This is a genomic window from Flavobacterium fluviatile, from assembly GCF_010645065.1.
GTDB classification, from domain to species: domain Bacteria; phylum Bacteroidota; class Bacteroidia; order Flavobacteriales; family Flavobacteriaceae; genus Flavobacterium; species Flavobacterium fluviatile.
This window is the reverse complement of sequence record NZ_JAADZW010000001.1, coordinates 807,402-865,072: the sequence shown is the minus strand read 5'-3', so window position 1 is coordinate 865,072 and position 57,671 is coordinate 807,402. Positions and strand designations below refer to the sequence as shown.

42 protein-coding genes (2 of these 42 cut by a window edge) are annotated in these 57,671 nt (G+C 35.1%); 11 read left to right on the top strand and 31 right to left on the bottom strand.

All coding sequences use genetic code 11. The annotated features are described in order from the left end of the window. Together GXM17_RS03130 and GXM17_RS03125 are read right to left on the bottom strand one after the other, a co-directional pair. Positions 1–2,098, bottom strand: partial view of a gluzincin family metallopeptidase gene (locus GXM17_RS03130; protein ID WP_163397876.1) — the 5' portion only. 653 nt of this gene lie to the left of the window's left edge; 2,098 of the gene's 2,751 nt are visible here — the first part of the coding sequence; its start codon is at positions 2,096–2,098; the stop codon falls past the left edge of the window. Positions 2,099–2,380: 282 nt separating this feature from the next. After that, a complete protein-coding gene (locus tag GXM17_RS03125) occupies positions 2,381–3,109 on the bottom strand; it encodes an LOG family protein (protein ID WP_163397816.1) in 729 nt (242 codons plus the stop codon). A 300-nt stretch (positions 3,110–3,409) separates the two neighbouring features. Here GXM17_RS03125 and GXM17_RS03120 point away from each other — a divergent pair, with 300 nt between their 5' ends. The 4 genes from GXM17_RS03120 to GXM17_RS03105 all read left to right on the top strand — a co-directional run bounded on the left by GXM17_RS03120 (position 3,410) and on the right by GXM17_RS03105 (position 13,076). Continuing rightward, a complete protein-coding gene (locus GXM17_RS03120) occupies positions 3,410–4,855 on the top strand; it encodes an ATP-binding protein (RefSeq protein WP_163397815.1) in 1,446 nt (481 codons plus the stop codon). 77 nt (positions 4,856–4,932) lie between these two features. Continuing rightward, positions 4,933–5,364, top strand: a complete 432-nt coding sequence (locus GXM17_RS03115) for a response regulator (protein ID WP_163397814.1) — start codon at positions 4,933–4,935, stop codon at positions 5,362–5,364. A gap of 103 nt (positions 5,365–5,467) precedes the next feature. Further along, positions 5,468–11,824 (top strand): HAMP domain-containing protein, encoded by a 6,357-nt coding sequence (locus tag GXM17_RS03110; protein WP_163397813.1) that lies wholly within the window; start codon positions 5,468–5,470, stop codon positions 11,822–11,824. A gap of 7 nt (positions 11,825–11,831) precedes the next feature. Beyond that, positions 11,832–13,076, top strand: a complete 1,245-nt coding sequence (locus GXM17_RS03105) for a sensor histidine kinase (RefSeq protein WP_163397812.1) — start codon at positions 11,832–11,834, stop codon at positions 13,074–13,076. Between the two features lie 69 nt (positions 13,077–13,145). Here GXM17_RS03105 and GXM17_RS03100 read toward each other — a convergent pair whose 3' ends face one another. After that, positions 13,146–13,625: a hypothetical protein gene (locus tag GXM17_RS03100; protein ID WP_163397811.1), complete on the bottom strand. Its 480-nt coding sequence runs from the start codon at positions 13,623–13,625 to the stop codon at positions 13,146–13,148. A 274-nt stretch (positions 13,626–13,899) separates the two neighbouring features. On the opposite strand from GXM17_RS03100, the gene GXM17_RS03095 reads away from it, so the two are divergent. Further along, the gene (locus GXM17_RS03095; RefSeq protein ID WP_163397810.1) at positions 13,900–14,340 is read left to right on the top strand and encodes a response regulator; all 441 of its coding nucleotides are present in this window, start codon (positions 13,900–13,902) and stop codon (positions 14,338–14,340) included. Between the two features lie 41 nt (positions 14,341–14,381). Here GXM17_RS03095 and GXM17_RS03090 read toward each other — a convergent pair whose 3' ends face one another. The 10 genes from GXM17_RS03090 to GXM17_RS03045 form a co-directional block, all read right to left on the bottom strand. Further along, positions 14,382–17,651, bottom strand: a complete 3,270-nt coding sequence (locus GXM17_RS03090) for a CheR family methyltransferase (protein WP_163397809.1) — start codon at positions 17,649–17,651, stop codon at positions 14,382–14,384. Between the two features lie 136 nt (positions 17,652–17,787). Beyond that, a complete protein-coding gene (locus tag GXM17_RS03085) occupies positions 17,788–18,165 on the bottom strand; it encodes a response regulator (RefSeq protein ID WP_163397808.1) in 378 nt (125 codons plus the stop codon). A 190-nt stretch (positions 18,166–18,355) separates the two neighbouring features. Next, complete coding sequence (locus GXM17_RS03080) at positions 18,356–18,499, bottom strand: hypothetical protein (RefSeq protein ID WP_163397807.1); 144 nt, start codon at positions 18,497–18,499, stop codon at positions 18,356–18,358. A gap of 190 nt (positions 18,500–18,689) precedes the next feature. Next, the gene (locus GXM17_RS03075; RefSeq protein WP_163397806.1) at positions 18,690–19,364 is read right to left on the bottom strand and encodes an SRPBCC family protein; all 675 of its coding nucleotides are present in this window, start codon (positions 19,362–19,364) and stop codon (positions 18,690–18,692) included. A gap of 190 nt (positions 19,365–19,554) precedes the next feature. Continuing rightward, positions 19,555–19,932: a hypothetical protein gene (locus tag GXM17_RS03070; protein WP_163397805.1), complete on the bottom strand. Its 378-nt coding sequence runs from the start codon at positions 19,930–19,932 to the stop codon at positions 19,555–19,557. 106 nt (positions 19,933–20,038) lie between these two features. Then, on the bottom strand, positions 20,039–20,440 hold the full coding sequence (locus GXM17_RS03065) for a YidH family protein (protein ID WP_163397804.1): 402 nt from the start codon (positions 20,438–20,440) through the stop codon (positions 20,039–20,041). A gap of 226 nt (positions 20,441–20,666) precedes the next feature. Next, on the bottom strand, positions 20,667–21,149 hold the full coding sequence (locus tag GXM17_RS03060; RefSeq protein ID WP_163397803.1) for a CinA family protein: 483 nt from the start codon (positions 21,147–21,149) through the stop codon (positions 20,667–20,669). Between the two features lie 44 nt (positions 21,150–21,193). Further along, positions 21,194–21,802, bottom strand: a complete 609-nt coding sequence (locus tag GXM17_RS03055; protein WP_163397802.1) for an SET domain-containing protein — start codon at positions 21,800–21,802, stop codon at positions 21,194–21,196. Positions 21,803–21,804: 2 nt separating this feature from the next. Then, positions 21,805–22,245: an adenylyltransferase/cytidyltransferase family protein gene (locus GXM17_RS03050; protein ID WP_163397801.1), complete on the bottom strand. Its 441-nt coding sequence runs from the start codon at positions 22,243–22,245 to the stop codon at positions 21,805–21,807. Between the two features lie 378 nt (positions 22,246–22,623). Next, a complete protein-coding gene (locus tag GXM17_RS03045) occupies positions 22,624–24,204 on the bottom strand; it encodes an FAD-dependent oxidoreductase (RefSeq protein WP_163397800.1) in 1,581 nt (526 codons plus the stop codon). Between the two features lie 203 nt (positions 24,205–24,407). Between GXM17_RS03045 and GXM17_RS03040 the strand changes: the two genes are divergently transcribed. Continuing rightward, positions 24,408–25,577: a zinc-dependent alcohol dehydrogenase gene (locus tag GXM17_RS03040; protein WP_163397799.1), complete on the top strand. Its 1,170-nt coding sequence runs from the start codon at positions 24,408–24,410 to the stop codon at positions 25,575–25,577. A gap of 73 nt (positions 25,578–25,650) precedes the next feature. On the opposite strand, the gene GXM17_RS03035 is transcribed toward GXM17_RS03040, so the two are convergent. The 7 genes from GXM17_RS03035 to GXM17_RS03005 all read right to left on the bottom strand — a co-directional run bounded on the left by GXM17_RS03035 (position 25,651) and on the right by GXM17_RS03005 (position 32,233). Further along, positions 25,651–26,454 (bottom strand): mechanosensitive ion channel family protein, encoded by an 804-nt coding sequence (locus GXM17_RS03035; RefSeq protein ID WP_163397798.1) that lies wholly within the window; start codon positions 26,452–26,454, stop codon positions 25,651–25,653. Positions 26,455–26,590: 136 nt separating this feature from the next. After that, a complete protein-coding gene (locus GXM17_RS03030; protein ID WP_163397797.1) occupies positions 26,591–27,088 on the bottom strand; it encodes a DNA-deoxyinosine glycosylase in 498 nt (165 codons plus the stop codon). A 281-nt stretch (positions 27,089–27,369) separates the two neighbouring features. Further along, positions 27,370–27,942 carry a YciE/YciF ferroxidase family protein gene (locus GXM17_RS03025; protein WP_163397796.1) on the bottom strand — a complete coding sequence of 191 codons (573 nt, stop codon included), beginning with the start codon at positions 27,940–27,942 and terminating at the stop codon, positions 27,370–27,372. 12 nt (positions 27,943–27,954) lie between these two features. Then, complete coding sequence (locus tag GXM17_RS03020) at positions 27,955–30,099, bottom strand: catalase (RefSeq protein WP_163397795.1); 2,145 nt, start codon at positions 30,097–30,099, stop codon at positions 27,955–27,957. 200 nt (positions 30,100–30,299) lie between these two features. After that, on the bottom strand, positions 30,300–31,058 hold the full coding sequence (locus tag GXM17_RS03015; RefSeq protein WP_163397794.1) for an SDR family oxidoreductase: 759 nt from the start codon (positions 31,056–31,058) through the stop codon (positions 30,300–30,302). Positions 31,059–31,400: 342 nt separating this feature from the next. After that, positions 31,401–31,604, bottom strand: a complete 204-nt coding sequence (locus GXM17_RS03010; protein ID WP_163397793.1) for a hypothetical protein — start codon at positions 31,602–31,604, stop codon at positions 31,401–31,403. A 38-nt stretch (positions 31,605–31,642) separates the two neighbouring features. Further along, positions 31,643–32,233 (bottom strand): DUF6934 family protein, encoded by a 591-nt coding sequence (locus GXM17_RS03005; RefSeq protein ID WP_163397792.1) that lies wholly within the window; start codon positions 32,231–32,233, stop codon positions 31,643–31,645. A gap of 513 nt (positions 32,234–32,746) precedes the next feature. On the opposite strand from GXM17_RS03005, the gene GXM17_RS03000 reads away from it, so the two are divergent. The 5 genes from GXM17_RS03000 to GXM17_RS02980 all read left to right on the top strand — a co-directional run bounded on the left by GXM17_RS03000 (position 32,747) and on the right by GXM17_RS02980 (position 37,931). Further along, positions 32,747–33,268 (top strand): RNA polymerase sigma factor, encoded by a 522-nt coding sequence (locus GXM17_RS03000; protein WP_163397791.1) that lies wholly within the window; start codon positions 32,747–32,749, stop codon positions 33,266–33,268. Positions 33,269–33,312: 44 nt separating this feature from the next. After that, positions 33,313–33,528, top strand: coding sequence for a hypothetical protein (locus GXM17_RS02995; protein ID WP_163397790.1), 216 nt, complete (start codon positions 33,313–33,315; stop codon positions 33,526–33,528). A gap of 4 nt (positions 33,529–33,532) precedes the next feature. After that, positions 33,533–34,375 carry a FecR family protein gene (locus GXM17_RS02990; protein WP_163397789.1) on the top strand — a complete coding sequence of 281 codons (843 nt, stop codon included), beginning with the start codon at positions 33,533–33,535 and terminating at the stop codon, positions 34,373–34,375. Between the two features lie 98 nt (positions 34,376–34,473). Next, on the top strand, positions 34,474–37,092 hold the full coding sequence (locus GXM17_RS02985) for a TonB-dependent receptor (protein WP_163397788.1): 2,619 nt from the start codon (positions 34,474–34,476) through the stop codon (positions 37,090–37,092). Between the two features lie 5 nt (positions 37,093–37,097). Next, positions 37,098–37,931 carry a DUF4249 domain-containing protein gene (locus tag GXM17_RS02980; RefSeq protein WP_163397787.1) on the top strand — a complete coding sequence of 278 codons (834 nt, stop codon included), beginning with the start codon at positions 37,098–37,100 and terminating at the stop codon, positions 37,929–37,931. A gap of 90 nt (positions 37,932–38,021) precedes the next feature. Here GXM17_RS02980 and GXM17_RS02975 read toward each other — a convergent pair whose 3' ends face one another. From GXM17_RS02975 to GXM17_RS02925, 11 genes are all read right to left on the bottom strand, one after another. Further along, complete coding sequence (locus GXM17_RS02975) at positions 38,022–39,326, bottom strand: ATP-binding protein (RefSeq protein ID WP_163397786.1); 1,305 nt, start codon at positions 39,324–39,326, stop codon at positions 38,022–38,024. A 90-nt stretch (positions 39,327–39,416) separates the two neighbouring features. Further along, on the bottom strand, positions 39,417–40,100 hold the full coding sequence (locus GXM17_RS02970; protein ID WP_163397785.1) for a hypothetical protein: 684 nt from the start codon (positions 40,098–40,100) through the stop codon (positions 39,417–39,419). Positions 40,101–40,105: 5 nt separating this feature from the next. Then, on the bottom strand, positions 40,106–44,215 hold the full coding sequence (locus GXM17_RS02965) for an eCIS core domain-containing protein (protein ID WP_163397784.1): 4,110 nt from the start codon (positions 44,213–44,215) through the stop codon (positions 40,106–40,108). An 18-nt stretch (positions 44,216–44,233) separates the two neighbouring features. After that, positions 44,234–45,403 carry an eCIS core domain-containing protein gene (locus GXM17_RS02960; RefSeq protein WP_163397783.1) on the bottom strand — a complete coding sequence of 390 codons (1,170 nt, stop codon included), beginning with the start codon at positions 45,401–45,403 and terminating at the stop codon, positions 44,234–44,236. 43 nt (positions 45,404–45,446) lie between these two features. Then, positions 45,447–46,307: a DUF6734 family protein gene (locus GXM17_RS02955; RefSeq protein WP_163397782.1), complete on the bottom strand. Its 861-nt coding sequence runs from the start codon at positions 46,305–46,307 to the stop codon at positions 45,447–45,449. An 18-nt stretch (positions 46,308–46,325) separates the two neighbouring features. Further along, positions 46,326–47,153 carry a DUF6734 family protein gene (locus GXM17_RS02950; protein WP_163397781.1) on the bottom strand — a complete coding sequence of 276 codons (828 nt, stop codon included), beginning with the start codon at positions 47,151–47,153 and terminating at the stop codon, positions 46,326–46,328. Continuing rightward, a complete protein-coding gene (locus GXM17_RS02945; RefSeq protein WP_163397780.1) occupies positions 47,150–47,728 on the bottom strand; it encodes a hypothetical protein in 579 nt (192 codons plus the stop codon). The genes GXM17_RS02950 and GXM17_RS02945 overlap by 4 nt, the downstream gene beginning before the upstream one ends. Before the next feature lie 11 nt (positions 47,729–47,739). Continuing rightward, positions 47,740–49,410: a contractile injection system tape measure protein gene (locus GXM17_RS02940; RefSeq protein ID WP_163397779.1), complete on the bottom strand. Its 1,671-nt coding sequence runs from the start codon at positions 49,408–49,410 to the stop codon at positions 47,740–47,742. Next, entirely contained in the window at positions 49,397–52,834 is a 3,438-nt protein-coding gene (locus tag GXM17_RS02935) for a PKD domain-containing protein (protein ID WP_163397778.1), read from the bottom strand. Before GXM17_RS02935 ends, GXM17_RS02940 begins: the two co-directional genes overlap by 14 nt. Before the next feature lie 12 nt (positions 52,835–52,846). Then, the gene (locus GXM17_RS02930) at positions 52,847–55,555 is read right to left on the bottom strand and encodes a hypothetical protein (protein WP_163397777.1); all 2,709 of its coding nucleotides are present in this window, start codon (positions 55,553–55,555) and stop codon (positions 52,847–52,849) included. Next, positions 55,543–57,671, bottom strand: the 3' portion of a protein-coding gene (locus tag GXM17_RS02925) for a baseplate J/gp47 family protein (protein ID WP_163397776.1). The gene runs 1,258 nt beyond the window's last position; the window shows 2,129 of its 3,387 coding nt (coding positions 1,259–3,387); the start codon falls outside the window, past its right edge; the stop codon is at positions 55,543–55,545. The genes GXM17_RS02930 and GXM17_RS02925 overlap by 13 nt, the downstream gene beginning before the upstream one ends.

Genomic DNA, 57,671 nt, shown 5'->3' with positions numbered 1-57,671 from the left:
AATCTGTAGCTTCCCTGTTAACGATTACCTGTCTTGCAATAATAAATTGTTTGCGATTATCTCTTAAATCATTTTCGCGAATTCGAAACTGAACCATTGGGTTTAATCTGAAATAGGTGGCATCAGGAGCATAATGGAAGTAATTTTGACTGATAGAATATCGAATATTATAAAGCCTGCTGTTGCGGTAGTAATGATTTAATGAAAAAGCAGATGAGCTGGAAAAGGTTCCTGCTTTAATAGAATATGAAGGGTTGATGTCAAAAATAAATGGTTTTTCTAATATGGTTTTGTTATGAAAGCGGATGCCAGGTGCAAAACCATCATAGTAATTATAAGTAAGCGTAGGGACATACAATATTTGATTGTAGTAAGGATCTTCTAAATCTTTGGAAAAATTAAATTTAACCGGGCGATTCGTAATTGCCAGACTTTTCAATGATTTCCAGTTATTACGCTGATTGTATTCCGGAACTTCGTTATCGTAATTTAAAACAATTTTGTCTGCATTTTTTCTTTCGACCACATAGACAGAATCATTTTTTGCTGGTTCAATCCACTGCTTAAAAACAATATTATTCTTTTTAATTCCGTACACAGGCACAGGTACATAATTTTCTGTTTTATTTTTTATAGAAAACTGAATACTGTCTTTTGTTCTGTAAACATTTGAAAATTTATAATCGATAATGTCACGTGAACCGATAACGGTCTCAAAAAACCAATCGATTTTTTTTGGACTGTTTTCAGAGAGAATTTTTTCAAAATCGTATCGGTTTGTCTGTTGTGTTTTGTTAAGGTTATAGAATTCCTTAACACTTTCGGGAACGATATTATGATTTAAATAATTATCCAGATAGCTCAGGCTTAAGCCCGCACGATATTTACTGGCAATTTGTTCATTGAATTTAATGAGTGTATTTTTTGGATCTCCCAGCGGCTGATCCAGGTTTTTTCTTGCCATTAGCATATAATAATAGCTGTATTGCTCATTAAAAGTCAGATTCGTAATATTATAACTCTTAAAGAGTTTCATTTCTGAAAGCCTTCCCAGCATTTTTTGATCCTTATGATTTTCTTCCATATATTTCATCATCGTGTAAATCTGGATTCCGTCATAAATCCAGTTGTCTTTTCTCGGATCTAAATGAAGACTGTACTGGAGATAATTATTAAGATAAGTTTTTAAAAATGTGATTTCAAACATGAATTCATCTGAAAAAGGACTTAGAAAGGAGGGAAGCTGATTTAGTCCGTAAAAAGGATTACGTTCATAATCTGTTTGAGAAACTATAATTTTTTTATTTGGAAATTTTCCAATAAAATCATTTGTAAAAGTGATTACTTTATTGATGATTATTGCTTTTTGTATCTCGTCTAGTCTTTTATTTTTTAAATTTGTAAGCACTTCCAGTTCGCCGTTATTATAACTGTTGAAAGTATTTTGTTTTTCAATAAATAAATTGAAATTGGTTCTGTTGTTTCCAGAAAAAAAACAGGTACTGAAAGCAGGGGAAGATGAATCTCTTGATACCAGATCAAGATCTGTGGCAATGGTATATTGGCTTGGAACTTTAATTTGTAGCTCATAATCAGTTGTAGCATTTGCAATATCATCAAGGTTATAGTTGTGATACTTTATAAAACTGTGATCTTCAAAACGAGCTGGACTCAAGAACCAGTTTTTCAGGTTCATTCCTCCGTTTTGAGTATAGCCGTAACGCGTAAATTTATCGCTTGGAATTTTAGCAATATATGTAAGATGTAAATCAATTTTACTGTTCGGAGGCAATTTGTTTTTCAGTTTGATTACAATAAAATCAGGATTTTCATTGGTTCTTTGCCATTCCAAAGCTATAAATTGGCTATCTGTCAGTTCAAGAATGGTTGTGTTTCCTCGTTCTTCTGGTTTGGCTAAGTGAAAACCTTTATAAAATTCATCTGAAAAGCGAAGTGCCAAAGGAGTATTTTTATCAGAGAAAGCGTTATTCCAGTCATTTAAAACAATTGAATCTAATGAGTCAGTTGAAGTATTGTAATATGCAATATCCTGTTTTACATGTAGTGTTTTAAATTCAGGATTCACCGCTACCTCCATCTTTGACTGATGCTGCGCAAATTGTTTTAATGAAGACATCAAAACAAAAACGAAGAGAAAGATTTTAAAAAATGATTTCAATGCAGGCTTAAAAATTTAGGTGTATAATTTAAGTTATGGGCTTATGACTGTTTTGGTTTAATTGTAAAAATAGTATAAAAAAAGCTGTTTAAAAGACAGCTTTTGTTTTTGTATTTCCAGGAGATAAGTGATATAAGAAAATATAAGTTTTATATGGTTTAATTTAATGAACTTATATCACTTAAATGGTCGAAAAAAATATTAAAAGTTTGGACTTAAGTCGTATTTCTTGTAGAATTTATCCAGAACATCAACTACTTCATCTTCAGTATCTACAATTTTGAATAAGTTCAAATCATCAGGGCTTACAGTCTGCATTTTTTCTACTAACACTGTTTTTACCCATTCGATCAATCCTGACCAAAATTCAACACCTACTAATATAATAGGGAATTTTCCAATTTTTTTAGTCTGGATCAGGGTTATAGCTTCAAACATTTCGTCTAATGTTCCAAAACCTCCGGGCATTACTACAAATCCCTGTGAATATTTTACAAACATTACTTTTCGAACAAAAAAGTAATCGAAATTCAGATTTTTATCATGATCGATGTAAGGGTTGAAATGCTGTTCAAAAGGCAGTTCGATATTTAGACCTACAGAAGTCCCTCCGCCTAAATGTGCGCCTTTGTTTCCTGCTTCCATAATTCCGGGACCGCCACCAGTAATGACTCCATATCCGGCTTTACTGATTTTGTAAGCAATTTTTTCGGCCAGTAAATAATATTTGTCTTCGGGTTTTGTTCTGGCCGATCCAAAAATTGATACACAGGGACCAATACGTCCCATGCTTTCGTATCCGTTTACAAATTCGGCCATGATTTTAAAAATTGCCCAACTGTCATTGGTCCTGATTTCATTCCACGTTTTTTGTTTCAAACGATCCTGAATTACTTTATCCTCGTCATTATCAAAATCTTCTAATCTCATTTTGTGTATTATTAATTTATTATTTTGCTGTAATGTTTAAATGTTATGGAATTATACCAGAAAACAACAGCTTTGACATGTTTGAAAACATAGGCAAAGCTGTTGTACTAAATTAACTCTTTTTTTTAAAAATGTTATAAAACGGACGTATTTTAATTTGCAAAGAGGTTATTTGTGAGAGTAATTTTAGTAAATAAAATTCAGCCACTATAAAATTCAAAAATATAGATTTAACAATGTTTTTTTATTATTTTTATTAATTCGAAAGCCATATTGGCACTGAATGTTTAATCTTTAATAATGAAGTTATCTTATCAAATACTTTTGGCATTTACCCTGATAATTTTATTGTCTGTTGCTGATTCTTATACCAATTATATGCTGTCCAAAAAAGTACAGCGCAATTCACAGTTTCTGGCGAGATCAGAAGAGATCATCAGAAATTCAAACAAAACCCACAAGGCAATTATTGAAATGCAGAGTGCTTTTCGGGGTTATTTGCTGACAAATGATGAGACTTTTCTGGACTCTTATTTTAAGGGAAGCAAAATTGTACCAAAACTGTTTAAAGAGCAGCAGCTTCGGATTGGCAACAACAACAATCAGCGCGCAATATTAGATTCAATCAGCAACATGCACAACAGCTGGCTCAGCTATTCTGCTCAATTAATAGACTCTCGTAAAAAATTTCCTGATTCGTATCAAAATCTTTTTGATACTTCATTAAAAAGACATGTTGGAAAAAAAATAAATGATGCTATTAATGTCAAATTTTCAAGATTTGATAAAATTGAATACAAAAGAAGAAAACTGCATACAGACAGATTGCTGATTTCCTTAAAAAATGCTCATACATTTTCTTTTATTTTTCTTACACTAACTATTGTGGTAGGGGTTTTTAGTACAGCATTTATTTTGGTAATTACGACTAAAAGGATCAATTCTATGGTGAGCCTGGCTGAGAATATTTCAAAAGGTAATTTCACGAGTGTCAGGGATACGGGAAATGATGAATTGTCTGCTTTGGCTGTTTCTTTAAATACAATGTCAGAAAAGTTAGATAAAAATATTCATGAACTAAAAAACAGAAATGCCGAACTTAATAAATTTGCGTATGTAGTATCTCATGATCTGAAGGCGCCTGTCAGGGGGATTCATAATGTTATTACATGGATCGAAGAAGATCATGCTGATGAAATCTCACCGGAAATTAAAAGATATTTGAGGATCATACCTCAAAAAACACAGCGTATGGAAGCCCTTATTAACGGCTTACTGGATTATGCACGACTAAATCTTAAAACTCCGCCAGAAACCATAGATACAAATGCCCTGGTTCAGGAGATTGCAGATTCTGTTGTTCCAAGAACTTTTAAACTCGAAATTGGTGATTTGCCGGATTTGTTTACAGAAAGGATTAAGCTGGAACAGGTTTTTGCTAACTTAATAAGTAATGCAGTAAAATACACTCCAAAAGAACAAGGAGGAATAATTCAGATAAAATGCAAAATATTCCCTAATTTTTATGAATTTTCAGTGAAAGATAATGGAATGGGTATTGCGGTGGAATTCCACCAAAAAATATTTGAAATATTTCAGACACTTCGGGAACAGAATGAGCAGGAGAGTACAGGAGTGGGTCTGGCAATTGTAAAAAAAATAATAGACGATCAACAAGAATCCATTACCGTAAAATCGGAATTAGGAGAAGGAACCGAATTTATCTTTACATGGAGAAATAGTTAAGGATGGAATACGAGGCAAGTTTAAACAGGTTAAGCCAGGGATGAGATCCAACTTAGTAATAAAATATTTTTATAAGTATGAAAAAACCAACAATATTATTAATAGAGGACGATGAACTCGATATTATAAGTGTAGAGCGCTCATTGAAAAAAATTGATAGTGAATATGTCCTTCATACCGCTTATAATGGTATTGAAGCCCTAAAAATCCTTAGGGACACAAACGCAGTATTGATTCCGGATGTTATTCTTCTGGATATTAATATGCCCAGAATGAACGGAATAGAATTTTTAAAAATTATAAGGGAAGACAGGAAACTTAAGAATCTAAAAGTTTTTATAATGACAACTTCCTCCGAAGCTGATGACAGATTTGAAGCAGAAAAATTAGGAATATCAGGTTATATTATAAAACCTTTGAATTATACCGACAATTCTAAAAGGCCGGATTCTATGGAGGCGTTTGTACAATTTCATTTAAGGAAAATATTACTTGATGAAAATATATAAAAACCTGTTTTTAATACTAAATTAGATGTTTTTATAATTGGAATTTAAAGTGAAAAAATTGGCTGGAAGATTTTTTAAATCATTCTTATAAAGAATTGAAAACATGAAAAAAACAAAAAAGAATAAAGAAAATCCCGAAAGTATAATAGTACTTCCTGTAGTTGCCGGAGAAAAGCCTCAAAAAACTAAAACTAAAAAAGCAGATTTAGAGGAGTCTGTTTTAACTGATGCGGAGTTTCTGAAAATTTTGCTTAAGGTTAAAAATGGTAATTTCACTCAGCGATTTCCAACCGATCAAAACGGAACTAAAAGATCGATTTGTGAAACTTTAAACGAAATCATCGATCTTAACGAAAGAATGGTTTTTGAATTTCAAAAAGTTGGAAAAAGCATTGGTAAACAAGGAAAACTGACGAATCGTGTGGCGCTGGACGGAGCAAGAGGCTCCTGGAGTTCCTGTGTCGATTCGGTTAATACATTGATTTCAGATCTGGTGCACCCTACCATTGAGATTGCACACGTAATCACTTCGGTGGCAAAAGGAAATCTGTCACAGGAAATGCCGCTTTCTATTGAAGGAAACCCGCTTCAGGGAGAATTCCTCAGAATTGCCAAAGAGGTGAACGGAATGGTAAAACAGCTGAATCTGTTTTCGATGGAGGTAACCCGTGTTGCGCGTGAGGTAGGTACAGAAGGTAAACTGGGAGGACAGGCTAAGGTAAGAGGAGTTGGTGGTGTTTGGAAAGATTTGACCGATTCGGTAAATAAAATGGCATCGAACTTGACAGGTCAGGTACGTAACATTGCCGATGTAACAACAGCGGTAGCAAAAGGAGATTTATCTAAAAAAATTACCGTTGACGTAAAAGGAGAAATCCTGGAACTTAAAAATACCATTAACACGATGGTGGACCAGCTGAACTCTTTTTCTTCTGAGGTAACCCGTGTGGCACGTGAGGTAGGAACCGAAGGAAAACTGGGAGGACAGGCTCAGGTAAAAGGTGTCGGCGGAACCTGGAAAGACTTAACGGATTCTGTAAACCAGATGGCATCGAACTTAACCGGCCAGGTACGTAATATTGCGGATGTAACCACGGCGGTAGCAAAAGGAGATTTATCTAAAAAAATTACCGTTGACGTAAAAGGAGAAATCCTGGAACTTAAAAATACCATTAACACGATGGTGGACCAGCTGAACTCGTTTTCTTCTGAGGTAACCCGTGTGGCGGTAGAGGTAGGGTCTGAAGGAAAACTGGGCGGTCAGGCAAAAGTACGAGGAGTTGGTGGGGTTTGGAAAGATTTAACGGACTCGGTAAATCAGATGGCATCGAACTTAACTGGTCAGGTACGTAATATTGCCGAAGTAACAACGGCCGTAGCAAAAGGAGATTTATCTAAAAAGATTACTGTAAACGTTGCAGGAGAGATTCTGGAACTTAAGAATACGATCAATACCATGGTGGATCAGCTGAACTCCTTTGGTGCCGAGGTAACCCGCGTGGCACGTGAGGTTGGTTCAGAAGGTAAACTGGGAGGTCAGGCGAAAGTAAAAGGGGTTGGTGGAACCTGGAAAGATTTAACCGATTCGGTGAATCAGATGGCATCGAACCTTACTGGTCAGGTACGTAATATTGCTGAGGTAACCACAGCAGTAGCAAATGGTGACCTTTCGAAAAAAATTACGGCTGTTGCCGAAGGAGAGATTCTGGAGCTTAAGAAAACCATCAATACGATGGTGGACCAGCTGAACTCCTTCTCGTCTGAGGTAACCCGTGTGGCACTTGAGGTAGGAACTGAAGGAAAACTGGGAGGGCAGGCAAAAGTAAAAGGAGTCGGAGGAACCTGGAAAGATTTAACGGATTCGGTGAACCAGATGGCGAGTAACTTAACCGGTCAGGTGCGTAATATTGCTGAGGTAACCACTGCGGTTGCAAAAGGCGATTTGTCACGTCAGATTACAGTAGATACAAAAGGAGAAATCCTGGAGCTTAAAAATACGATTAATACGATGGTGGGACAGCTGAACTCTTTTGCATCCGAGGTAACCCGTGTGGCACGTGAGGTAGGAACCGAAGGAAAACTGGGAGGACAGGCACAGGTAGAGGGAGTTGGCGGAACCTGGAAAGATTTGACCGATTCGGTAAATCAGATGGCGGGTAACCTTACCGCACAGGTACGTAATATTGCCGAGGTAACCACTGCGGTAGCAAAAGGGGATTTATCACGTCAGATTACGGTAGATACGAAAGGAGAAATCCTGGAACTTAAAAATACCATCAATACAATGGTGGATCAGCTTCGTGACTTTGCATCAGAAGTAACAAGGGTTTCCCGAGAGGTAGGAACTGAAGGAAAACTGGGAGGTCAGGCTAATGTGCCGGGAGTTGCCGGAACGTGGAAAGATTTGACCGATTCGGTGAACCAGATGGCGGGTAACCTTACTGCTCAGGTACGTAATATTGCGGATGTAGCAATTGCCGTGGCAAATGGGGATATGTCCAAAAAAATTACGGTTGATGTACGCGGAGAGATCCTTCAATTGAAAGAAACACTTAACACGATGGTGGATCAGTTGAGGGAGTTTGCCTCAGAGGTAACGCGTGTGGCACGTGAGGTAGGAACTGAAGGGAAACTGGGAGGTCAGGCAAATGTACCGGGAGTTGCCGGAACGTGGAAAGATTTGACCGATTCGGTGAATCAGATGGCGGGTAACTTAACCACTCAGGTACGTAATATTGCCGAGGTAACTATCGCGGTAGCAAACGGGGATATGTCCAAGAAAATTACCGCAGACGTAAGGGGGGAAATTCTTCAACTGAAAGAAACTGTAAATACAATGGTGGATCAGCTTCGTGCTTTCGCCTCTGAGGTAACGCGCGTGGCACGTGAGGTAGGAACAGAAGGAAAACTGGGAGGACAGGCTTTCGTACCTGGTGTTGCCGGAACCTGGAAAGATTTAACGGATTCGGTGAATCAGATGGCATCTAACTTAACCGGTCAGGTGCGTAATATTGCCGATGTAACCAAAGCCGTAGCAAATGGTGACCTTTCGAAGCAAATTACCGTGGATGTAAAAGGAGAAATCCTGGATTTGAAAAATACCTTTAATACCATGGTGGAACAGCTCAATTCATTCTCTTCCGAGGTAACGCGTGTGGCGCGTGAGGTAGGTACAGAAGGTAAACTGGGAGGACAATCCGAAGTAAAAGGTGTTGCCGGAACGTGGAAGGATTTAACGGATTCAGTTAACGTAATGGCATCGAACTTAACCGGGCAGGTGCGTGGAATTGCAAAAGTAGTAACCTCTGTAGCTAAAGGAAACTTAAAACAAAAATTATCAATTGATGCCAAAGGGGAGGTGGCACAATTAACAGATACAATCAACGAAATGATTGATACTCTGGCAACATTCTCTGATCAGGTAACAACCGTGGCACGTGAGGTGGGAGCTGAAGGAAAACTGGGAGGCCAGGCAAATGTGCCTGGAGCTTCGGGAACATGGAAAAACCTAACAGAAAACGTAAACCAGCTTGCCGCTAACTTAACAACACAGGTACGTGCTATTTCTGAAGTTGCATCTGCGGTAACACAAGGGGATTTAACCAGAACCATTGGTGTTGAAGCAAAAGGTGAGGTGGAGGCTCTGAAAGATACCATTAACCAGATGATTTCGAATCTTAAAGCAACTACTTTAAGAAATCAGGAGCAGGACTGGCTGAAATCGAATTTGGCCAAGTTTACCCAAATGCTTCAGGGACAGAAAGAATTAAATTCGGTTACCAAGAAAATCCTTTCTGAGCTGGCTACGGTTGTAACGGCACAGCACGGACTTTTCTATATTTTGCAGGAAGATGAAAATTTCGAAAATTCAAAATTAAACCTTATCGCATCTTACGCTTACATCAAAAGAAAAAAATCTCCTACCCAGTATGCTATGGGTGAAGGGCTTATAGGTCAGGTGGCGGTTGAAAAGGAAAGAATTATTTTGAGTAATGTGCCTAAAGATTATATCAAAATTAATTCAGGACTTGGGGATGCAAAACCAAAAGATGTTATTATTTTACCGGTACTATTTGAAGGACAATTAAAAGCAGTTATAGAACTGGCTTCACTGGACACTTTTAGTGAAACACACTTAGATTTCCTTGAAGGGTTAACAGAGAGTATCGGAATTGTACTGAATACGATCGAATCCAATTCCAGAACAGAAGAATTACTGGTACAGTCACAATCATTGGCAAGCGAGCTGAAAAGTCAGCAGGAAGTACTGAAAAACACCAACGAAGAACTGGAAGAAAAAGCCATTTTGCTGGCGAATCAAAAAGAAGAAGTAGAGCTTAAAAACCAGGAAGTTGAGGTTGCAAGAAAGGCTTTGGAAGAAAAAGCAGATCAGCTGACTTTGACATCCAAATATAAATCGGAGTTCTTAGCGAACATGTCACATGAGTTAAGAACACCGCTAAATAGTTTGCAGATTCTGGCAAACGAATTAATTGCGAACCGTGACGGCAATTTATCCGAAAAACAAATTCAGTTTGCTAAAACAATTAATTCATGCGGGGACGATCTTATTCAGCTGATTAATGATATTCTGGATCTTTCAAAAATCGAATCCGGGTATATTTCCGTCGATTACAACCCGATTAGTTTTGAAGACATCAGCCGATTCGTTGCTTCTACTTTCAATCCAATTTCTGAAGCCAAACATCTTCGTTTTAATATTATTATGGATGAAGATCTTCCTGAGATAATGGAAACAGATTCGCAGCGTTTAAATCAGATTTTGAAAAACTTACTTTCTAATTCATTTAAGTTTACTGAAAAAGGAGAAGTTAAGCTTAAAATTTATAAAGCCAATAACAATTGGAAAACCAATAATCTGAGCCTTGAAAATGCAGAATCAGTAGTAGCTTTTGAAATTTCTGATACCGGAATTGGTATTTCAAAAGAAAAACAAAATATCATTTTTGAAGCTTTCCAGCAAGCCGAGGGTTCTACCAGCCGTAAGTATGGAGGAACAGGTTTAGGATTATCCATTAGCCGTGGTCTTTCAGATTTATTGGGCGGAAGTATCGAACTGGAAAGTGAAATCAATGTGGGAAGTAAGTTTACCTTGTTCCTTCCTTTGAAATATGTCCATATTGCAGAAGTACAAGATATTGATGTAAATGAAGACAATGATGCTAAAGGAAAAATTAAATCCTTACCATCAGAAAAATTCAACAGATCCGATATCGAGTTGTTCTTTGTGGATGAGGTAGGAGATGACAGAACAGATATTAAACCGGATGATAAAGTACTTTTGATTGCAGAAGATAATCTGATTTTTGCCAAAATTATGCTCGAACAGGCACATATTAACGGTATTAAAGCTATTGTTACTACAAAAGGGAATGATGTAATTGATTTTATCAATCAGTTTAATCCCCATGCTATCACTATGGACCTTAATATGCCGGATACCAGCGGATGGAAAATATTGGATCGTTTAAAAACAGATTTTAATCTGAGGCATATTCCTGTTTATATTATTTCGGGTGAGGATGAAAGAAACAAAGGCCTGAAACGTGGTGCCAGAAATTTTTTCGTAAAACCGGTTAAAAATGATTCATTGAATTATTTATTTAATGACATTCATGATTTTAAAAACAAAAAGATAAAAAACCTCTTGGTAGTTGATGATAATCAGGCAGAATTAGACAGGATTCTAAAGGCAGTTGACGGCAATGATATCACAATTTTTAGTGCCAAAACCGCTAAAGAAGCTGTGAAACTTATACAGGAAAAGTCATTTGACTGTATTATTTTAGACTTAGTGCTTCCTGATGCAGACGGTCTTAATATTATTACCGATCTTGAAAACAACATTGCAGGTCAGGAAACAGCCATAATTATACATTCAGCAGGAGACGTAACAAAGAAACAAAAAGCAAAACTCAACAGGTTTGCCCATAGCATCATTACAAAAAGTGCTAATTCTCTGGAAGAACTAGTAGATCAGACAGCGTTATTTATGCATCGTGTCCATAAAGAACTGCCTGAGGCTATGAGAGAAACCATAGAGTCGTTCTATTTGAAAGAAGATGTATTGCCGGGCAAAAAAGTTTTACTGGTTGATGATGATGTGCGTAACCTGTTTGCGCTGACAACGGCATTAGAGCGTTATGGGTTAAATGTAATCAGTGCAGAAAGCGGTCAGGAAGCCATTGATTTGCTTAATAATGATAAGGATATTGATATTGTTTTGATGGATATTATGATGCCTGAAATGGATGGTTATGAAACGATGAAACGTATTCGTAAAGACCCTAAGCATAAGGATCTTACTATCATTGCAGTAACGGCAAAAGCGATGAAAGGAGACAGACAGCGTTGTATAGAATCAGGAGCATCAGATTATATGACGAAACCTGTAAATGTAGAACAGCTATCTACACTGATGCGTGTATGGCTTAAATAATTCAAAATTGAATTCAATAAAAAACAGAATGGGAAACAACAACGCAATAAAAATTTTAATTGTGGATGACAAAAAGGAAAATCTGCTTTCTTTACAAGTCATTCTGGCTGATCGTGGTTATCAGTTTGTTGAGGCAACATCAGGAAAAGATGCCCTGAGGATTCTGTTGAAAGATCAGGATTTCGCCATAATACTTATGGATGTGCAGATGCCCCTGATGGATGGTTTTGAGACTGCAGAATTAATTCGGCAGAGTGACAAGCTTATGCATGTACCAATTATTTTTCTGACTGCCAATATGAATACGAATGAGTATATATTTAAAGGCTATCAGTCTGGTGCGGTTGATTACATGATTAAGCCTCTGTCACCTGAAATTTTGCAGGCTAAAGTGATGGTTTTTACAGAGTTATTTCGAAAAAACCAGGAGCTGAAAAAGAAGGAAGAAGAGACTCACGCTCTCAATGAAATCATTTTAAAAACCAATGCACAGCTTGCTTTACAATACGAAGCAATTGAAAAGCATGCAGAGGAACTTAAAAAGAAAAACATGGAACTTGATGCCTTTACATACATATCAAGTCATGACCTTCAGGAGCCACTGAGAAAAATCCAGACTTTTGCGAATCTGATTATGTCAAATGAATATGCAAATTTATCAGAAGATGGAAAAGCCAAGTTTAACAGGATTCTTTATGCATGTAACAGAATGCGTGAACTTATAAACAGCCTTCTTGCTTTTTCACGTGCGACTCTTGATGACAGAAAGTTTGAAACAGTAGATCTCAATGTAGTTATTGATGATGTAAAGGCGGCGCTGCATGAAAATCTATTGGAGAAAAATGCAGTCATTGTCACTGATTTTCATGATACTGTAAAGGTTATTCCTTTTCAGTTTGTTCAGTTAATGGAAAATCTTATTCATAATGCAATTAAGTTTGCACAGGCTGAGGTACCCTTGCAAATTACTGTAAAAAGCTGTTTTGTGAACGGATCTGAGCTGGATTTTGAATCATCTACTGAACATAAGTATTGCCATATAACTTTTGCAGATAACGGAATAGGATTTGAACAGCAGCATAACGAAAAAATATTTGGAGTATTTCAGAAACTTCACAGCCGCGATTTGTATGAAGGTACCGGTATTGGACTTGCAATCGTAAAGAAAATAATTGAAAACCACGATGGTTTTATAAATGCTACAGGAGAACCTATGAAGGGAGCTACTTTCAATATTTATTTACCTTGCTGAATCACTCAGCGAAATTCTATGCCATCATAATAAAACCATTAGTTTTTTGCTAATGGTTTTTTATAAAATTTAATATTTGAAATTTCGCGGATGGTTGACAGGATCCGTTTCTTCAAGATCCTGATCTATATCATATTCAAGATCCAGCAGGTCTTTTTTAGTAGTATCGTTCGCAAAATTATCTATTTCACGGTCATTCTCATCATAATCTTCTTCAAGGTCATCGTCAATATCATTTGGATCAATTTCCTCATCCCATTGATCAGCAACGAAACTATTCTCGTTATCCTCATCTAAATAATTTTCAGCCGGGTATCCGATATCCCTTTCAGATGCATTAGCAAATTGGTTATTTAACTCATCATCATCTTCATTATTAACAATATCATCATCGTCATTTACAATTTCTTCATCATCGTCATATTCATTTGTATAGATTTGATTTGCTAAATCGTGATTGGTTATATCTGAAGCAGGCTTCATATCATCTTCCGGGTGGTGAAAACTACGAACATCCCGACCGTAATTTTCCTTGTTTTGTGTGGTCATAATGAAATGATTTTAAAAAAGTTAATAACAGTTTAAAAAAGTGTAAAATCAAAATTAACCTGTAATTTAAATTTTACTTTACAAAATTTAAACCAGTAATTATATAATTATCAGCATTTTATATACTTGTTTTATTAAATCCATTTTACAAGCACCATGATAATTATATAATTCGGAATGTTTATTTTGTAAGTTTTTTTTGTAAGTTTATTAAAATATTTGCAATATAATTTTACTCTAATATCAACTCAGACTATTCACTAAAAATAAATTTATGAATAAAAAAGGACCCATAGTAATCATTGAAAATAAGCAGGGAGATCGAAAGTTATTTATAGAGGTTTTTTCAGAATTGGACTATTCAAACCCTGTCATCTATTTTAATAATCCGGAAACAGCCTGTAATCATTTACTGAGACATAAAATCAAACCGTTTCTTTTTTTTTCGGACATTGTTTTATTGAATGTTTTGAACCATAAAGTAGCAGAAACAAATCTCGATAATGTAGGTACATTGTTTAATTGTCCATACCTGTTTTTTACAACATCTTTTAATCAGACCTATGTGATTGATCCTTATTCAATACCAACGCAGAGCTATTTTGTTAAGCCTTATGATTATCTTGAATTCAAAAAGATGATAAAAGCAATAATCGACTATTGGTTAAAATCAAAATCAATCATTCAGCCTGCCAAAAAGATCAAAAACAAATAGAACAATGAAAAAAGTACTACTTTATCCTGAACCCTTTTTTGTTATTGGGGTAAATAAATGTGGACAGTGGTTCCATAATCTAATTTACTTACTACTTTTATAAAACCTTCATGATTAGTTACTATTTTTTTTACAATTGTTAATCCCAAACCACTGCCATGATATTGATCCTTATTATGTAATCTAAAGAAAGGATCGAATATTTTAGCTGCATATTCCTGGCTAAAGCCGATACCATTATCACTTAAGGAAATTTTTACATATTTATTGTCTTTGTTTCCGCCTATTTCAAGTATTTCTTCAGTCGGTGGCTCTATAGTTTCAATTTTAATTTCAGGTATTATATTCTCTTTTGTATATTTAAGGGAGTTCAGAATTAGATTTGTAAAAAGCTGCTGTATCTGATGGGGTATAATATTTAATTGAGGAAGCGGCAGAATAGTGAGTACAGCTTTTTTTTCTAAAATAGTATCCTTGATGTCTGCAACGGTTTTTTTCAGGACAATATTTAGATCTGTTTCTTTATATTCTTTTTTTAAGAAGGTAATTCTCGAATAATTAATAAGATCTTTCATCAACTGACTCATATTGTTGACTGAGAACAGCACCCGTTCGAGATTATGTTTTCCCGTTTCGCTCAGACCTGTTTCATTCTCAAAAATTATTTTGCAAAACATATGAATTTTACGCAGTGGTTCCTGTAGATCATGACTGGCTGCAGATGTAAAAGCCTCAAGTTGCTCGTTGTGTTTTTGTAATTCAATATTTTTATTTGTCAATAACTCATTTGTGGTTACTAAATCTGTAATATCTTCGAGTGCAAGAAGAATAAGGCCCTCAGGTGTTGAATTTAGTATGAGGCTGGCATTTACTATAATGGTTTTTTTATTTTTATCAGCGCATACAATATCAATTTTTAAGTTTTCTACCGAAAAATCGCCATCTATTTTAGTTAATTGCTGCTTAAATTCCGGAATGTCCCACTGACAATTTCCAATTTCAAAAATACTGTAACCTTCAGTGATATTTTCACTGGTATTAAAGTACTTGTAAAATGCCGGATTAGCACTTTTAACGATATAGTCCTTACTGATAACCAATAATGGCTCACGAATGGTTTTAACAATTGATTCGGAATAATTACGCATTGATATAAGCTGTATCTGACGATCGACAAGTTCGTCATTAAGACAGGTCAGTTCTTCATTGTTAGACTGAAGTTCTTCGGTATTGGTTTCCAGTTCTTCATTCATTGCCTGCAGTTCTTCTTCACTGCTCAGCAATTCTTCATGACTTGTTTGTAACTCCTCAAAAGCAGTTTGTTGCTCTTCGGTAACTCTTTTTATGTTTTCTCTCAATTGTGAGAGCTCTCTCTCAAGTTTGTCAATACGATTTTGCGCTGAATTTTCATGAATCTTTCTGTCTGTAACTGGAAGTGGCATCTTATAAAAAAGAATCATAAGATGATCATCATCATTTGGAAGTGGGAATATTTCAAAAGAAACCTGATAGGAGTGTGCCTTTACTTTTATGTCGTCTTTCCGAATATTTTGCTTGTCTTCTTTTATTTTTGAAATCGCATTCTGTAATTCAAAACCAATTCCTTCACGTGCCATTTTTAAAACATTAAAATTTGGCTTTCCAGGTGAAGGTGCTAAAAATGGACTGATATCACCATGAAAATGCACAATGTCAAGGTTTTTATTAATAATAACACTTGCAGGCGTATATTTCGTTAGTAAAATTTCTGAAGTAATTTTTCTAAAATCATCTTCAGGCGAAGGTTTTATTTCAGAAGTATGCAATTTTACCTGCAAATTGTCTGGTACAGCCTTAAATGACTGAGTTGTATATCGTCCCGGGACAAATTTGCGTATATAAATTTTTGCATGTTTTTTAACACTTTCAAATAAATCCTGAGAATAGGTTACTGATTCTGATTTTCCAAGAAACAGCATTCCTTTTTCTTTTAATGAATAATGAAAAGTACCTAAAACTTTATTTTGCAGGTAAGGATCAAAATAGATGAGCGTATTGCGGCAGGTAATTAAATCGATTCGTGCAAATGCAGGATCTTTTACAAAATTATGTACAGCAAAAATGCACATATCACGAATGACTTTGTTGATATGGTAACTGCCTTCACTTTTAGTAAAATAATTGCCCAGCCTTTCTTCTGACACCATCTGAACATCCTGATAGGAATAAATGCCGGATCTGGCTTTTGTAATGCACTTCTCTGATATGTCAGATGCAAAAATCTGCACCTTAATATCTTTATTGTTAGTTTTTAAAAAATATTCATGAAGACAAATTGCCAATGAGTACGCTTCCTCTCCTGTGGAACATCCAGCTACCCAGATTCGCAGGTTGTTATTTGTAATATTTTTAATCAATGATGGAAACACAGTTTTAGACAGATTTTCAAATGCTTCCGGATCCCTGAAAAAATAGGTTACATGAATTAAGAAATCGGCAAATAAGAGATCCTGTTCGTTGTTGCTGTTTCTTAAAAAATTATAATAATCTTCTATGGTATTTTTCTCTGCTACAACCATTCTTCGGGCAATGCGGCGTCTTATCGTAGGGTGTTTATAATGACTAAAATCATTACCAGTTCTTGAAAAAATTAGGTTAATGATTTGTAAGATGATTTCCTCATCGTTGCCCGGAATATGTTCTTCTTCTGTGTAACCATAATTTGAAATATAACTGTTACGTATTTCAATCAACTGCGACGGAATTTTTTCCGGAGCCAGAATATAATCGGCTATATTTGTATCGATAGCACTCTGTGGCATTCCTTTATAAGCTGCAGTATCGGGATCCTGAACTATTGTAGCGCCTCCTAATTCCTTAATTTTTTTGAATCCTGCTGTACCGTCAAAACCAGTACCTGAAAGAATTATTCCAATAGCAAAGGTTCTGTGAACGTCTGCAAGTGATTCAAAAAAGATGTCAACAGTATTGTTTCGTCTATCACTTCGGGTTTTTTGCTTAAGTTTTAAAGAACCTTCTTCTGCAATAAGAAAATTGTTCTCCGGAATAACATAGATGTTATTGGGTAAAAGATGTATGTCGCTAATGATTTCGTGTACAGGTATATTGGAATATTGTGAAAGTATTTCCGTAAGACTGCCGGGATAATCAGCTGATAGCTGCTGTACAATGATATAAGCCATTCCTGAATCTGGCGCTATTGCTGAAACTACTTTTGTAAAGGCATCTAATCCTCCGGCAGAAGCACCAATACCCACAATTGGAAATTTATTTACTCTATATCCCATTTCATAAGTTTCGGTTACTTTCATAAGAAGATTTTCAAACAAAGATAACCAGTGTTGTACTATAAAACTACAGCTTTTACTATCAAGTGGGAATTATGTAAGATTTGCGTTAAAAAAATATAATTTAGGCGTGTTAATTTTGATATGGATTTTAAAGTACCTATACAATATTTTGTAATATTGTTTTCATAGTGCCGAAATCATTTGGTTTGATATAATAACCGGATGCGCCCAAATGCTGGAATTTGTTTTCAAAGTCGCAGGGTATTGAGGTAGATAATATTATTACAGGAATATTTTTAACCAACTCTTTTTTATTCATTTCCACTAGTAATTCCATACCATTCATTACCGGCATATTAATATCAAGAAAAATTACATCAGGATGTATTTCATTAGATAGAAGTTTCTGTAACGCCTGGACAGGATTGTGAATTGCTGTGTAAGAGGCGGCAGCTGATACTTGTTCAAGAGCCTCCAGAAAGAAATCACAGTCATCATAATCGTCATCAATCTGTAAAATGTTTTTATATCTCATAGTTGGGTTTGATTGAAAGTTGTTTTCATAATTTGTTAAAAATTATGTTTTTAAATAATTTCAATAATGATATTATACAATTTAAGATTATATAAACATCAGCAACTATAGATGTACAGCAAGGTAAATTTTTATCATATTTATAAATTTTATTGTTTAAACTGTTAGTGAATTTTTAATTGAATCAAGATTAATCTATATGAATTTTCTGATGTAAAACGGCTTCCTTCTGATCTCGTGTATAATCTTCGTCATCACAATGAGCAGAACAATTAGTGTTTACAAAAGCAACAAAAATAGCGAGTAAAATAATTGTTAAATACGACTTTTTCATACGAACATAAATTTAGCAGGTAAATTAATTCTTATAAAAATATCTTGTAATAAAATCTTTAATTTACATAATTTCGCTCCAATATTACATAATACCCACTTTTAATAAATTTTATATTGTCGCTAGTATAAATATTAAAGCCTGTAAGTTCGAATCTCACAGGCTCATTTTTAACAAACTTTATTTTTTATTAATTAGATTCTAAATAAGTTTTAAAATTTGTAAGGTCATCTTTTACGATTTTTTCAAAATAGGGGTTTAGAAGTTTTGCTGCTCCCTCGCCGGCAATTCCTAACGGAGCATGATAAGAAATAGTGACAATTATTTCTGTCCCCTCTTCACTTGGTCTGAAAACAATTTTTCCGGCATTTTTAACTGAAGAATCCGGTAAAGAATTCCAGCTGATGAGCCTGTCTTTTTCATCTTTTACAATTTCAGCTATCCAGGTTAATTTACCTATTCCTCCTGGACCTTTTGCTGTCCATTTAGAAGTGGTATAGCTTAAAGGTTTAACCGAATCAAGATGAGTCATAAACTTAGGCAGGTTTTCAAAATCCCTCCAAAAAGCATAAACTTCGCTTATTGGTTTATTAATTGTGCTGTTAATCCTGATATTTACATTAGAAGCTTTATCTTTTTTTAAATGTTCAACAGCATCATATACTGGACAATAGCCAGATAGTCCCCTTAGCAGCATGGTGCCCCCTGTGCCAATTTGAACAGCGCTTTTCTTTTCCTGAGATAAGCCTTTGTACAGTAAGTAAGTTCCGCTGGTGATCATCGCAATTCTTTCAAGTGCTGATACATTGGTTTTGAGTTTTGATTTTTTTTGTACTTGTGTCGGTGCAAATGTGTTGGTTTCCATAATTTTTATCTTTTTGTTTTTAATTATTTGTATGACTTAATGTTAGGAGTTTAAAAGTAAGAAGTTTATGGAATTTCGTTTTATACTATTTAACTGATAAATTACAAAAATTACCATGTTATTAGATATAAAATCATTGATCTACAAATAATAAAACCGCTCTGGTGAGAACGGTTTAGTTAATTAATTCTTAAAGATCTCTGTCGCGATATAAATTCCTTTTATGTTTTACAATATCATCTTCATCATCTTCATCATCTTCATCATCTAAATTAGTTTCGATATCTTTTTCATGTAAGTCGTCTGTTTTGTCGTTGTCTTCAAACAAGTCTTGCTCTTCTTCCAGTTCGTCAGCATCTGTAAAATTTTCATCTTCCAAATCATCTGGATCTATGTCGTCAGGATCTCTGTAATCTTCATCAGGATCTTGCTGACTAAAAATTTTTTCGTCATCGTTCGTAATGGAATTATCTAATACATTAGATACTAAATTCTCATCCTTGTATTCTGAGTTGTCTTGAAAATACCGGTCGCCATGATCGTAATTTTCTCTTTTATCTGAGTTCATAATAACTAAATTTTGAGGTTATTTAGTGCTAAATTACACTTACGACAGATCAAAAAATTACATATCATAGTGGTCTAATTACATAATTTACAGCATATTGCTATTTTTAGTCGATTGGAAAAGTGAGTGGATACGCAGCCATGATCAAATAAGCAATTATAATGATGCTCATAAAAAAGATAACAACTGTCAGTATGGTCAATAACATTGTAGAATATAAATATTCACCTTTTTGAAGTAGTTTATGCATTTGTTTGTATTTCCAGTACGATAATAAAATGGTAATAGCACCTGTAAAGACTAAAGCAATTCCAAGAAATATTGTAAATCCGTTTTTTGGAATCGTTGAGTCCTTAAAAAAAGAAGCTGGTAATTGATTTACAAATAATGAAAATTTCACAATCACGAAGCCAAATACCATGATTCCGATACCCGTACGAATCCATGACAAAAAAGTTCTCTCATTTGACAAGTGTTCATTAATCATTTTTTTATTTTCTTTATCCATATAGTACAGTTTTATACCCTGAACTTAATTTCAAAGCTTCCTTAAGAGATACTTTTATATTCACGAATTCTTAGGATATAAAATGCGTCCTTTTTTACAATATGGGAATAAAATAAAATGCAGCTATAAGCTGAAACTTTAGAAATAAGCCGGGAGGTGGTTCTTAAATTTTATTACAAAAGCTGCAATTGTCAGGATAGAGATTGCAGCTTTTTTTATTTCTTTTTTAAATTCTGGAGATGCTGTCAATAATAAGTTTTGCAGTCTTATCAATTGCTTTTAATACAATTTCTTCCGGATTGCCCTCAAAAACTTCCCGATGATTTATTTTTTCAGAGGGGGTTATAATATAAAAGAAAATTGTGCCTACAGGCTTTTCTTCTGTTTCACTTCCACCCGGACTTGTTAATCCTGTTATAGCAACTGTTATTTTTGAATTAAATACTTTCGATGCCTGCTGAGCCAGTGCCTGTGTTACTTCTGCTGATTCAGGAGTAAATTTTTCAATGACTGCATGTGGGACATTTAATATTTGTTCTTTAATAAATACGTCGTAGCAAACAAGGCCGCCCCGCAAAATTTCTCCCGAATGTGGGGTCATCGCAAATTCTGAACTCATTCTGCCTGCAGTAGCACTTTCTGCAAAAGCAATATTCCAGCCTTTTGATGCTATAGCCTTACTGCATTTTATAACAATGTCTGATGGCATATTATAAATTTTGGTTCTAAAAAATTATCTTAATTTTCGTTAGGTTAGGAAGCATTTTTTACGTGAATCCCGTGCTGATAATGGCACTCAAGTATAGATTTCATTTGGCTTGGATTATGCACTGCATGTATAAATTCATTCCACGTTTTTGCCGGAATCAACTCAATAAGAGGCTGTATAGTTTCTAAAACTTTTGGAGCATTTTCTTTGATTAAGTTATCCCATTCTTCATGAAAATTTAAAATATCATCCGGATATACTGTTTTTCGTTCAGTGCCCTCATCAATAACATAAAAAGGTTTTTCTACATTCAGATATCCGTAATCATCCGTTAATTCTTCTCCGGGATAAATATCCCTGATAGCTATTTCAAAATCATACGGTGTACTAAAGCAGCTCGGTTTAAAACTATGGTTTACAAATTTTCCATTATCCCAGCAAAGTACCATGTCGCCGTGTTTATTCGTAAAAGAATAGGTTTCAAGATACTTTTTTATAAAAGGATTAAGCTTCGTTACCTGATCCCGCGAAAATATCTGATCCAGATCGTCCTGAACCCATGTGATCGTGCCTCTCGGAATTAATTTTGTAGCTACAACACCGTATCCTTTTTCTGGGCTTATAAATCGTATCTCTGTGTCAGGATGTATCATAATCACACTAATTTTAGAGATTCACATTCATATACTTCTCTTCTGAGCCCGCTGCTTGAAAAACGGTGATTGCGTTTATTGAAAACAAGTCTGATCTCCATTTTTTCACAATATTCACGACCTGTAAAGTTCTTGTCTTTATATTCATCTCCTAAAATACGAACATCGATTGGCAAAGCCTGAAGTATGTCCTGAAGATCTTGTTCTGTTGCGTAAGGAATAATTTCGTCAACAAATTTGCAGCCCTTTAGCTGAATATATCGCTCAACAACAGATTGGGTCGGTTTGTTTTTCTCGGGTCTGTCTATTGTTGGGTCTGTTTGTAATCCTACAATTAAATAATCGCAGTGCTGTTTTGCTTCTTCAAGCATTCTAACATGGCCTGCATGTAATAAATCAAATGCACTAAATGTAATTCCGGTTACTGTTTTGGTTAATTTCATCTTACCTGTTTTTTACTTGTTATTAATAATTGTGATTCGGTTTATAAAGAATTTCGGTAGATAGTATTAAAAATTCAGTTGCTACAAAAATAAAATGAAGCAGCAATTATTTCTTACAAATAAAATAATAAGTGTTGTATAATTCACATGTTTAAAAAGTAAAAGCAGGTAGAAATTATGTATTTAATTTACTTAGCTGCTTTTTTCAAAGAATCTGATATAGCTTCGGCATCCTTCACATAATTTCGATTGTAATATTCAGGAGTTGCGTTTTTGTTTTCTTAGCAAGATAGTCCCCCAGGAAGTTCAGTCAGCATTTAGTATTAGAGCGTCATTTTATTTTTAAGATAACCAAAACTATAATAGCTTTCATGTTTTTTATTTAATATGAATTTTAGACAAATCTGATTGTGCCGGACCATTAATTACTGTTCCTTCTGAGTCAAATCGCGAACCGTGACAAGGGCAGTCAAAAGATTTCTCATCATTATTCCATTGTACAATACAGCCTAAATGCGGACAAACTGCGGAAAAGGCTTTTAAGGTATTGTCATAATCACGATACACTGCAATTTTCTTTAATGCTGAAGAAAGTATAGCGCCTTGCCCGGCAGGTAAATCTGCAGTGTTTTGTATATCGGATCCGCTTATCCAGTCCAGGTATTGTGAAGCCATATTGCCAGCTTCTTTTATAAAATCACCTGTCGCTTTTAAAGTAATTCTTGAAGGATTATACAGATCTTCCCACTTGTTTTTAATGCCCATAATACTGTCGCAAATAATCATAGCACCAATTGTAGTGTGTGTCATACCATTTCCGGAATCACCGGTAATGATATAAATATTTTCGTCTCCGGGATTTTTTCCCATAAAGCCTAAAGAATCGACAGGTTCCATTACCTGACCTGACCATCTGTAAGTGAGATCATCGCCTAACATCGGGAAGTAATTTCTGGTCCATGCTTCGAGTCTGTCATATCGGGCTGATTCAGAAATGTCTTCCTCATCTGCCTGACCCGTTTTATGGTCTTCTCCTCCCGATATCAGCAAATCGTATTGTTCGTCAAAACTTTCCAGACGCACATAGTGATAAGGCTGAGATACCCATTTTGATTCCTGATCGCCTGTGTCCCACCAAAGAGAATAGGGAAGGGCTCCTTTCGGAATTTTACCTGCAATTACATACGTTCTGTAAGCATGCTGCTTCGTATGCATAGTCACAATATCATTAATAGGAGTGTTTGTGGCCACAACGATATGATCTGCAGAAAAAGTAAAACCATTTACTTTTGCCCCCTTCTTATTAATATCTTCGGCATGAGCTTCGGTGTAAATAATTCCGCCAAGCGAAATAACAGCTTCAGCAAGGCCTTTCAAATAATGCAATACATGAAACTGTGCCTGATTGCTAAAAGCTACGCAAGACTGATCTTCACAATTTGCTAATGCAGGAATTCCTTTTAATAAAGCAGTTTTCAATCCAGCCTTTTGAGTCGCCTCAAATTCTTTCTCTAAGTTTTCTTCTTTATCAGTTGGATGAAGGAACAAATAACCATTCACTCTTTTAAAAGAACAATCTATATTTAAATCGGCAACAATTTTTTCGATTTCATCTATGGCAGCGGCATGACTTTCGGCGGCTAATTTTACTGCTGCTTCTCCAAAAGTGTTTTCAAGAAAATAATAACGATCGTCTAAGGCACTGGTCAAATGCGCTGTTGTACGCCCCGTTTCGCCGCTGCCAATAAACCCGTCTTCAACAATTACTACTTTTTTTCCTGCTTTGAGCAATTTATAAGCTGTGGTCAGCCCGGCAATTCCGCCTCCAATAATAAGTACTTCAGTATGAATATCCTGAGTTGGCAAATCCCCGGAAATGATAGGCGCAGAATCAATCCAGAATGAAACATTTTCACCTGAAGTTATACTGGAGTTTTTTAATGTATTATCTGAATCCATAATGTTGTTTTTATTTAAGAAAAGAAGTATAAGTATCTTAATATAGCAAAACTACAGTGCAGTAATATGGTATGCTTACAATTTTATTTTTAAATTTTATAGGATTGCCAGTTGTGTATTTATGTAAGAATGATAATAAATAATGTAAGTCTAATAGCTTTAATAGTAGTTACTTAGGGTTTCTTAATTTTAAAAATCATAATATGAAAGCAGCAGTCATACACGGACCAGGATCTATTAAATACGATACAGTAGATGATCCTAAACTAATAGAAAAAGATGATATTATTTTAAAAGTAACTTCAACTGCAATCTGCGGATCTGATTTACACATCTATTCAGGTGGTTTTCCTCAGCCAAGACCAATGGTTTTAGGTCATGAGTTTATGGGAATAGTAGAAGAGACGGGGTCTGCCGTAACCCATCTTAAAAGAGGGGACAGGGTTGTAGTCCCTTTTCCGATTGCGTGCGGAAATTGTTTTTTCTGCAATCATGATGTGCCTGGAAATTGCGAGCATAGCAATCCGGAAAATTATGGTCCTGAAGGGGGAATACTAACAGAAAAAGGAGGAGCACTCTTTGGTTATACCGATTTATACGGTGGATACGATGGAGGCCAGGCACAATATGTACGTGTGCCGTATGCCAATTATGGACCAAGAGTGGTTCCTGAGAATCTGACAGACGAAGAAGTTCTTTTTCTGACGGATATTTTTCCAACCGGATATACAGGAGTGGACTGGGGAGAGGTAAAAGGAGGTGAAACTATAGCGATATTTGGTTCCGGACCTGTGGGTTTAATGGCTGCCAAAAGTGCATGGCTTCGCGGTGCCGGACAAGTAATAATTGTGGACACTTTGCAATACAGACTTGACAAAGCTAAAGCAACAACGGGTGCGACTACCATACTTTGGGAAGATGGTGCCAAAGATGTAGTAGAGCAGATCCGGGCTCTTACTCAAGGCCGCGGAGCAGATGTTTGTATTGACGCTGTAGGTTTTGAACCTGATCGTAGTTTTGTCGATCGCGTAAAAGCTACAGTTAATTTTGAAAAAGGATCTACTAAAGTTCTTGAAGCCTGTATGAGTGCCGTTAGAAGAAGCGGAATTGTTTCAGTATTAGGTGTTTATGGAGTAAACTATGATAACTTTCCTATTGGTCAGTTTTTTGACAAAGGAATAGTTCTTAAGGGAGGGCAGGCCCCGGCACATAAGCATATCGATAAACTTTTAGAATATGTAGTTCAGGGTAAGGTAAAATTAGACGACATTATAACCCACCGATTGCCCTTATCTGAAATTTCACATGCTTATGATATTTTCAAAAAGAGAGAAGACGGCTGTGTGAAGGTTGTTTTAGATCCATGGCAATAATTTTGAAAAAAATAAAATCCTAATTCTAAATTACCCTTAGAATTAGGATTTTTATCTTATATATAAGATGTATTTATTTGATATTGAATCCGTTTTCCTTCAGCATTTCGGTGACTTTGATAATCATTTCCGAGAGATGTTGACTAATGGATAAATCCGTTTTAACCCAGTATCTGACATTAATCTGAACAGTGCTCCCTGTTACTCCGGAAACTACTGCCGAATTAAAATAATCCTTGTCCACAATTTCACTGTCTTTTTTTAATATTTCAGTAATCAGATACAGTGCTTTTCTGTAATCAGAACCATATTCAAGCCCAATTGTAAAATCCTGTAATAAGTAGCCTTCACTGTTAAAATTAATAAGTGTGTTTTTGATTAAAAGGGCATTTGGGATATAAATGTTTTTGCTGGCACTTATTATTTGAGTGTCACGTAAATTAAGGGCTTCAACTTTACCTTTCACACCATTGGTTTCAATAATATCACCTACAGAAAATGGTCTTTTGAATGCCAGAAGAATACCCGCCAAAAAATTCTCACCAATATCCCTCAAGGCAAATCCAATGATAAAGGCTGATATACCTGCTCCGGCAAGGATACTTTGTGCTACACCGGTAAGTCCGATAACACGAAACATAAACAGGAAGCCGATTATAATAAGAACAGCTTTAAGGAGGTTGGCAATAAAAGTTGCTAATAGCGGATCCTGCATCCTCGTTTTTAACCTTCTGTCTGCAAATCCTCTTACTCGGGAGGCTATGAACCACGAAATTAAGACTACTGCAAAAGCAAGTAATAGTTTTGGGGTAAGATCAACAATGCTGTTATAATAACCCTTGATATGATTTATAATATCTCTGAAAAATTCTTCCATAAAGCGGTATTAAAAATTATGAGCTTGCATTGATTAAAATTAATAAAGAGACCAATAGCGGATTTTACAGGATATGGCAATTTATTTATATAATTAGTTAAGATGTTATAGAAATTCAGGTATAAATTTCTACTGATTAATACAAAGAATTCGCTGTTTGTGCAACCACTTTCCACATTTCTACTTTTTGATCAAAAGAAATTCCGGCATTTAGTCCACTTGTTGAAGGAAGAATTTTATAGGATATTCCTTCGTGTTGAGTTGTATATTTATGAAAATAATTTGAGGCCGATTTGCTCTCAAAAAAGACGTGCCTGATGTTTGGATATTGGTTATGGAAATCCACAAAATCATTTATTGTTTCATTCGTTATTTTGGCGTCGCTGCTACCTTCCCTCATACAGGATGACAGTACATTCCAGAGGGCAATTTTATGTTTTTTCAGAAAGGCTTTCCGCTCCTCGTAAGACACACTGTAACTTTCTTTAAAAATAGTAAACATGATCTTCCAGAAATGATTTCCCCTGTTTCCGTAAAATTGCTGTTTCGCAATAGACTGATCACCTGGCATTGATCCAAGTATTAATATTTCGCTGGAATTGTCTACCAGTGGTGATAAAGCAGTTTTATACATACACTCAGAAAAAATAGTTTAGATAACTGTTGGTTCATTCAATTAAAATAGCTTCATTCAAAGATTAAATCTAATCTGCAAAATTCCTTTAAAATCTGGTTGGAATACTTTTTGGGGATTAATTTTTCACGCAGATTTATACAGATTAAAGCAGATTTACACAAATGTATATCTGATGCGATAGAAACCGAAAAATAATTTCACCAAAACGCATTAATATAATACAAAAAACACCTGCACTATGTACAGATGTTTTATAGTAAAATGAAGAAAATTAATTTCTATTCAGCAGCAATTAGATTGACAGCATTTAGCGCTACGTCATTTAGCAGACAATCGGCTTCTTTTTCTTCTGCCAGGGTTTGTGTCAATAATTTTGCAGCATCATTTTCACCAAGTGCTTTTGCAAAAGCGCATAAAGTACCGTATGTTGCAATTTCATAGTGTTCAACTTTTTGTGAAGCTGCAATAATTCCTGCATCTCTTACAGCGCCCGGCTGAGTTTCTTCAAGTATGCTGTCGCCTTCTTTAATCAGTCCGGCCATGGCTTCACATTTTTTACCTTCTGCTTTTTCTCCCAGCAGTCCGAATATGTTTTCAAGTCTTGTAACCTGATTTTTTGTTATTTCAAGATGCTCTAAAATAGTTCCGGACAATGCAGCAGATGTTGCGTTGGAAGCCATTTTTGGCAACGTGCTGACAAGAGCGTTCTCAGCCCAGTAAATATCTTTAAGACTGTCAATAAATAAATCTCTTAACTCCGAAGCGGCATCAGCAGAAGGTGGTACCATGTTATTTTTTGTGTCTTTATTGGCTGCAGCCTTTGTTGGAGTTGGTTTTTCTGAATTTTTCATGTTTTATTTTTTTTAGTTGTATAAATTTGGTTCACGTTCCCAAACACGATGATTTGCCATAGCATTTATGAAATCCTGTACAAATGTTTCACTACCCGAATCACTCGATAAAATGATTCCCGGATCATCATTGCTCATTTTTAAAGCAAAAGGGGCTGCACTTAACAGACTGGTAGCCTCGCCATCAGCACCAATGACTTTGCAATGTTTGTAAGCATCATTAAGGAATTCCAGTACAGTATCATCTTCTGCTAATTCATTAAGCGACATGCCATGAGGAATATAAACAGCATCAAACAATACAGATGAAGCAGTCAGGAGACTAAAGTCTGCCGCAATGGCTCCATCAGAGTCAGTTAGCACAGATCCCAGATGTGGCGCAACAACAAGACCTTTTGCATCCTCTTTCGTAAGAGCATTTTTCATGTTCATCACGCTTGCTTCTGAAACACCATCGGTACAAATTATTGCTACTTTTCTTGAGGCTATTGTAGGAGAGTTGGTAGGATTGATAATCATCGAAAGAGCATCTGAAGCATTAACAGATGATTCTGCATTTGTAGGCTCATGTTTTAAAGTTTCTTCGTTTTCCGGAGAAACACCCTTGTTGATTGGGGTTTCCAAAGTAGAAGGAACTGAGGCACCAAGCCCGATTGCTACTTGTTCAGCCAGCTGTCTGTCAACCTGAGATAAAAGTCCCAGCATTCTCACTCTGATGGCAGTGGTTTCCACTTTACCCAATTCAAATCGCAATGCTCTTACAATATGGCTTTTTTCGGTAGAAGTCTGGCTGTTAAAAAATAATCTTGCCTGACTAAAATGGTCAGCAAAGCTCGTACTTCTTTCTCTTACTTTATGTGCATCTACACGTTCGTTAAAACTTGAAAATCCGCCTTCACTTATTTTAGCCTGAAACGGACATCCGCCTCCAAGCGAGTTCGGATGGTAACTTACACGGCCTTTATTGATTTCCTGACGCATATGCCCGTCGCGCTGGTTGTTGTGAACAGGCGCAACGCTTCTGTTAATGGGTATTTCATGAAAATTAGGACTGCCTAATCTGGAAAGCTGAGTATCTGTATATGAAAATAACCTTCCCTGAAGCAGCGGATCATTTGTGAAATCAATTCCGGGAACAACATGTCCGGGATGAAAAGCAATTTGTTCTGTTTCTGCAAAAAAGTTGTCCGGATTTCTGTTGAGTACCATTCTTCCAATTATGGTTACAGGAACAAGTTCTTCTGGAACAATTTTCGTTGGATCGAGTAAATCGAAGTCGTATTTGTGTTCATCTTCTTCCGGAATTATCTGTATCCCTAATTCCCATTCAGGGAAATTGCCCATTTCGATAGCTTCCCATAAATCTTCTCTGTGAAAGTCAGGATTTTTTCCTGATATTTTTTGTGCTTCGTCCCAGACTACAGCATGGGTTCCTAATTTGGGTTTCCAGTGGAATTTTACAAAAGTTGATTCTCCTGCTTCATTGATTAATCGGAAAGTGTGAACTCCAAAACCTTCCATCATTCGATAACTTCTCGGAATGGCACGATCAGACATCGCCCACATAATCATATGCATTGATTCAGGCATTAAAGAAATAAAGTCCCAAAATGTGTCGTGAGCAGATGCGGCCTGGGGTATTTCATTATGTGGTTCCGGTTTTACAGCATGAACCAGATCCGGGAATTTCGAAGCATCCTGAATAAAAAATACAGGAATGTTGTTTCCTACCAAATCATAAATACCTTCCTGAGTGTAAAACTTAACAGCAAATCCTCGTACATCTCTGGCAAGGTCAGTAGAACCTCTAAAACCGGCAACAGTCGAAAATCTAACAAAAACAGGTGTTTTCAATCCTGCTTCTTTTAAGAATCCCGCTTTTGTTAATTCCGGAATTGGATTTGTTACCTCAAAAAAGCCATGAGCACCCGAACCACGTGCATGTACAATTCTTTCCGGAATACGTTCATGGTCAAAATGGGTAATTTTTTCTCTTAAAATAAAATCTTCGAGTAGTGAAGGACCTCTGTCACCGCTTTTAAGTGAATTATTGTCATCGTTTATGCGAACACCCTGATCAGTGGTCATGAATTTGTTGGTTCCGTCTGATTTGTTTACAGATAAATCCCGCTGTTTTTCATCTTGAAAATTTTTCATATTGATTATGAATTTTATTAAGTTATAATTTAAGCCTGTTATGTTAGAAGTTTTTTTAGTATTCAATTGTCATAACTCAGATTTAGAGAAAGTTATATAACAGAATTCTATTTTCTTTCAAATTTACCTTATATAAAAACGGATGTATTATAGAATTGTAAATCTATATTTCACAATTACCATTTAAGTTTTTTATTGGACTAAATGATTTGTAAATGAGGGCGTATTTGCATAGTTACAATATCACATCTTTCAGGCTGAGACAAACAGAATAAAACACTCATCGCAATGTCTTCTGCCTTAAGCATTTCCATTTTATCAATTTTTTCCTCATGCTCTTCTTTTGTTCCCGTCTGCATGTCGCTTGTAACGGCTCCGGGCTCAATAAGTGAAACTTTGATTCTGAAAGAGTTGACTTCTTTGCGTAAGGAAGTACTGAAACCCCGTATCGCCTGTTTCGTAGCAACGTAAATAGTACTTTCCGGCGACTTTGTTTCTGCACTCATAGAACCAATGTTGATGATATGTCCGGATTTTTGATTTTTCATCCTTGAAATGGATTCCTCAGCGAATGCTAAATATCCGGTAATATTAGTATCAATTACATACTTGTAGTCTTCGTAAGTATTTCCTGTGAGACCGTCAGCTGGTAAAGCAGCATTGTTAATAAGGATATCCAGGCCGCCAAGTTCATCATCAGTCAGTTTCAGAATTTTATCGATATCTTCTTTTTTGGTTACATCGGCCGGAGTACCGTAAATTTCAGCATCAGGAAATTGCTGTTTGATATCATTAATAGCATTTTTGAAATCTTCCTGATCTCTTCCAAAAATGAGTACACGTCCGCCGAGCGAAACTAATAAATCGGCAATGGCTTTTCCGATTCCGGTTGTACCTCCCGTAATAACAATTCTTTTGTCTTTAATATTTCTGCCAAAGTAATTCGTTAAATTTTCCATATTTGTATTTTAAGATGTTTGATTAATATTTATCCGTGTTTATTTATTTGAATAGCGTTAAGTAGTAACCATCATCCGCCTGTTTGCAAATGAAGAGCATGAAGGCCAGGACTTGAGGAGCGGCTTTAAAAAAAGACAGATGCCTAAACCATTATTGCGCAGGAAAGTTTTCATGCTGTTGCTTGTTTTTACAAATTGACAAACAAAAACAAACTTTTTTTTATATAATTTTCTTTAGGTCTTACAAAATTATATCTGTATGTCTATGAAAATAATCAAATTAAACATAAAAAAACCACCTAATTGCTTAGGTGGTTAAGAGTTGAATTAAGAATATCGATTTTATAATGCGCTATTTTGCATTTTGCTTATTTTATCAATTTTTTCAGGAGAATCAAATACTTTTTCAAAAAGCTTACTTTTTTGTTTGGCAAATTTCTCTACGGCTTCTAATTCCTGGATCGTCATTTTAGGACGTCCGGCCCAGAAGTTAGTAGATTTTTCTATTTGCTTTTCTAGTAAATCTCTTAATTGTGTTGCTTCCATAATGCTACAAATATACTATTTTTTTGTTACTTCAATAATCATAGTTCTTTTTTTAACTTAAACAAAACAAATTGATAATCAGCTGTTTTGGCTGCATTATATTTTTCAATTCTCTTTATTTCAATGCTGTTGCTGAGCGCTGTAAGGTCTTTTTCCCTAATAATCCTTTGGTGTTGTTTTCCTTTACGGGTAATGGTTTGGCTTTTTTCTATTATAGTTACCTGTTCTTCGGTTATTCCTCCTGAGATTTCCAGATATTGGTTTAAAATAATAAGATTCGAAGAAATTTTTTGTTTATACAAACGGTGCTTGTGCAGGGTATTTCCAAAAAACAAAATAGTATAATCCGGATTAGAGATGAAAAAATGAAGAATACACATAAATACAGTAGCCAGAACTTCATCATAATCATTATTGTTGATTTCGGCAAGATCATTAACGCTTATGGTATTTTCATTTTTCTCAAGATTTCCAAAACCTACACTATACCAATTCAGATTTTTATTTATAGGCGAAATGGAAACTATTTTTGTTATTTCCTGTAACCCGGTACTAATGAAACGAAACTGGTAAACTTCATTCCTGATACCTTCAAAATTATAACTGTACGCTTTATCTAAAAAATCCAATTTAATTTATTTCAATTTACAGGTAAATATAAATATCCATTTTGTTTTATTGATCTTAAAATAAGAATTTTATTGTTATTTGTAATTTTTGAAATGCAGATAGTGTAGATGAATGAAGAAAAAACGACAATCAGAAATAAGATAGGATTCAATGTTTTTCCAAAAACAGTTCAGTGAATTGAATTTCTCTAATTTAGATTATCGTTTTATTGTATATACGGTTAAAATGAATTTTGAGTTTTGAAGTAGTGCAAAATTTCAATAAAAGTATAAAAAATATTTAATTGTAAGATTTTTATTTTTAAATTATAAAAAATAAGCTTAAAAAAGTTATATTTAATAGGAATTACAATTAAGCATTATTATTAAATTGTTGGAAAATTTAAATTTTGATAAAGTATTTCAGAATAAATTTCTGTTCTTTGCAGTGGACTTAAGCTATCTGAAATTACAGCAGTCTTCAATACAATATTATTTTAGACATTGAGTTAAGATTATTATCATGTTTGCATTATGGACAACAGAAAGTTTATATTAAGTTTAAAAAAAGGCGATGAAGCTGCTTTTAAACAAGCTTATTTAAATTACTACGACAAACTGATAAACATTGCTAAACGATTTAATTTTACTGTCCTTACTCCGCAGGACTTTGTTCAGGAGACTTTTTTAAGAGTCTATAATAAAAGAGAATTGCTTAATGAGGATATTTTATTTGATAAACAACTGTTTACAATATGCAGGAATATCATAATTAATCATGTTAACCGCGAAAATAAAATTATCGAACTCAATCCTTCACAATTTCAGCCAGAGCAGGAAGATACTGAAACTGGAATTTTTGAAGAAAGACAGGAGAAATTACAAAATTTCATAAATCAGCTTCCGGAGCAGCAGCAAAAAATCTTTACTTTACATAAACTGGAAAACCTTAGCTATAAGGAGATTGCAGCAATTACAGACCTTTCTGAAAAAACGATTGCCAATCATATTTACCTCGCCAGTAAATTTATTCGAAAAAAAGTCGAAAACGATTAGGAACTTTTTTATTCTCGTTTGTTATATATAAAAACGAGAACGAAATGCATATTGAAGCCTATAAAACAAATGTCAGAACAAAGAAAGATGCAAGCCTGCTTACAGCTCTTTTACAATTCATCATTTCTGATTGTATTATCCATTTTGATTTTAAAAGCCGCGAAAGAATTCTTAAGATAGAAACCAACCGTGACATTCAGGAAATGGTGTATGGTGTTTTTTCTAAACAAGGATTTTATTGTAAAAAGCTTAATCAATAAGATCATGGATAAAGAAAAACTGGATAAAGAATTTGAAAACTTATGGAATGAAACTCCTTTTTCTCACTCAGACAGTGAAAAAGAAGCTTCCTGGGAAAAATTTCATGCCAAAACCTTTGCCGCTAAAAATCCAAAATTTAAAATTTGGCGTTACGTAGCAGCGGCAGCGGTTCTAATTTTTATGCTGGCAGGAACTGGTATTTATCTTAGCAGAAGTCCGTTACAGGATACTGTCTACCTTACTTCAAATACAATTGAAAATACAACTTCTGTTATAAAAATAGTAGCCTTGCCTGATAGTTCCAGGGTAGAGCTAAGCCCGGATTCTAAGATTGTATATGCCAATGATTTTGAAACCAACAGAAAAATTATAGTAGAGGGTGAGGCCTATTTTAAAGTTAAAAAGGATAAAAAACATCCTTTTCAGGTTTTTTGTAATGAAACTACAACTACTGTTTTAGGTACTTGTTTTACTGTTCAGGAAAATGGACAAAAAGCGGTAAGGGTTTCACTTTATGAAGGAAGTATTCAGATGAATGTAAAAAATCAGGATAAAAATTGGATACTTAAACCGGGAGAAGAATTTATATATGAAAACAATATTGCAGCAGTATCCGGATTTAACAGATTTATCGATTTTGAAAATGAAAAACTGAGTCTTGTAAGCGATTATATTATGGCGGGCTACGGCTACAGAATGATTATTCCGCAGGAGTACGATAATCAGCGGATTACAGTCCGAATCAATAAAAAAGAAGATTTGAAAACAATTGTTCAATTAATATCAGAAATGTATAACCTAAATTTTGAAATAAATGAAGATCTAAAGCAGATTACTTTTCAATAGAAACAAAAAGGATGCAAGCCGCTAAACTACACATCCTTCTTATAGTCAGGATAACACAAGGTTATCTAGTTAATAATAATCCAAAAATACAAAAATACATGAAGTATATAATTTCAGCGTGCTTTTTTTTATTCAGTCTGAGTATGTTCTCTCAAAACATATCGGTAACTGTAGATGAAAATATGACGTTAAAAGAAGTGTTTAAGCAAATAGAAGATCAAACGGATTTTAAATTTGCTTTTACGGATCAGATTAATACCAACCAAAAGTATTTTAATCAAAAAAACACTTATAAAAATATTGAAATAAAAGCACTTATTAATGAATTGAATAAGAACAATTCGATTCAGTTTTCAATTGTCGGAAATAATATTTTTGTAAAGCAAAAAATCTCTAAAACACCTGCAGCCAAAAAAAAAAGTAAGTTAACCGGACAGGTTTTAGATGAGAACAAAGAGCCCGTTATTGGGGCAAATATTTTTATTAAAGAACTGGATACAGGAGTTACGACCGATGCAAACGGAATGTTTTCTTTAGAATTGAATAAAGGAACTTATACAGTTATCGTAAGTTATGTAGGCTTTAAAAACGGAGAAAAGCTAATAACCATTTCCGGTGATGAAAAAATAAACTTTGTTATGGATGCCGACAGTCAGCAGCTGGAACAGGTGATTGTTACCAACTCAAAAGCAGTTGATGTGAGAAATACTCAGATGAGTGTCAATAAGCTTACAATGGAAGAGATTAAAAAAATACCTTCTGCTATGGGAGAGCCGGATCCTTTAAAATCAATTTTGACATTGCCCGGAGTTACAAATGCGGGGGAGCTTTCTTCAGGCTTTAATGTACGTGGAGGTGCCGCTGACCAGAATTTGATTCTTTTAGACGGGGCGCCTGTTTACGGAGACTCACATATGTTTGGTTTTTTCTCTGTTTTCAATGCAGATGTGGTCAACGGACTGGATTTATACAAAGGAGGGATTCCTTCTAAGTTTGGAGGAAGGGTTTCTTCTGTTCTGGATGTAAGTCAGCTAACAGGAGATTTTACAGATTACAAGGTAAACGGTGGAATTGGCTTAATATCAAGCCGTTTGTTAGTTCAGGGACCAATCAAAAAAGAAAAAGGATCTTTTGTTGTGGCAGCAAGGACCTCTTATGCCCATTTATTTTTGAAACTGGCTGATAACAATAACTCAGCAATGTTTTATGATATTAATGCCAAATTGAATTACCGTCTGGGTACAAAGAATACGCTGGCCTTTTCCGGTTACTTTGGAAACGATGTTTTTGATATAAATGAACGTTTTTCGAGTACTTACGGAAATACAATGGGGATTTTAAGCTGGAAACATACTTTTTCAGATAACTTAAATACAAATTTGTCTGCTTTTTACAGTGATTATAATTTTAACCTTGGAATTTCAACGGAAAACTTTGAATGGGACAATACCATAAAAAGCTATGGACTTAAGTACAACTGGAATCACACTGTATCTGAAAACCTTAAGCTCAGCTACGGAATAGATGGTCAGTATTATGATTTTAATCCGGGTATCTTACAGCCAACAAGTTCAGATTCACAGTTCAATTACAAACAGCTGGATAAAAAATATGCTTTCGAATCATCTGTTTATCTTGATTTTGAACATCAGGTTACCGAGAAACTGAACCTTCGATACGGACTTCGTTATAGCATGTTTTATCGTTTAGGAAAAGAGGAAATCAGTACTTATGAAAACGGACAGGCAGTCGTTTACAATCCGTTGTATAATATTTACGAAGAAGGAACTCCAACGGGAAGCATATCGTACGGAAGCGGAGAAACCATCAGTAAATTTGATAATTTAGAACCTCGTGCTGCTTTATCCTATGCTTTTAATGACGATTCTTCAGTAAAAGCAAGTTACAACAGAATGGCCCAATACATTCATATTTTATCCAATACACAGTCTCCATTGCCAATGAATATCTGGACTCCAAGCGGACCTTTTACAAAACCACAGCTTCTGGACCAATATGCTCTTGGATATTTCAGAAATTTTAGGGATAATGATTATTCCTTAGAAGGAGAATTGTTTTATAAAAACATTCAAAACCGAATCGACTATATAGACGGGGCGGATATACTGGCAAACAATAATATAGAACAGGTTATTCTGAATGGTAAAGCCAGATCGTATGGTATGGAGTTATTATTTAGAAAAAACACAGGCAATCTTACTGGCTGGGTTGCTTACACACTTTCAAGAGCTGAGCAAAAAACTCCGGGAAGAACCCCTCAGGAACCTGGAATTGCAAATGGTGGCTGGTATTTATCAGGATACGACAAAATGCATAATCTAAATATTGTGGGTAGTTATCTGTACAATCCTAAGTGGTCTTTTAATGCCAATTTTTCATTGCAATCAGGACAGCCGGTAACGTATGCTAATGGTTATTATGAGTTTGGCGGAATCAAAATTCCTAATTTTTCACTGAGAAACGAAAACAGGCTGCCACTTTACCATCATTTAGACCTGGCAGCGACTTACACGCCTAAACCGGATAAAAAGAAAGGCTGGCAGAGCTATTGGGTATTTAGCATTTATAATATCTACAACAGAAAGAATGCCGCTTCTATGACGTTCGCAACAAATGAAGATACAGGAGCAAATGAAACCAGAAGATTGTCTATTTTCGGGATAGTACCTGGTGTTTCTTATAATTTTAAATTTTAATGAATATGCAAAAGTTTATAAAATATAATAGGATACTTACTTTATTCAGTTTTCTTTTTGTACTGTTTTTATCCTCTTGTGAAGATACGGTAACACTTGATTTAGAAACAGGTGAGACACGAATAGTGGTAGATGCAGAGATTATCTGGCAAAAAGGAACTGCAGGTAACCAACAAACCATAAAAATCAGTAAAACGGCTCCTTATTACAACAATACTACGCCAAAAGTTTCGGGAGCTCAGGTAAGGGTTGAAAATACAAATGGTGATATCTTCGCATTTAATGAAACAGAACCGGGTATTTATGTATGTACTGATTTTGTTCCTGTAATCAATATGGAGTACACACTATATGTAACAGCCGAAGGGCAAAATTTTACAGCAGTGGAAAAACTGACCTCTGTAACACCAATTGACAAAGTAGAGCAGAACATTGTTCCGGATTTTGACGGTGAAGATGTAATTGAACTTACTTTTTATTATCAGGATCCTGAAAATGAGGTTAATTACTATTTAACAGATTATCAGGCTGATTTCCTTTTATTTCCGGAATACGAACTGACCGATGATGAATTGTTCAATGGAAATGAAGTAAGTACACGATATTCAGAGGAAGATAAAATAAAACCGGGAAAAACAGTCAATATTACACATCGCGGCATTTCACGAAATTTCTATAACTACATGAAATTAATTTTAGAGATATATGGAGGAAGTCCTTTTTCTGTTCCTCCGGGTAATATCAGGGGAAATATTGTGAATACAACCAATGCAAATAATTTTGCTTTTGGCTATTTCAGGCTTTGTGAAGCAGACAAAACTGCTTATCTGGTAAAATAAAAAGAGTAGTAATTAATTTGGATTTTAAGTGCATCTGTCATTAAAAAATAGTAATGGCAGGTGTATTTTTATGATCTTCAAATATTTTGGTTACATCATTTTTCCTTCTTTTACATATTCTTTTTTTATGCCCTGAAGAAGATGACTAAGGTTAATATTTTCATTCTCTTCTTCCAGCGTTCTCAGGCAGGCATATTGAATGATATTCACAATATTGGCGCCGGTAATGTCGTATTTTTTCGAGAGTTCATTCAGATTCACATCTTCAGCTATTTTGATTCCATTTGGGAGGTTGTTTTTCCAAAGCTGTAAACGTTCGGTGTAAGAAGGCACTTCAAACTCAATAATGGATTGAAATCGTCGGGTGAAAGCGGTATCAATATTCGCTTTAAAATTAGAGGCCAGAATAACCAGTCCCGGATGATTTTCGATACGCTGCAATAAATAGGAAACTTCCTGATTAGCATATTTATCGTGTGCATCCCTGACATTTGTTCTTTTTCCGAAAACTGCATCGGCTTCATCAAAAAAGAGAATCCAGTCTTTATCAGCTGCTTTGTCAAAAAGAGAAGAAAGATTTTTTTCTGTTTCGCCAATGTATTTCGAAATTATCATAGACAAATCAATTCGGTAAACATCTCTTTTAGTATATTTCCCGAGAAGCGAAGCTGTAAGCGTTTTTCCGGTTCCCGGTGCCCCATAAAACATGACCCTGAAACCGGGTTTAATTTTAGCTTTCATGTCCCATTCATGAATCAATATCTCATTGAATTTGAGCCATGTTTCTATTTCTTTGATCTGATTTAAAGTGTTAGAATTGAGCACCAAATCATTCCATTGTAATTGCGTTTCAATTAATTGTGCAGGAAAAATGCTGCTCAGCTTCGGTTTTAAAATTTTTCCTGTAATGAATTTTTCGATGTATTCATCTTCTAAAATTAATAACCCGCTTAATTTAGGCTCACCATTGGGAACAGCTTCTATTTTAATGATTGCTTTTTGATAAAGAAAAGACTGATTGTGTAGATAATTATAAAAGGCAATTCTTTCATCAAGATCATTTCCGGCAATTAAAAACTGTGCTGTTTCACCTGTTGGTAAAATTCCGCGATGGTTCTTTGTTTTTATTCCGCCAAACTCTGGTAATTCTCCGCCATTAGGTAAATATTCGGCCATAATTGAACTTAAAAAATCGGGTTTTACGTGTGGCGCAAGAGCCAGTCCTAACAAAAGAACATCTGTTTCAGTCAGGTTATTTTCGATAATGAATTCGTTGATAAAACCATGCGAATCAATTTGATTCAAAACCGGTTTTTCCATTGGGTTATCGACCTGGAAAACGAGATCAAGCTGAAATACGAATTGGTTTTTTAGGTAAGTGAATACATTTTCCATTTTATACTTATAATTCGATTAGAAAAAATTAAGTCTTGATTGTTTATATGTTTATTGTTTTTTTAGAATTAAAGTTTGAAAATATGCGGTTTAATTTATAGCAAGATCTTTCTTAATTTCAATTAACGTTTCAGAAGAAAGTAGTTTTGACCATAGTTCTATCGATTCTTTAATTCCATCAAATATTCCTTTATATATTTCATCAGATAGATCAACATTAGTATATAAGTATTGCCAACCCCAAAATCCTTTTGTATAAATTAATTTATCAATATATTCAGTTATATTTATTGTCATTGGAATAGGTTCATAGCCTTCTCTAAAAATCCATAAATTATAGGTTAAGGTATTATTGGATATTTCAATACAAATGCAATGGACATTATCTTTTTCAAAATAATCAAATATTTTAAGGTTCTTGTAAAAAGTAATGTCTTTATCTGGAGTATGATTTCCCCATATTTCATTTTCCCATAAGTTATCATTATAACCTAAAAACATTTTATAAAATGGGAGGATTTCAATATCTCCTTCAAAAGATATATTTTTTGATTTTGAGTCATTAAGAGTGTATTTCCATTTTAAAATAAAACCATCAAATTGAGAATACAATTCTTTAACTTCTTTAGAAATTTTAATTGAAAATTCGTCTGCATAATCTGCAAAATCTTCTTCTCTAATTCCAATGTTTTTTTCGAAAACTAGGTTTGATATATTTGGAATTCCTTTTAATTCTTCAACTAAATCCTGTATTTTTTTTAAATAATTTTTCATAACTTTTAAAATCCAATTAATTTATTTGATGCAACAGCAGATCTAAACCAAGTTTCTAATGTTCCACCGTAGCTGGCATTTGCTGTTTTGAACGCGTTTGAATTAGTGAAATCTGTCCAAGTGTTATAATTTTCTGCCCCTCTTGAGTTAACCCAATCTCTAAAAATGGTTCTTGATGGTGCATTAGGAATATTTTTTAATTCTAGATCCCAGTAACGTGCTGGAACATCATTAATTGATGGTATTGTACTGCTACTTCCTAAAGGATCTGGTTTGCTTACAGGAAATACATTGTTATAAAGTACTCCGCCAACTCTTACCCATTCTCCAGAATCATTTTTTTCTTTGAATCCATAGCTAACTCGAATTCCTTCAGCAAAATCTGTAAAACCAACTTCAGATCTATAAGATGTAACTTCTGCTCTATACCATAAAACTCTATTTTCAGAATGTACTAAGTTGACAGCATTCTGTTCAGCTTGATTGTACATCATACCATTTTCTGATTTTTTTCCTGGTGTAACGTTTCCGGTATCGTTCCCTGGTCCACCTAAATCAAAATGCAAAAGATGTAATCTTACATAAATATCATCATAATTGTTGATTGTTTTTATATGACTAGCCCATCCTGCAGGCTCAGCTGTTACTCTAGGTGGTTTTTTACTTTCATTTTTTGTTAATGGATCTGCTTCTGAAAAACTAGCGCGGCCTCCACTGCCTCCTATCTGCACATGAGTATCTGGTAATCTTCCACCGTTTGCTATTCCAGTAATGACTAAGAAAGGTACAATTTCATTAAACTTAGCATTAAGCTGATTTTGTAAATCGGTTTTTCTTGATTGATCCGTTTCTGTAGTTAGTAAATTTTTGATTCTAACAATGTCGTTATTGTAAATAGCGGTTGCACTATTTAATGCTCCTTGTTTTCTGGCTTTTGTAGTTGCATTTGTAATTTCATTTATTTCTGTTTGTTTGTTTGTTAAAAATGTTGAAAAAGGCATTTCTTCACTTGCGACCCACATTTGCGGTACGCCACCTACCGCTCTTAAGAATAAATTGTGAGTTTCACCATCTGCATTAAATTGTTTTCGCAAACCTAACCAATCAAGAATGGCGTCTCTAACACTTGCACCCATTGCCATAACCCTGTCCAGCAATGCCATTCCCGTATCCACCGCCTTATTCACCAGCCAGGTCAGCGCTTCATCCACCATTTGTTGTACAGAAATAATCATCTCGCCAATCCTTGCGCCAATTCCCGTTAACCCAACCTGATTTGCCAGGAATCCGATCACTACCGGCATAGCTTGTCCCATAGTTCTTTCGAGATAATCTGCTGCTGTAGCGACATTACCACGAGCAAGATCAGCAACACCATTGACAAATGAATTGACAACTTCAAGCATTTCGCGCAGGTATTTGATAAAACTCTGTATCGCATTAAAAAAGGCTATTGCGCCGTTTATCACTGCCATGATTCCTGTAGGATCTAACATGCTTAAAAGTCTGGCTGTAATTCTATTCACAATACGTTCCATGACAAAGTTTTTCACAGCATCGAGAACGGTATTCCATAAATTACTGAGCTGTTCCTGAATTTTATCCCAAATGGCGGCCATACCACGTTCCTGAACGTCTTTGATGAATGTCCAGATACCTTCGAGCGTATTAATCATGCTGCGGATTTTGGCCACCCTTGCTGGTCCAATGCGGGGATGTGCTGCTAGTTTTTCCCAGATTTTTTCCATCGAGATATTCAGTACTTCCATTACCCAGGTAATTACACCCTGTAAAGAGAAATCAGTAAGTACCGGGATATTTGCATCTTTTAGCTCGCTCATCAGCCAGCCGGTTACACCATTGATTAAATGTGTTACGATATTATCAAAAAACTGAACAAATCCTTGTTTTAACGCTCTAAGAATATTTTTCAGGAATCCAATTGGGTCTTTTTTGATGTCATCAATGGCTTCTAACGCTCTGGTAATAATATTTCCAATAAGATCAAACGGGAAATTCATTATTTCGAGAATAGCAACGATCACAATTCGGATTATTTCTGCTACAAAAGCAATCAATCGGCCAATAGGCTCACCGAATTTTTCGATGATTCTCATGAAAGCATCTATTGGATGTATCAGATCATCAATTGTTATGGTGTTCCAAATGTCGGTAAACAGCTGTACTATTGACTCTGGAGTCATGTTAAGAGTAGCGACAGCTGCTTCAATCTGACCAGCGATTCTTGCAATAGCTCCTGTTTCAGCCATTTGGGCATATTGTTCTTCGCCGCCATCCATGAGGCTCATGAATCCTCGTATAAGATTTGGAATTGTACGAGGTACAGCTTCCTGAGTAAAAGGATCTTTTCCAATAATGACTTTAACAAGCGAATAACCTCTAACAGTCGCTGCCTGTGAAGAAAGCCATCCTAATAAAGATTCCTTGACAAGTTCCAATACTTTGAGTGCTACACCAGAGGCAAAATCCCAAACCCGCTGCAGGAATTCTCCGGTCTGAGCTGCGAGGGCAGAGAGATTATCAGCTATATTAGCCAGATTAGAAGGGTGGATAGCATCCCAGGCAGCTGTTATAAGTCCGCGAAGTTCACCTAATAACGAAGTGAAAGTTCCAACCTGAGTGTCAAGCCAGTCGGCCGTTTTTTGCAGCGTACCTTTTTCACGCATTTGCTCAAGCTCTGTTTGCTTGTCGATCAGGATTAAGAAATCTTCTAATATTTCGACGGTTGTTGCATTGACCGCTTCATCACGTAACGGATCGTATTTGATTATTTTTTTGATTAATGACCAGGCTTTGTTTTCTGCCAGTATAGGTTCAGCTACACCAATCAGGGCTTCTTTTATCCAGGTAATCACCTGATCTACAGTTGCACTTACAAAAGAAGTTATTCTGTTAACTACTTCATTGAATTTTTGAGCGACTAAATCAATTATGTCTGTATAAGGAAATTCAACTTTATCCCAAATCTCTTCAACCAAATTTAAAATACTGTCGATCGTTAATCCGAGTTCACTTAATTTCCCTTCTACCCAGTCAAAAACCTGCTGTAGTATTCCATATTCCTGGAGTTTGTCGAATATCGCGGTTCCAAAAGGTACAAGTCCCATTAAACCTTCAATCAGATTAATTGGGGTGCGTTCTACATCAGCCTGTCGCAACGGATCGTAACCGATAATTACTGTGAAGAGTGTATAGCCCGGAATGTGTCGGGCTTCATTAATAATCCAGTCAGGAAAGTAATCGAGGAAAGAACCCTGAATCATTTCGGGAGCAGGAGATATGTTATCTTCAGTTTTTTTTCTAATGGCAGCTCCCTGTTGTACGGTATGTGTTAATTCGTGGGCGAGTAAATGCCTGCCATCGTGTGAATTTGGATTGTATTTTCCTTCGTTAAAATAAATATTGTTTCCGGTTGCAAAAGCCTGCGCACCCAGTTGCTTGTTCATTTGAACAGCGTTAGCATCATTGTGGATACGGACATTGCTGAAATCGGCTCCAATGCCTGATTCCATTTCGGTTTTTATTTTCCCGGATAGGGGAGAACCACCTCCTTTACTGCTGTTTAGTTTGCTTTCAATATTAGGGCCGTCAGAAGGGTTCGCTGCCGCTGCCGGACTCATCTGAAGCTCTTTTTCGTCTTCTTTTGTCTGGATTTCCTCTTCTTCTTTAGCCTGAATTTCTTCTTTTTTTGGTTGAACTAAAGATTTCGAATTAATTATTTTTTCTTGTGGTTTAGAAGATTCACTTTTGGTTTGTAACGATTCTTCTTTCTCTGTTTTTAATTGAACTACAGGAGTGATTTCCCCTACAGTTGTTTGATTCTGAATTTCTTTTTCCTGATTACTTCTTTTTTGTAAGTCATTTGCCTTTTTGTTGAGTACAACAGGTGAGGCAGCAAAAAATGGTTCGGGAGGGCCATTCTTTTTATCAGATACTACAGTATCCGCTACTTTGTCAGCTTCAGCTTCATATTTATCATTCGGTTTACCAATAGTAAGCTTTGCCTGGACACCAAAGAAGTCTTCACCCTTTCTCGAATTAAAAGAGGATGAGCCAGAAGGTTTTGACTTTGGTATCTGGTTAAATACTGACATTTGTTATTATAGTTCTCTTTATGATGTTGCTATAGCAATTTCTCCCGTTAGACTGCAATGAGTCGGATCTCCATTATAACCTCCTAAATAGATTTCAACATAGTACGTGCCACTGCTTAAATCTGATACTGAGGTACTTCCTCCACTTAATGAAATAGTGTCACTATGCACTTTGCTGTCAAACCAATAAGCTGCACTGCGATAGATCTTAACTTCTATTTCATTAGTTATTTTACTACATCTGGGAGGTCCAGCCCAAGCCAGGTTAGAAGACAGCGCTATAGTGCCGCCGCTTCCTACACTGAAGTTATTTGATATTCGTTTGTGTGTAGTCCATTGATTTATTTTCCAGGGGATTGTAGCTAATTGTAAAACGTTGCTTTGTTTTTGAATATTTTTACTCCTGTTTCCCTGTTGTATAGTGTGTGTTAATTCGTGTGCCAGCAAATGTTTTCCTTCTTTTGAGCGGGGATTATATTTCCCTTCATTAAAATAAACATCATTGCCGTTGGTAAATGCCTGTGCGCCTAATTCCTGAGACATTTCTATGGCATTAGTACCGGTATGAATTTTTACATTGCTGAAATCATTCCCAAAACCGGATTCCATTTCATTTTTAGTGCTTTCATCCAGACTGGCTCCACTGCCTTTTGAATTGTTGAGTTTTTCTTCCAAATCATTATTCTGAATTTCATTTTGTCCTTTTTTCTGAACTGACTTTTCTTCCTCTTTGTTTTCCTTTTTTTGTACCTGATCTTCTTTTTCGCAGTTGTCACATTTTTTCTGAACTGTTTTCTCTTCTTCTTTCTTACCGGACTTTTTCTGCACAGGCTTTTCTTCTTCCGTTCCTTTCTTCTGCACAGGTTTTTCTTCCTCTTTTTTATCTGATTTTTTCTGCACAGGCTTTTCTTCTTCTTTTCCTTTCTTTTGAACAGATTTTTCTTCTTTCATTTCTTTACTCTGAACAGAAGAAATGGTTTCTGAAACAGGTTTTTGCTTTATATCTTCTTTCGACTGTAAAAGTCCTGATGCGGATGAATTTCGATTAACTACTTTGTCAGCAACATTATCAGCTTCAGCCTCATATTTGTCCCCGGCGGTTCCGGTTTTTATTTTCTTCTGAATTTTTGGTCCAAAAAAAGGAGAAGGGGATTGTTTCGCTATTTTTTTTTGTTCAAATTCTCTCATGATGTATTATTTTACCATTTATTTGGGTTAATAATTCGTTTTACTAAACAAACTCTGGATTATTCGCAATAACACCTTCTTTCTCTAATACACTTTTTATTTGCTTATACCAATACGGAAATATTTCAGAGAGCCGAAGTTCAATCTCGTCAACAACATATTTTTCATATTTTTTCATTCCAAAAAAATGAGAATAGCCAATAGCATCTGCATATTTTCCCTGTTCTCTTATGTTTTCACCCTTCAATAAAATTGCCGGATCATTCTTTTTATAGTTCAAAAGCGATGCAAGCGTATATTGTTCTATTAAAATGCAGGTTTCATAACCTTCCTGTTTTAATACAGCAAAGCTTTTTTGGTTTTCAATGTATATTTTCTCCAAATCGTAATAGCTTTTTATGAACTCATCACGGAGTTTAAGATCATTAAAACCAAATATGCCGCAATTATAAGAATAGCCCAGACCGGAATGCCAGTACGGAAGATTGCTGGCGTATTTGCTAAATAATTCTACCTGTTTCCTGTAATGGATTTCATAAGTATCTTCTTTGCGTTCTACGATTACATCATCAAAACTGAACTCTATTTTTTTCTTAATAAATATGTCCGTGTCTATGTGAACAAACGGTTTAGTCTGCAGTTCCATAGCATTGATTTTCGATTTCATCCAAAGTTCAATTCTGTTGTGATTTTGTACCTTGGTAACCGCACAAGGAAGCATATACAGGAACTTAAAACCTGTTTCATCTACATAAAGCTCAATTTCGTCATACCATAAGTGACTGTATAATATACTTAGCGCAGTCATGTAGATGGTTTCCTTTAGTTTATCTCCCATATTCCACCTGTTATTTGTAACAGGAAGCACATCAAGGCTATAAATTATCTTGTGTCTTTGTTTCATAGTTAGATATTTATAGTTTTATGAGATACCTTCTTTCTCAAGCGCATTTTTTACTTCTTTGTACCAATAAGGAAACAGTTTAAAGAGCCTGTTTTCTATTTCCTGAACAATGTCGATCCTGTATTTTTTTTGCCCGGCAATGTGTGTATAACCAATTTTATCTGCCAGCTGACTGTTTTCGAATAAGTTTTTTTTCCAGAGCAGTAATGTTGGGTTGATGTTTTTATGCTTTAATAAAGACGCCAGGTTGTATTGTTCTAAAACAATGCAGGGTTCAATCCTGGTTATTCCCGGATTATTATTTTTTATGAAAATATCCTCTAAAGCATAATAAACCTCCAGAAACTCATCCCGAAGTTTTAAGTCTCTAAAACCTAATACCCCGCAGTTGAATGCATAACCTAAATCCGGTTTCCAATACTCTAAATCCTGTGTATATTGATTAAAAAAATCCAAACGATATTGATACATGCTGTATAATTCGTAATCATTTTGTTCAACAATTACTTTCTCAAAATCAAAATTTATTTTTTTCTTTATAAAGGCATCATTGTCAAGATGTACGAAAGGTTTGGTTTGTTTTTCCATGACATCAATTTTAGATTTCATCCAGATAACTGTATTTTCATTGCTCCTTATTTTAGTAACCCTGCACGGAAGCATATAGAGAAACTTATATGCTGTCTCATCTGCATATAGTTCGATATCCTGATACCATAAATGGCTGTAAAGAATACTTAAAGCAGTCGAATAAATCGTTTCTTTAAACCTATTCCCTTCATTCCATCTGTTATTGCTTATAGGAAATGCATCTAAACTGTAAATTATTCTGGGCTCTCCTCTCATAAAATATTTTTTTTAATAGTATGGATTAAGTTTTTTTCTTTCAGGAAAGTGATATTGTTGTACAAAGATGCTTTCCGGCTGTGTTTGTACAATCGTTTCCATTGATAATCGATACCTTTAACTTCTGAAGTGTTTAGATGTATTTCAGTATTATGATTTTTTTTACTTTCCTCAAATGATGTATGCCGGACCATTCTGCCCAGCAAAGGCGACTGTATATATGATCCATTAGAAAAATCTCTAGGAAAACTGTCTATATTAATGGAAGTTTCTCCAACTCTGAATATGTGGACTAACGCTTCGCCATTTTTTGTTTTATAGAATTTAGAGTGATATCTTTTTGTTGGCAGTTTGTTCATCATGGGCTGTAAATCCGCTTCGTTTTCAAAAATCAGATCTAAATCATTAATGGTAATATCATAATATTCGCGAAGATTAAGGTAGTCTGCAATGCCTCCGCAAAAGACTATTTTAGACAGATTTACATTATTGAATAAAAATTCTAAAGCCATTTGCTGAAAGCCGCGAATATTTTTTCTGTCGTATTCTAAAAAAGAGGTGTTTTCAACATTCATATTTTTAATTTTTACCAGTTAACATATATTATTTTTGTTTTCCAGGCTAATTTTATGATGCTCAGATTCCAGCTTAATATGTCTAATAAAACATCTTGTGTTTTTCTTTCGATAACAATAGTTGGATTACCGTCTCCATTGATATTCAGTTTTCCCGGACGCTGTAAAAATTCGTTTTGCAGCAATTCTGCTGATGACGTTTTCATTAAATCCCAATTGCTCAATACTGCATGAAGCATTGTACCGGCTTCTTTTTTCATTTCTTCAGAGAGTACAATGTTTCTTTCAATAGGCTGTGCTATTGGAATGTTGCATAAGAATTTTTCAAGAGCCATTGCATTTTCATAATCCTGTTCTTTTCCTGTGGCCGCATAATGCAAAAGGTGAGCGGCCACTTCGATATTATTTATCGTATTGTCTTTATTGAGCAGTCTGCAATTTTCAAAAAGAGATTTCAGAAACGGATGAATTAATACTAACCCTGCATTGTTAACATATATATCACTGAAATTTGCTATATCTTGTTCTTCTTTTTCAGTAAAAAGTTCTTTTTTTCGAATTAATTCTTCGTCATTATTTGTACCTGTTTGTTTAGGTTTATCTGATAACAATTCGAATTTTTTGTGGTCGCTGTGATGCCCGTCTTCGCTTTCTAACATAGCCGAATCAGCTCCTGTGGGTGTGTTTTTATTATTTTCTGTTTCTGTCTTGGTTTTCATTGGCTCTTCGTTTTCCGGGACAGTTCCAGTTCTTTTTTCTTTTAAAATAACTTTGTCTGTTTTTTTTTCTATTATCAAAACAAAAGCATCAAGATTAGCCAGTATTTCCAGTTCATTTTGGCTATCCGTCTGATTTTGGATTTCATTTAATAAAACTTCTTTATGATCTAAAAAGTTACTTTTTTTATGAAATTCAAACAAACTGTAAATCAATGATGAAAGCTTTTGTTTCGCAATTTCACTGCTGGTTTCCAAAAGGCTTAAAACCACTATTTCCCACATTAAAAATCTTTGATTCGGAATCGATTGATTCTTTGTAATCAGAGTTTGAATTTGTTTTTTTATTTTTTCAATCCTGATTAGTCGCGCATTGTTGCCAGCGTTATTTTTTTTGAGTACTATTCCTTTTTTAATGATTTCTGCAATCTGAGCATCACTAAATTGTTTGATAAATCTTGTCCTCACAATTGGTTTTTGGACTGCATTGACCCACTTAAAAAAGAAGTTTTTATTATTTAACACTTCGTCAAATATAGTGTCATCAACAATTTTAAAATCCTGTTTTAAGGTTGTCCACCAGGCATTTGTACCGGTTTCCAGAAAATGAAAAAAACTATCTATATCTTTTTGCTGAGATTTGATGAGCTTATAACCCTCAATATTTTTTTCTTTATTTTCAAAAACTTCTTCAACTTGGATGGTGATTTTTTTTAGAATTTGATATTTGAAATCTTCGAAATCCAAATCCGGACTAATGGCAATATCAATGTCAAGTTTTTCTAATTGTATGCTGGATAAAGGATTTTTTGAATCCAGTGCATTAAAATAATTTTCTAAAAAAGAGAATATTTCCTTTTGCAAAAAACCATCAATATTGTCCTTGAGATAATATCCTTTTTCTTTAGAACTGGTATTTATCTCAAGGAAAAATTTATTGATAATATGTTTATTAGAATTTGGCACCACTTGTAATATCTTCTAATTGTGTATTTAAACCGGATAGTATAAAATCAATTTTTGCAAATACAGTCTGCATGCCTGACAAAAATTCTTTCAAAGATCCTGTTCTGTCAGTATTGAATTTTCTTTCCAGGAAACTTTTAAATAAATTGGTAAAAAGAGATGATGAATGGACTATTTGTTTTTCAGAAGCTTTAAGTGTTCTTGCATTCTGACATCTTAAAATAGTATAAAACAAAGAAGTGTTTAGGAATATAAATCCTTGTACTGCAGTAATATGGTTGCCATTTTGCTCTTCAATGGCAGCAGCAGCAACTTTTGATATTAAATTGAAATATTCCTGGGTGAATAATTCTGATAATTTATCATTTAACTTACCGTTGATGTAATCCTCCAGATTTTTCTGAATTTCGACAAATCTGTTTTCAGTTTCAGAAAGGAAGCTGTTCGTTTCCGTATTGAATTTATTTGAAATAGCAATTTCTTTAAAATAAGAAATTGTTTTAAGTGAGTTTTTTACAAATAGATCGGCGTTATAAAGACAGTTGTTTGTTTCAGCCACTTTTCTGATCTCAATTGGTCTTGGCCCGTCAGTTGCTTGTCCGCATTTGCCTTCGGCAGTTAATGACACCAAAATAGAGGATTCATTAAATAAAGCCGTTGGTCTTTCCAGGGGGTCTTTTTTATCTGTTATTATTAATTCCTCATTAATTTTCCAGGTGTAGGATAAGGCGTTTTGAGAATTGTTGGTGAGGGTTAAAATTCCCGCTTTATCCAGGCTGGCAGTAAAATTTGGAACTGGCAGATCTAAAAGAGTGATTACAAGATTGGAGGGTTTGCCGTTTACAAGAATAGTTACGCTGGTCACATCTTCAGGGACTTTAAGCGGAATAAACTGAAATTGTCCTCCTTTTGCTGGTTGAACCCCTTCTCCTGAAAGAACTGCATCTTTTATAGCGGGTTCAAGGGTAAGCAATACCGCTTTATCTTTTCTGCAAAATGAGATCCTGTTAACCAGCTTGTTTTCAACCAGTACTTTTGAGTCTGAAATTTCAAAACTCACCGGATTGGTGATCTGAAAACCGCAATTGCCATTGTCTGCACTAAGAGTAACATCAAAAGTGAATTTTTTCTGTCCTTCACTATTGTACTTGTAGATGTGTTTTATTTCTGTTTTTTCAACTATAACAGGATCGGTTTTGTCTCCAAAATTCCAAGTGTATTTATTGCCGGAAAGATTTTCTCCTTTTATGGTAAAAGCAACTTCAGTCTCACTAATTCCTGAAGAGCTAACAGGTACAGCGATAAAATCGAGTAAAGGTTTTTCAAATAGGGTTATGGCACATTTCGTTTCAAAATTATTTACTGTAAAGGTTATGGCTTGACCTATTAAATCCTGGCTCACTAAATTTGGATCAAAAACAACTACTCCGGATTCATCTACGGTGACTCCTCCGTTTTGATCCGGTCTTACGTTCGCTTTTACAAAACCTCCTGCAGGGGATACTTTAAAAGGAATTGGTGGTGTTTTGCTGTCAAAACAAATTTTATCTACTGGTAAAGTAAGGCCTATATTGTTTTCGTCACAGCATAAATACGGAATTGAAAAGTCGGCTACAACCGGATTTAAAACCGGTATCCCTTCCGTAAATTTTTCAAAGTCACCGGTTAAAGACGGTCTGCGGGAGTTATAATAGTAATAGTAAGGTATTTTTTCTTCCAGATATATCATTATAAAGGTACCGCCGGGAACTACGCCTGCTTTGTGTTCGTAACCATGGTTTTTGCCGAGGTAATATTTGGTAAAATTATGAATGGTTTTATCCAGTTCATTGGCATTTACCGCCAGGACCATGATATTAAATCCGAGTCCGTTTTCTAATCTGATTTGCTGGATGGCTTTTAATGCTTCTTTGTAGTTGCGCCCCTGATGACCTTCTATTCTGTAAAAATCACTATCAAGATGTATTTCGAGCGGTTTTTTAGTATTCAGTAAATCATCGTGGTAACTAACATTGTTTTTTTGCAATCCTAAAATGGTTTTATCAAAATCCCATGCCCTGATCAGGGAATCATTTACATCATTGTAAAAAGGAATAGCTTTTTTGCCCAGTTTGCCCATTTGCAAAGAGGGTGTAATTTTTATAAAATCATGTAATGGGTTGTAGTTTTCTAATATATATAGAGTTCGCAAAATAAGACTGTACATTTTTTGTCTGGCTGTGTTTTCGCCGTAGCATATTTGTATTTCATCTGCTGCTTCTTTTTCCTTTTCTTCTAAATCTTTATCATCTGCAAAGCAGTCATTGCAATTGCTGCCGTTTTCTCCTGTAAGTAAGGGCGATTTATAAAAAGCATGACGAAATTCAGAACAAGGTGCTGTTTTTATCAGTTCGCCCAGCATTAAGTGTTTTGGAAAAGCATCGATATCAGGATCACAGTAATTGTCATCTATAGCCAGCAATAACCCTTTGGTTTCGTTGTAGGTATCTACAAGATCATTAAGGAGATCATAGAGATATTGAAAATCCGGAGGCAGTACCGGGTCGCTTTCAAAATTAAACAATTCGTTTATTTTTTTTTGAATAGCATCTAAAGCTAGTGGCTTGTTTAAGCCTGTCAAAAGCGTATTGTAGCCTTCCAGTAAATTCTTAACAACATTGTTTTTGAAGATACCTTTGCAAAAAGCTTTTTTTATTGCTTCAAGATGAATAAAATCTTCTGATTTTAATACAATTCTGTTTGATTTTACATCCGGTAATTGATGATATAAATTCGTATAATTGATTTTGCCAGTCATGCTGTCATGATTCATTATTTGTATGGCAACCGTTTTGCTGACAATCAAAACTTTATAATTGCCTACAATTTCCAATCCCTGATTGTCGCAGGAAAGACTTACACAAAGATCAGATTCTTTTTCATACGTCTCCAGATACAAAAGAAGTACAGCATCTTTTATGTCAAATTGAGTATTTGCAGAAAATTGATTTAAAGCAAAATAGGGATCTTTCTCTTTTTTTTGCTGTTCCTCTGTCAGTAGTTCAAAAAGAGGCAATTGTTTGTTTGATTCATCATAGAAAAAAGGTTTGTAAGCGGCTTTTGTATTATCATAAATTTTACAGTGTGTATAGGTTTTGGATTCAAAATTGATTTTTTTGTTTCCAAATGGATCCGCCTGATATAATTTAAAAAGATCACCATCTGTAGTTATACCTGTTCCCTGTGTTAACGAAATGATTTTTTGAGACTCATCATAAGCCGGATAAAATCCGCAAACTATACCAACCCCGCTGAGGTAAATGCGGGACAGGCGGTCCTGGTCGTCAAAAAAATCTACTACCTCATTAAGGTTTCCTTCTGTAAGTACCTGATTCTTTGTGAATCGGCGGTATTGGGTTGTTATTGTTGAAAGTTTTGCTGACATGAGAATAGTTTTTTATAGTGATCCTAAATTTGTTTTTCCTAGAATAATTTTATCTGATAATCGCTCGTTTTCATCACTGCAGTCAAACAGTCGTCCGGTTGGGTACACATTGTCCAGAACGGTTAGTGCCTTAATAAAGCTGATTAACTGTGATTCCGGCTGCTCCTGATTCAAATCGGTTTTAGCAAACAAGTAGTCTTTATACGTTTTTTCGAACTGAACAAGCTGGTTTTCTGCGGGGTCTTTTACATCCTTTTCCCTATATCCGATCCAGCATATTTTGGCAAGTACGTGGGCCGGTAATTCTTCTTTAATTATTTTTTCTATATAATTTCTAAAGTCGGTATTTGCAAACCGCAATGTGTATCCCGGCAGCACTACACTCACACGATAGGAGTAGGGGTCTGTCGGTTCGCAATTATCGCACTCATCAGCGCAGACAGGCATAAAAGTATCAGGGTTTACTGTAGTCAGATGTACATCTGGACGAAGCATCATGTGTTCAACCAAAAACATTCCTTCTTCGGTAAAATCTTCTTTCATAAACCGAATCAATTCCAAAATCGATTTTTCTAAGTCCGGAAGATTATTATAGTATTCGAATCTGCGGGCAATAATACGGTTTGGGTTTGCCTTGTCTTTTATTGCCGGGTTTATAATGTCATAAGAATATTTTCCGGCATCCGACTGCTGAATCAAAATATTATCTATGAGGGATAAATCTTCTACGGTGCCGTTTTTAAAAGCTTCCTTTATTTTGTATTCCCGGGTCTGAATAATTTGCAGTACCGCAAAATAAAGTTCCTTATTTGCTGCGGAAGTATCGAAGTATTCTGCTGTTGAAGAAAGTACGATATCCTTATGAGTGTCTAAAATGCGCCATCGATATACAGATTGATTATCAGAATCAATAAAATTGTACATTTCGACAAACGAATTGGAAAGATTTCTCCGGCTGTAATCTTTAATACCAATGAGTCTCGAAATCCTTTTTTCTGCTCCCGAAACATTGTTGGTATCCCATAAATTCGTAACGGGCTGTTTGTAATAATCAAAAGCATTACCGCGCTCTTTGCTAACAGCTTTATAATCTTTTAAAAAACTTTCTTTGTCGCGTAATACTACCTGATCTGTGGTGTTGCCGTAGATGGTTTTGTTTACAAATACGTATTCAGAAAAATTTTCGGCAAAACGCGACAAAAGGTGATCTAAAATTTTATTTCTTCGTTCGATATTATTGTCCTGTTGGTCAAAAAGCAATTCAGTAATAGCTTCATCAGTATAATTTTCATATCCGTCCACAATATCATTAGCCCCTTCAATGTCTTTAACAACCTGCGTAAAAAGCGTACGTGTCTGATTTCCGCTAACAGAAAGCAATTCGCTCACCTGTCCCAATTGCTTAAAATAACTTCCTAATATCTGATCAAAAAATAAGAGATATCCTTTTAATTGTTTTGCTTTAGATTTTCGTTCCACAGATGCTCTGGAAGGAAGTCCTGTTTCTCCTATTCCATAAGTTTCAGGAAAATCGTTTTGTATGGTGGTGTAAATATCAGTGTTCAGATATTGTCCATTTGGCACTTCTAATTCTTTATTCTGGCTGGCGTTGGTTGTAGCTTTGTCTTTCTCTGCTTTGATGGCGTCTAAATAAATTTTTACCTGTGCCTGATTGATATTGAGAGGCAATAATCCTTTATTGTAATTAAAAACACTTTTGTTGCAAATAACTGGTTTTTGGTAAGCTGAAAGACAGATAAGCCATTTATTTTCCAGATCATCGCCTCCGCAATTTCCCAATGAAATATCTTTGATCAGGATTACATCCGGAACCGACATTATTATTCTCATAATATCTGAGAGACGCACTTGGTTTCTCAAATCAGCAGTAAGCAATTCTTTAGTATCAATAAAACCATTCTCTAAAACCGGACCGTCAAAAATTTCGAGGGTCGAATATCCTTTGTCCATCATTTGTTTCAGCGAATAAAAATTGACTGTTGTAGATAAATAACTTTCCAGAGCATAAATGACCTTCGCATGAACCAGTTCCTCATCGGCTTCCGTATTTACTTCAATATCTGCACATATTTTAATAGCGTACTCTTCTACTTTTTTGATAGCAACAAGATCTTCGCAAAGGTTTCTGTTGGCATGATACTGCTTTCTGATTTTTTCTTTAACAATTTCTATTTCTGCAGGCTTTGAGCTTTCAAAATCGACATACAGATCATATAAGCCATTAAGCTCAAAAGACTTTCTTAAGTTTGGGGTGGCTGCCAGGTTTTCATAATCCTTAATGTCGTAAGAGAGCTGGTTTTTTTTGCAATCTGCATAGACGGTTTTCCTATGTCTGGCAAGCCAGCAATTTCTGACTCCTTTAATATCTATAAATAGTTTTCGGTAATCATTTTGTGTTACCGGGCTGGAAGACAATACATCTGAGGCTTTAAAAAACTGTTTTTGAATGCCTTTGTTGCTGTCATCTGATTCTAATATATTTTCTATAGGAAGATTGAGTCTCATCCCAAGATCCGAAATAGCATAGCAAAGCATCTCGAGAATTGTTATACCTGGATCATGCTCATTAAAATCGGTCCATAGTTTACTGCCAAAAGACTCTATATACTCAATTCCTTTTGTTTTTAAGTAATAGAAATCCAAATCGTCCTCTGTGGCCAATTTTTTAGGAATAGTGATATGTTGGTTTAGTATCGACATTTTTCAGGTTGTTCTGGTATTGCTTCTTTGCAGGTTTTTATATTGGTGCTGATAATGTGGTTTTTAACAGAGACAAGGATGTTTTGTGGACTGGATGGAGCCAGTGTGTTCAAAAACTCTAAAACAGTTATATTTTCCTCATTTTTTTCTGTATCTTCTAATTGATTAGGCTGTTCCTTATTTGTTTTCTTATCAATATATATCGCCATCTCCAGTTCAGATATAAAATCTACATAATGTAAATTTTCTATATATTCTATAACAATACTGCGCTGCAGCTCAACTCCGAATATGATTTGCTTAGAAGTATCAAATGCCCAGGGCGACAAAAATCTGATCAGATCTTCATTGAGCTGTTTTTTATAAAAATTCTCATCGTATTGAGAATAAAACTTAACATTTAGTTTTATAATAACTTTTTCATAATCAGGATTAATTGCTTTTACATGCACTTGCATTGAATTTTTAGAATTTATAAAATGCTCTATGCTGTTTAATGTAGCTGTGCTCACTCTTGGCTCATAAATATCGAATACATTTTTATCCACAATATCCGGAATGACGACCAGTGTTACATTTCCCGGTGATAAAAACGAGGTATCTGTACCCGAAATAAAAGTATGATTAAGGCATTTTACCCTAAAAATATTTGGAAATTCCTGTAAAATAAGATGCTCATAATCCCAAAGTGTAATGGCTCTGTTTTTGTGTCTCAGTCGTTCACTAACACGGAGATAATAAGATTGATCTGACTCAGGAGATTTACCGGAAAATGAATTAAAAGGCTGATAAACACTTTTAATCTGCGGAACCCTGGTAATTAATTTAGATATTGTTTTAGCAGGCAAAGAGTTGTCTAAATGAGCTAAATTGTTGTTGTTATCAAAAAACTGGGCGGTAACAACCTGGGTTTTTACATCGATAACTTTGCAAACGGCATCATAGTCTTTGTGCATCTTTGCTTTTATCCAAATGGTTTTGTCCGGAAAGAGTGTATTGTTATTGGATGCCTGCTTTGGAATACTAAATTTTACAATACCTGATTTTAAAAAGTTATCAATATCATCTGTCAAAATATCCTGATCAAGATTTTTCCAGTAGTTATCGCATAATATATACCATTCTGTTTTTTGTTTTCCTGTAAAAGAAGGAACGCTCGTATTTTCGCTTCCTTCCAATATTTGAAATAGCAGTGAAATCTGCTGTGCTATTTCGGCATCCTGAAGTCCTATGTAAAACTCGCCTCCATCGCAGTAATCCGGAACCAGGCAATTGGTAATAGGTGTGGCAGCATCTAAAATATTTTTATTAATTGCTTGTTGCTTCAAATAAGAATGCTCTTCACGCTGGCCAAAAGGGGCTTCATGAAATAATTTTATTCGGTTAGATTCGTAGGCTGAGACTGCAAAATCAATAGTTTCTTCAGCAGAATAATTTAGGCTTATGCTCTCTACAATCGGGGTGTAAGGCTCATTTGGTATAAGGGTTGAAGGGTTTTCAGCCACATTCATTATGGCGATGGTATATACTTTTGGAAATAAAGAATGCAGAAAAGATTGGTTTAATGTCAACCGGACAGGACCGCTTTTATCAATTGCATAAGAATCTCCTCTTACATTGATATTAGTTTCAAACACTTTATCACTATCAGGATCATCAAATAGATTGACTGCTTCATTTTGTTTGTCCCAGGTTTCTTTGTTTAAAACAGATAATGTTCCTTTAAAATAGTCCTTTGTAACAATAGGATCTTTTGTATTTATGGCAGCTGACCCGGTATTTTCTGCAGCAATTTCTAACTCTGAATCGGTTTTTCTTGCTGATATAACTCCGTCTTCAGGCTGATTTACATTCTTTTTAATTTTATTGTTTCCCCTGATGAACATTGCAGATGTAAAAATATCCTTGCTTATTGTTTCCAAAAAGTTTTTTTTGTACGCAGCGTAATGAGTTTCAAATGATACCGGAGTGTTTTTCCACTTAATGCTGATATCTGCCTCTTGCCATTTTTTAGAAAAAATTTCCGGATAGTCGATTATAAAGGAACTGTTTTTTTCGGGCTGGGTTGTAAAAGGATAAAAAGGTTTTGCAGCATTAAGCAGGCCGTTATCGCTCT

Excerpts from the sequence above, each read along its gene's own strand:
- GXM17_RS03125 (WP_163397816.1), bottom strand. The coding sequence starts at position 3,109 with ATGAGATTAGAAGATTTTGATAATGACGAGGATAAAGTAATTCAGGAT.
- GXM17_RS03120 (WP_163397815.1), top strand. The coding sequence starts at position 3,410 with ATGAAGTTATCTTATCAAATACTTTTGGCATTTACCCTGATAATTTTA.
- GXM17_RS03115 (WP_163397814.1), top strand. The coding sequence starts at position 4,933 with ATGAAAAAACCAACAATATTATTAATAGAGGACGATGAACTCGATATT.
- GXM17_RS03110 (WP_163397813.1), top strand. The coding sequence starts at position 5,468 with ATGAAAAAAACAAAAAAGAATAAAGAAAATCCCGAAAGTATAATAGTA.
- GXM17_RS03100 (WP_163397811.1), bottom strand. The coding sequence starts at position 13,625 with ATGACCACACAAAACAAGGAAAATTACGGTCGGGATGTTCGTAGTTTT.
- GXM17_RS03095 (WP_163397810.1), top strand. The coding sequence starts at position 13,900 with ATGAATAAAAAAGGACCCATAGTAATCATTGAAAATAAGCAGGGAGAT.
- GXM17_RS03090 (WP_163397809.1), bottom strand. The coding sequence starts at position 17,651 with ATGAAAGTAACCGAAACTTATGAAATGGGATATAGAGTAAATAAATTT.
- GXM17_RS03085 (WP_163397808.1), bottom strand. The coding sequence starts at position 18,165 with ATGAGATATAAAAACATTTTACAGATTGATGACGATTATGATGACTGT.
- GXM17_RS03080 (WP_163397807.1), bottom strand. The coding sequence starts at position 18,499 with ATGAAAAAGTCGTATTTAACAATTATTTTACTCGCTATTTTTGTTGCT.
- GXM17_RS03075 (WP_163397806.1), bottom strand. The coding sequence starts at position 19,364 with ATGGAAACCAACACATTTGCACCGACACAAGTACAAAAAAAATCAAAA.
- GXM17_RS03070 (WP_163397805.1), bottom strand. The coding sequence starts at position 19,932 with ATGAACTCAGATAAAAGAGAAAATTACGATCATGGCGACCGGTATTTT.
- GXM17_RS03065 (WP_163397804.1), bottom strand. The coding sequence starts at position 20,440 with ATGGATAAAGAAAATAAAAAAATGATTAATGAACACTTGTCAAATGAG.
- GXM17_RS03060 (WP_163397803.1), bottom strand. The coding sequence starts at position 21,149 with ATGCCATCAGACATTGTTATAAAATGCAGTAAGGCTATAGCATCAAAA.
- GXM17_RS03055 (WP_163397802.1), bottom strand. The coding sequence starts at position 21,802 with ATGATACATCCTGACACAGAGATACGATTTATAAGCCCAGAAAAAGGA.
- GXM17_RS03050 (WP_163397801.1), bottom strand. The coding sequence starts at position 22,245 with ATGAAATTAACCAAAACAGTAACCGGAATTACATTTAGTGCATTTGAT.
- GXM17_RS03045 (WP_163397800.1), bottom strand. The coding sequence starts at position 24,204 with ATGGATTCAGATAATACATTAAAAAACTCCAGTATAACTTCAGGTGAA.
- GXM17_RS03040 (WP_163397799.1), top strand. The coding sequence starts at position 24,408 with ATGAAAGCAGCAGTCATACACGGACCAGGATCTATTAAATACGATACA.
- GXM17_RS03035 (WP_163397798.1), bottom strand. The coding sequence starts at position 26,454 with ATGGAAGAATTTTTCAGAGATATTATAAATCATATCAAGGGTTATTAT.
- GXM17_RS03030 (WP_163397797.1), bottom strand. The coding sequence starts at position 27,088 with ATGTATAAAACTGCTTTATCACCACTGGTAGACAATTCCAGCGAAATA.
- GXM17_RS03025 (WP_163397796.1), bottom strand. The coding sequence starts at position 27,942 with ATGAAAAATTCAGAAAAACCAACTCCAACAAAGGCTGCAGCCAATAAA.
- GXM17_RS03020 (WP_163397795.1), bottom strand. The coding sequence starts at position 30,099 with ATGAAAAATTTTCAAGATGAAAAACAGCGGGATTTATCTGTAAACAAA.
- GXM17_RS03015 (WP_163397794.1), bottom strand. The coding sequence starts at position 31,058 with ATGGAAAATTTAACGAATTACTTTGGCAGAAATATTAAAGACAAAAGA.
- GXM17_RS03010 (WP_163397793.1), bottom strand. The coding sequence starts at position 31,604 with ATGGAAGCAACACAATTAAGAGATTTACTAGAAAAGCAAATAGAAAAA.
- GXM17_RS03000 (WP_163397791.1), top strand. The coding sequence starts at position 32,747 with ATGGACAACAGAAAGTTTATATTAAGTTTAAAAAAAGGCGATGAAGCT.
- GXM17_RS02995 (WP_163397790.1), top strand. The coding sequence starts at position 33,313 with ATGCATATTGAAGCCTATAAAACAAATGTCAGAACAAAGAAAGATGCA.
- GXM17_RS02990 (WP_163397789.1), top strand. The coding sequence starts at position 33,533 with ATGGATAAAGAAAAACTGGATAAAGAATTTGAAAACTTATGGAATGAA.
- GXM17_RS02985 (WP_163397788.1), top strand. The coding sequence starts at position 34,474 with ATGAAGTATATAATTTCAGCGTGCTTTTTTTTATTCAGTCTGAGTATG.
- GXM17_RS02980 (WP_163397787.1), top strand. The coding sequence starts at position 37,098 with ATGCAAAAGTTTATAAAATATAATAGGATACTTACTTTATTCAGTTTT.
- GXM17_RS02975 (WP_163397786.1), bottom strand. The coding sequence starts at position 39,326 with ATGGAAAATGTATTCACTTACCTAAAAAACCAATTCGTATTTCAGCTT.
- GXM17_RS02970 (WP_163397785.1), bottom strand. The coding sequence starts at position 40,100 with ATGAAAAATTATTTAAAAAAAATACAGGATTTAGTTGAAGAATTAAAA.
- GXM17_RS02965 (WP_163397784.1), bottom strand. The coding sequence starts at position 44,215 with ATGTCAGTATTTAACCAGATACCAAAGTCAAAACCTTCTGGCTCATCC.
- GXM17_RS02960 (WP_163397783.1), bottom strand. The coding sequence starts at position 45,403 with ATGAGAGAATTTGAACAAAAAAAAATAGCGAAACAATCCCCTTCTCCT.
- GXM17_RS02955 (WP_163397782.1), bottom strand. The coding sequence starts at position 46,307 with ATGAAACAAAGACACAAGATAATTTATAGCCTTGATGTGCTTCCTGTT.
- GXM17_RS02950 (WP_163397781.1), bottom strand. The coding sequence starts at position 47,153 with ATGAGAGGAGAGCCCAGAATAATTTACAGTTTAGATGCATTTCCTATA.
- GXM17_RS02945 (WP_163397780.1), bottom strand. The coding sequence starts at position 47,728 with ATGAATGTTGAAAACACCTCTTTTTTAGAATACGACAGAAAAAATATT.
- GXM17_RS02935 (WP_163397778.1), bottom strand. The coding sequence starts at position 52,834 with ATGTCAGCAAAACTTTCAACAATAACAACCCAATACCGCCGATTCACA.
- GXM17_RS02930 (WP_163397777.1), bottom strand. The coding sequence starts at position 55,555 with ATGTCGATACTAAACCAACATATCACTATTCCTAAAAAATTGGCCACA.